Below are 56,631 nucleotides of genomic sequence, written 5' to 3' on the forward strand. Positions count from 1 at the left end.
CGAGGACCTTGTGGCCGCCGCCGTCGGGGATGTTCCCGAGTTTCTTGATGTCGACGTGTACGAGGTCGCCGGGGGCGGCGTGCTCGTAGCGCCGGATCACCTGGCCGGTGGCCCGGTCCAGGTGGGCCAGGCGGGCCAGGCCATAGCGGGTCAGAACGCGGTGCACGGTCGCCGGGTTCAGTCCGAGGAGGTAGGCGATGCGGGCCGGTCCCCAGCGGCGCAGGACACGGACCTTGATGATCCTGCGCTCGGTGCGTGTCGGGGTCCGGCGCGGGCTGTGGTGCGGGCGGGAGGAGCGGTCGGTCATCCCGGCCTCGCCAAGTTCGCGGTAGCGGCCCGCCCACCGCTGAGCCGTGGTCGGCGAGACCTGGAAGCGTTCGGCGGCCCGTCGCAGCGGCCAGCCGTCCTCGACGACGCAACGGGCCAGGCGCAGGCGGCCGGTCTCGGTCAGGGGTGCATTACGGTGGTGCATGAGGGCCTTCTGATCGTTCGTGTGTAGACGTCGCAATCCACACCGAACCCGGAAGGCCCTCACTCGTTCAAGATCACCCAGCCGTGATCACTGTCACCAACCTCCGTGGACAGAACACCTAGGCGAGGCGGCCCTAAACGAGGCGCCCCTGGGCGACGCGGCGGTGAACAAGGCGCGCCTGGACGAGGCGGCCGTAAACAAGGCGCGCCTGGGCGAGGCGGACCTGGACGAGGCGGACGTAAAGGTTTGCGCAAGCGTTTACGTCGAGCGCGTCACGCCTGCGCCAGCACCACACACGACTCGCCCGGCACGATCAACACCCCGTCCGCGCCCGGGGCTTCGACCGGCTCCCAGGCGGCCAGCACGCGCGCGTGCCGGATGCCGAGCGGGATCGCCGCGGACTCCTTGGCGAGGTTCACGGCCACCCGGACGTCGCCGCGCCGGAGGGCGAGCCAGCGGGCCTCCGGGTCGTGGGCGACCCTGACCGCCGCGAGATCGGGGTCCGAGAGGTCGGCCTGGCGGCGGCGCAGCGCGATCAGGTCGCGGTACCAGGCCAGCACGCGCGCGTGGAGGGTCTTTTCGGGTTCCGACCAGTCGAGGCAGGAGCGGTCCCGGGTCGCCGGGTCCTGCGGGTCGGGGATGTCCTCCTCGGCCCAGCCGTGCGCCGCGAACTCCCGGCGCCTGCCCCGCCGTACGGCCTCGGCGAGCTCGGGATCGGTGTGGTCCGTGAAGAACTGCCAGGGCGTGCCCGCGGCCCACTCCTCGCCCATGAACAGCATCGGTGTGAACGGCCCGGTGAGCGTCAGCGCGGCCGCGCAGGCCAGCAGTCCGGGGGAGAGGGAGGCCGCGAGCCGGTCGCCCTGGGCACGGTTGCCGATCTGGTCGTGGGTCTGGGCGTAGCCGAGCAGACGGTGCGCCGAGACGCGCGTACGGTCGAGCGGGCGGCCGTGAGAGCGCCCGCGGAAGCTCGAGTACGTGCCGTCGTGGAAGAAGCCGGACGTCAGCGTTTTCGCGAGCGCCGCGAACGGCGCCCGCGCGAAGTCCTCGTAGTAGCCCTGTGCCTCACCGGTCAGCGCGGCGTGCAGCGCGTGGTGGAAGTCGTCGTTCCACTGCGCGTGCAGCCCGAGGCCGCCCTCCTCGCGGGACGCGACGAGCCGGGGGTCGTTCAGATCCGATTCGGCGATCAGGAAGAGCGGGCGGCCGAGGTCCTCGGCGAGCGCGTCCGCGGCCGCCGACAGCTCTTCCAGGAAGTGCAACGCGCGCGTGTCCCGCAGCGCGTGCACCGCGTCCAGGCGCAGCCCGTCCAGCCGGTAGTCGCGCAGCCACGCCAGCGCACTGCCGACGAGATACGCGCGCACCTCGTCCGAACCGGGCGCGTCCAGGTTCACGGCGGCGCCCCAGGGAGTCTGGTGGGTGTCCGTGAAGTACGGTCCGAACGCGGGCAGGTGATTGCCGGACGGCCCGAGGTGGTTGTGCACCACGTCGAGGAGGACGCCCAGGCCGAGTTCGTGCGCCCGGTCGACGAAGCGTTTCAGCGCCTCGGGACCGCCGTACGGCTCATGCACGGCCCACAGGGAGACACCCTCGTACCCCCAGCCGTGCCGCCCCGGGAACGGGCACAGCGGCATCAACTCGACGTGGGTGACGCCCAGTTCCGCCAGATGTCCGAGCCGCTCGGCAGCCGCGTCCAGCGTGCCCTCGCGGGTGTACGTCCCCACGTGCAGCTCGTACAGGACCGCGCCCGGCAGCGGGCGGCCCGCCCACTCGGCACGCCAGGTGTACCGCTCCTGGTCGACCACCGCGCTCAGCCCGTCGGGGCCGTCCGGCTGCCGCCGCGAGCGGGGATCGGGCCGTACGGGGCCGTCGTCCACCGCGAAGCCGTACCGCGTCCCGTGCTGCGCGTCCGCGTCGCCCGTCCACCACCCGGCCCGCTCCGGATCGCGCTCCAACGCGCGCGTGGCGCCCGCGCAGTGGAGCGTCACCCGGTCGGCCTGCGGTGCCCACACCTCGAACCGCACAGACGGTTCCCCCTTGTCTGCTCACCGTGACATAGCTCGTCCATGGTGCTTCAAGCGAGATCAATTCGCTTTCGAATCCACCCTTTTGCCGCGCGTTTGCCGTACGGAACGATCCGGTCGGCGACAGCAGCCGTTTCCGGGTTTTCTGGACACCCCGCCCCGACTGCCCGACAATCACCAGCGTGACGTCGTCTTTCGAGTTCCACACGTACCCCGCGCGGTTGTCCGACGCGGAGCGCGACCGGGCGCTCAAGGCGCTCCGTGACGGCGTCGCCCTCGGCCGTCTCTCGCACGACACGTTCATCCGTCGCATGGAGCTGGCGCTCGCCGCCCGCAGGTCCGACGAACTCGCCGTGCTCACCGCCGACCTGCCCACCGAGAAGCGCTGGTCGAAACTGGTGTTCGGCACCGTCGAGGCGGTTTCCGGTTTCACCGTACGGGTGCGCAGGGCCTGGCAGGCCGAGCGGCTGCCGAAGCTGTTGCTGCCCCATCCGGGCAGCCCGTACCCGCTGCGCATCGGCCGTGACCCCGCCAGCGGACTGCGGCTCAGCCACGAGACGGTGTCCCGGGTGCACGCCGAACTGAGCCGGCAGGGCGGTCTGTGGGTGCTGCGCGACCTCGGCTCGACCAACGGCACGACCGTCAACGGACGGCGCGTCATCGGCGCCGCCGTCGTCAAGGACGGCGACCAGATCGGCTTCGGGCGGATGCTGTTCCGGCTCGCGGCGGAGTGATCTGTTCCGGATTCCGTTCGGGCTCGCGGCGGACTGACTCGCTTCGGATCCCATCCGTTCCGGAGTGAGCTCTGGCCTGGGTTTTACCTACCGATTGCATCAACATCCCTTACGTTCCGCGGTGTTGACGTACCCCCACAGCCGTGACTGACTGTGCGTACACCATGCACATCAGGTGAACCGACGGCACCACATAAGTGGAGGTGTGCCCTGCCGCCCCTCCTCCGCTACCCGACCGTCGATGAGCTGGGCGCCCGCGCGGCCGCGCTTGTCGCCCGCCGCCCGCGAGACGCCCGGCTGCGCCGCGTGGGCACGTCACGGGCGGGGACGCCCCTGTGGCTCCTGTCCGTCGGGCACGGCAGCCGGCAGGCCCTCGTCGTCGCCGGACCGCACGCCAACGAACCCGTGGGCGGCGCCACGGCCCTGCGGCTGGCCGAACGGGCGCTCGCCGACCCCCGGTTGTGCGAAGGGGCGGACGCCACCTGGAACCTGCTGCTCTGCCTCGACCCCGACGGCGCCCGCCGCAACGAGGCCTGGCTGTCGGGCCCGTACACCCTCGGCAATTACTTCCGGCACTTCTTCCGGCCGGGCTTCCTGGAACAGCCCGAATGGCTGCCCGAAGGCGCGGACGGTGCCACCCTGCCCGAGACCCGCGCTCTCCTCGACCTCCAGGACGAACTGCGGCCGTTCTTCCAGTGCTCCCTGCACGGCGTCGACGTCGGCGGCGCCTTCGTCGAACTGACCCGCGACCTGCCAGGCCTCGCCCAGCGCGTCGCGCACACCGCGGCGCGCCTCGGCATCCCGCGCGAACTCGGGCCGTACGACACCCTGTACTGGCCGACACTGGGCCCCGCCGTCTACCGTATCCCGCCGCCGCGCCGCGGAGGCCTGGCGGCCGCCATCACGGAGGCCGCGGTCGAGTCCACCTGGTTCCATCCGCACCCCTATGGCACGGTGACAGCGGTCGTCGAGGCCCCCATGTGGGGTGTGGCCGCCGTCGAGGACGCCACGCCGCCGGCCGACGCCGACGCGGTGCTGCGCACGGTCAGCCGTACGCTGCGCCACGACACGCGGCTCCTGGAGGGCATCCTCGCGCGCATCCGCCCCGGCCTCGACGCCTCTCCGGACGTGGCCTGTCTGCTCGCGCCCGTCGACGACTATTTACTGGTCGGCCCCGGGCTCGCCGACTCCTGGGACCCCGACACGTACGGGGCGCGCCCCCTGCCGATGCTCGACACCGCCCGTCTGACGGCCCTGCGCCTCGCGGGACGCCGGGTCGCCCTGCGCACCGCCGGGCTGCTGCGCCAGCTCGTGACCGGCTCCGGGCACGATCCGTGGGATGTGCTGCCGGAGCTCGACCGGCTCATCGACGAGTGGTGCGCCGACTACCGCGACGGCTGCGGCGCGCGCTGGATCCCGGTCGCACGCCAGGTCGAGTACCAGGCGCGTGTGGTGCTCGCCGCGTTCGAACTCGCGGGGCGGCACGCGCCCGTGCGCTCCCATTCGGGTGAGACCGGGTGGGGTTCGGAGGCTGCGGTGCCGATGCATCGGGAATGACGAAAACCACTGAAGCGGTACGCGGCGGTCTGCTGGCCGCGATCGCTCTCCTCACGGCAGGCGCGGCCCCGGCCCAGGCGGCGCCCCAGGAGTCCCTGTCCGGCAACTGGCTCTATGTCACCGTCACGCGTGGCGAGGCCCGCTCCAGCGACACCCGGGGCACCCTGCTGCTGTGCGACCCGCCCCAAGGGCACGCGCACGCGGTGGAGGCCTGCGAGGAACTCCGTACCGCCGAGGGCGACATCTCCCGGATCCCGCCCCGGGCCGACGTCCTGTGCCCGCTGGTCTACGCGCCCGTGACCGCGGCCGCATACGGCGAGTGGAACGGCCGGCCGGTCGCCTACACGCACACCTTCTCGAACTCCTGCGCGATGGGAGCCGAGACGGAGGCGGTGTTCGCGCTGTCGGACTGAGCCGCTGGGCCTCCGGGGGCGTGGCGCACGCGCGCGTGCTCCTCGAAAACCCTCACGCCGCGCGGTCGCGCGCATGGCGGGCCGCCGCCACCACCGTGCGCGACTGGTGCTCGACCTGGTGCTCCAGGGGAACCCAGCGGGCGCGGAAGCGTTCGGCGAAGGCGTCGCTCCAGGCGGCGACGAGACGCTCGAGGCGCGCTGCCTCGCGGTCGTCGGCCTCCTGGAGGACGCGCAGCAGCATCGCGGCGGCCCGCAACGGGAGCCGGCGGCCGAACGCGTCGACGCTGCCGACGTACGCCATCGTCGTGTCCGGAGGCGGCGTCTGGACCCAGTCGTCGGCGAGGCCCGGCACCAGCTCCAGCGCCCACTTGGCGGCACGCAGGAGCGGCCCGTCGGGGCCCTTGAGGCGCGGCAGAGCCTCCGCGAGCACGGCCTCCACCTGGAGCGTGTCGCGCAGCAGCCGGCGGGCCAGGCGCCGCATCGCCGCCGCCGGGGCGGGATGCGGCGCCGGATCGTCCACCAGGTCGCTGGCCCACATCGGCACCTCGACGACCGCGGTCAGACCGCCGTACCGGTGGGCGTGGTACCAGGTGCTGTGCCGCGCGTCGTCGGGCATGCTCGGGTAGGCCGCGTCCGAGCCGGGCGCCGGCATCACATGCACCCCGGGCCCGGAGGCGGGCCAGCCCGCGGCGTCCGACGCGGCCGTCTCCACCGGGATGTGCAGCTCCGCCGCGGACTTGGCGAACGGCTCGGCGAGGCCCGGCACGTCCTTGGTCAACTGCACCCAGCTGCCGCCCAGATCGGTTCCGTGCAGGGTGACCTGAAGGTAGGGCCGCACCTCGTCGATGATCCGCGTCAGAGCGCGGGTCTCCGGGGGCAGCCGGTCGGGCGGCAGCACGGAGGGCGACCACTCCGGCTGCTCGGGCCCGGCCGGACGGAAGAAGCCGAGGTGGTAGTCGAGCAGCGTGCGCGGCGCCGGCGTCACATGGAGGCTCGCCCCGTCCGGGTCCGCGCAGAGCATGAAATGCCAGGAGGTGTCCGCCCGCAACTCCCGTTCGTGCACTACACGTTCGGCCAGCGACAGCAGCGTCGAGCCGCCGGTCGGCTCGTTCGCGTGGGCGCCCGCCACGACGAGGACCGCGCGCGTGGCGTGGCCGACGGACAGCAGGTGAAGGGGTCTGCCCGCGCGCGAGACACCCACTTGTCTGAGGACGCACAGGCCGGGTCGGTGAGCCGCCAACGCCCGGGCGGACGATTCGATTTCGGTCACACTGGGGTAGCGCAACTCCGGCAGGAGACTCACCCCCGACTTGTCCGCCCTGCGTCGCTTTCCGCAGTACTCCATGGTTTGAGTGAACTGTCAAGGATATGACGGGGCGGCTCCAGGGGGCGCCAGGTGGCATTTACCGCTGGCAGGGGGGTGTACACCGCCAGAGGGAGGATGCACCGTCGGCTGCGAGGGGGGAATGCCGTGGCGGTTGCGCAGCGGGGTTCACTGCTGGTGCAGGCCCCGCCCCGCGAGCGTCAGGAACGTCTCGCCGACCGCCTCCGACAGCGTGGGGTGCGCGTGGATGTGCCGGGCCACGTCGGACGGCTGAGCGTCCCAGCCGACGATCAGCTGGCTCTCCGCGATCATCTCGGACACGTTCGGGCCCACCAGGTGGACACCGAGCACCTGTCCGCCGCCCGCCGCGGCGACGACCTTCACCATCCCGCCCTGTCCGTGCACCATGCCCTTCGCGACGGCGGTCAGCGGCATCGTGTTGACGTCCACCTCGTGCCCACGCGCGCGTGCCTCCGCCTCGCTCAGCCCCACGGCCGCCGTCTGCGGCGACGAGTAGGTGACCCGGGGCACGGTCGCGTAGTCGACCGGCGCGGAGGGCACTCCGGCCAGCGTCTCGGCCACCAACAGGCCCTCGGCGAACGAGGCGTGGGCGAGCCCGAGGGACGGGGGCGGCAGCAGATCGCCCACCACGTGGATGCCGGGCACCGCCGTCTCCAGCCGGTTCCAGTCGGCGGGCGCGACGAAGCCCCGCTCGTCCGTCACGAGGCCCGCCGCGGCCAGATCCAGCCCGTCGGTCACCGGAGCCCGCCCGACGGCCACCAGGAGCCGCTCGGCCTCGACGGTACGGGTCTCGCCCCGCGCGGTGCGCACGCGGGCCCGTACGCCGTCGTCGAGGACCTCCGCGTCGATCAGCCGGGCCCCCGCCCGCACGTCGATGCCGCGCTTCTTCAGAGCGCGCGTCAAGTGGCGGCTCACATCCGTGTCTTCGAGCGGTACGAGCCGGTCGGCTGCCTCGACGAGCGTCACCTCCGCGCCCATGGACCGGTGGAACGAGGCGTACTCGACACCGATCGCGCCACCGCCGAGCACCAGGACGGACTTCGGGAGCCGCGGCGCGAACAGTGCGTCGTCGCTCGTCACCACGCGCCGTCCGTCCGGTGCGAGCCCCGGGAGCGTGCGCGGGCGCGAGCCGGTCGCCAGGACAATGCCACGGCGCGCGGTGAAGTCGCCCGCGCCCTCGATGCGCACTCCGCGCACGCCTGTCAACCGCGCGCTGCCGTGCACGACCCGCACGCCCGCGTGCGCGAGGTGCGCCTCCACGCCCTTGTGGTTGCGGTGCACGATGTCGTCACGCGTCGCCACCAGCGCGGACCAGTCGACCTCCTCCAGCGTGGCCTTCACACCCCAGCGCTCGCGCGCCTCCGCGACGCCGTCGACCAGCTCGGCGGCGTGCAGCATCGCCTTGCTCGGGATGCAGCCGCGGTGCAGACAGGTTCCGCCGACCTTGTCGCGCTCGGCGAGCACGACGTCGAGACCGAGCGCGGCGGCGCGCAGGGCGGTGCTGTAACCGCCGGTGCCGCCGCCGATGACGATGACATCGGGTGTGAATTCGGGTGTGACATCGGGTGTGACTTCGAGTGTCCTCATGTCGTCCATGTGGTCAGCCTCCGTCGAACCCTTGCCATGAGTCCAAGGCAATGTTCTTGTCGATTCCATGCAGAATGCTTATGGGAGGGCCCGGAGATGAGCCTTCGGCAGATGGAGTACTTCCTGACGGTCGTCGAGGAGGCGTCGTTCACGCGCGCCGCCGAGGCCCTCCATGTCACCCAGCCCGCGCTCTCCCACCAGATCAAGGCCCTGGAGGCGTCGGTGGGCGGCGCACTCCTGGAGCGCATGCCGCGCGGCGTGCGCCTCACGCCGATGGGCCGCGCCTTCCGCCCACACGCCGAACTCGCCGTCCGCAGCGCCGTACAGGCCCGGCGCGCGGCCCGCGCCGCCGCCGGAGCCGAGGGCGGCGAACTGCACATCGCGGCCGTCCACTCCGTCGCCGTGGGCGTCCTGCCGGACGTCTTCGCCCGCTGGCGCGCCGCCCACCCCGGCGTCCTGCTGCACCTCCACGAGTACGCCACCTCCGAGGCCCTGGAGGAGCAGGTCGAGCGCGGCACCGCCGACCTCGCCGTGGGGCCCGCGCCCCGCGACTGGCCCGGCAGCGTCGTGCCGGTCGGCGAGGAGGAGATCGTCCTGGTGGTGCCCTTCGACGACCGTTTCGCGGGCCGTACGACGGTGGCGCTGGCCGAGCTCTCGGACCGCCCCTGGATCCGCTGCGCCATGGAGCCCGTGGTCCACGGGCAGCGCTTCCTCGACTGGGTGTGCGGACAGGCGGGCTTCCGGCCGCGTACAGCCGTGTTCACCGAGCACACGTCGACGGCCGTACGGATGGCGGCGGCCGGGGTCGGCGTCACCACCGCGCCCTCGCACATCGTGCGCGGCGCCGTCGGCGAGGACTGCGTGGTCCTCTCCGTCGACCCGCCCTGGAAGCGCGCCCTGACCGTCTTCGCGCGCGTGGCGCCCACCGGCGCAGCCGAGGCCTTCGTGGACCTCCTGCGCGCCTGGTGGCCCTACGGAGAGGCGCCCGCCTCACCCGTACGGGCGTACGGGGGCTGCGATCCGGAGGCCGCGGTGGTCAGCTGAGCACAACCGCGCGCGGGTCCCGCGTGCAGACCCCATGCGGGAGGCCGGCGGTGCTGTGTTCTCACGGCCTTCCCGGCGAAGGCGCGCCCGTGACCGTGCCCACGGGGCCGCCGACGGCTCCGAGTACCCGGGCCGCGTCCCGACCCCAGGGGGTGGAGCACTCGCCCGTGCGGCCGAGTGTGCGGGAGGAGAACTCGCTCGCGTCGTCGAGCGAGCGGGAGGAGAACTGCTCCGCACCCTCGAGGGTGCGGGTGGAGAACGGCTACGCACCGTCGAGCGCGCGGATGGAGAGCTCATCCGCGTCGTCGAGCGTGCCGTCGCCGATCCTGTTCGCGCCGCCGAGCCCGGCGGAGAGCGTGTCCGCGCCTTCGAGCGTTCGCCCGGAGAGCGGTTCGGCGCCGCCGAGTCTGCTCGCTCCTGGCACCGAGCTCGACCCCTACCCGCTGTACCGCACCCTGCGTGGGCGGTTCCCGCTCGTGTACGACGAGCCGTTCGGTGCCTGGCTGATCAGCAGGTACGCCGATGTGCGCGCCGCCCTCGCGGACCCGCGGCTCGTCGCGTCGCCGCCCGGGCGCACGCTGGCCCACCTTGAGGGGGGTACGCACAGCGCGCACCGGGCCCTCGTCTCACCGGCGTTCCGTGGGCGCGCGCTGGCCGCCCTGACCGCGGGTGTCGAACGCACGGCGTACGTCCTCGCCCGCCGCCTCGCCGCGCGTCAGGAGGCCGATCTCGTCGCCGAGTTCTGCCACTGGCTGCCGACCGCGGCGGTGGTCGCCGCACTCGGGCTGCCGTACGAGCACACCGCGCGCGTGCACGCGTGGTGCCGTACGGGCCTCGACCACCTGGGCGGCCACCACCCCGAACTCGACGCCTTTCTGCGCCCGTACATCGCCCGCCGCCGCGCGCACCCCGGCGCCGATCTGCTGTCCGCGCTGTGCACCGCGCGGGCCGACGGGCGTCCGCTGTCCGACGAGGCGGTGGCCGGGCTCGCCGGGACCCTCCTCGGCGCGGGCGGCGAGGCGACGGCCCACGCGCTGGCCTCGTTCCTCGCCAACCTCCTCGACCACCCGGGCCAGTTGGGGGCCGTCCGCGCCCGTCCGGCGCTGACGGCCGGTGCCTGGGCCGAGTCGCTGCGCCGCGATCCGCCGCTGCACGTCGTGCTGCGCCGGGCGGTCGAACCGGTCGGCGCGGTACCCGAGGGCGCCACCGTGGCGTGTCTGCTGGGTGCCGCGGGCCGCGACCCGGCGCGGTTCGCCGACCCGGACCGCTACGACGCGTTCCGCGCGGACCCGGGGCAGCTCGCGTACGGCTCCGGACGGCACTTCTGCCCGGGCGCGCTGCTCGCCCGGCTCACGGCGGAACACGGCTTGCGCGCCCTGCTGACGGCTCTGCCGGACCTCCGCTGGGCCGAGGGCTTCCGGCCCACCGCGGAGGGTCTGATCAGCCGCTCTCCGGGGACTCTTCTGGTCCGCCTTCGCTGACCCGCTCCAGCAGCACCACGGGCAACCGCTCGAAAAGCTCCTCCACGCGCGCGTGCCCCGTGAACTTCCGCCCAGGAGTCAGCACATCCGTCCATCGCCCCTCAGGGAGCGCGAGCCGCGTGTCGCCCCAGCCCCCCGCCTCCGCCAGCCGCAGCGACAGCCTCGTGACGGCCGTGACCACCGCTCCGGAGCGCACGAACGCCACACAGTGCGCGGCGCCCGGCCCCTCCGCCGTCAACGGCGCGTACGTCGCCGAGTCGCCGAAGACGGCGGGCCGCCGCCCGCGCAGCCGCAGCGCGGCCATGGTGAGCGCCGCCTTCGGCGAGGGCTGCTCCTGCGGTGAGAACGGCCGCCGGTTGTCCGGGTCCACCAGCGCCAGGTACTCGCCCTCGGTGCCCTGATAGACGTCCGGCACCCCGGGCATCGTCAGATGGACCAGAGCGGCCCCCAGGACATTCGCCCGGACATGCGGCGCCACAGCGGCCCGGAAGTCGGCGACGCGCCGCCCCGGCGCCCCGCACGGCCCCGCCGAGACGAACGCCGCCACCGCGTCCTCGTACGAGGCGTCCTGCTCGGTCCACGCGGTGTGCAGTCCGGCCTCCCGGATGTGCTTCAACAGGGCTCCCTGGACCCGCTCTTCGGCGGCCGGGCCGAGTCCGAACACCGTCTGCCACGCGGCCCACGCCACCTGGAGGTCGGGCACGCCCGAGCCGTCGCGGGTCACCTCGGCCAGGACGTCGGCCCACCGCTCGGGGCACTGGGTGAGCACCGAGAGGGCCGCGCGCATGTCCGCGCTGCGTTTCGTGTCGTGCGTCGACAGGGCGGTACCGGTGACGGGCCAGTCGCGCTGCACGCGCGCGCAGTAGGCGTGGAAGTCCTCCGGGGACACGGCCGGGCTCCCGGGGTTCCCGCCCACCTCGTTCGCCGACAGCAGGGGCACATAGCGGTAGAACCCCGTGTCCTCCACGGACTTGGCCCGCAGCGCGGAGGAGGTCTGCGCGAACCGGGCCCGGAACTCCGCATGCCCGGGCCCGTCACCGGCCCGTCCGAGCACCAGGTCCCGTACGACGTCCACGGCATGCGCCTCCTCGGGCACCGTGAACACCGCACGGGCTTCGTCGGCGGCCTGCTCGGTCACCACCAGGGAGGCGTCCCCGGAGGGGTACGGCCGGTACACCTCGAGGCGCACGAGAAGTTCCCGCAGCGCCGTGCCCAGCGCCCAGGGGGCGTGGTCGCGCAGCGCCGGGTCCGGCGAAGCGGCGCACAAACGGCTCACCGCGCGCGTGAGGCGGTCGACCTCCGTGGCCAGCTCGTGCGTGACCACCTTGTACGCCGCCCTGCGCACCGTCGCCTCCCAGTGGCCGCCCCGGTCGGCCTGTGGGGCCGCGAACCGCCGGTAGTGGCCCAGGAGTTCGCTCGCGCCCGCCGGGTCCGTGAAGACGCCGTCCACGTGCCGCAGCGCGTCGTAGCCGGTGGTGCCCGCGACGGGCCAGGCGGCGGGCAGCGGCTCGCCGTCCGCGAGGATCTTCTCGACCACCGTCCAGCGCCCTCCGGTTGCCTCGTGGAGGCGGCGGAGGTACGTGTCCGGGTCCGCGAGGCCGTCCGGGTGGTCGATGCGCAGCCCCTCGACCACGCCGTCGTCGAGCAGCTCCAGGATCTTCGCGTGGGTCGCCGCGAACACCTCCGGGTCTTCGACACGCACTCCGATGAGCTCCGAAATGCTGAAGAAACGGCGGTAGTTGAGCTCGGTACGGGCCAGCCGCCACCACGCGGGGCGGTACCACTGGGCGTCGAGGAGCCGCGGCATCGGCAGCTTCTCGGTGCCCTCGCGCAGCGGGAACACCTGGTCGTAGTAGCGCAGTACGTCGCCGTCGACCTTCAGGCGATCGATTTCGGTGCCGAGCCGACCCGCGAGGACCGGGAGCAGCAACTGGCCGCCCTGGGCCTCCCAGTCGATGTCGAACCAGCGCGCGTACGGCGACGCGGGGCCCTCGCGCAGCACCTCCCACAGGGGGCGGTTGTGGCGCGGGGCCATGGCCATGTGGTTCGGCACGATGTCCACGACCAGTCCGAGGCCGTGCTCCCGCGCGGTGCGCGCCAGGGAGCGCAGCCCTTCCTCGCCGCCCAGTTCACCCCGCACGCGCGCGTGGTCCACCACGTCGTAGCCGTGTGTCGAGCCCGGGACGGCCTCCAGGACGGGGGACAGGTGCAGATGCGAGACGCCGAGCGAGGCCAGATACGGCACGGCCGCCTCGGCGGCCCCGAAGGGGAACTCCGGCTGCAGCTGCAGCCGGTACGTGGCGGAGGGCGCGGCGGGAACCACCGAGCCCGGGGTCACCGGGTCGGAACGCTCAGGTGTCATGGGAAGCTACGTACCCGCCCGGCCGTCTTTCGTGTCATCGACGCATACATACGAGCACGCGCGCGTGGCTAGCGTCGAACGATGGGGAACGGGAACACGGGGCGGCTCGGCACGCCGGGCAGGCACGGCGCGAACGGTGCGCCGGACACGTACGGCACTTTGGAGACGTACCGCCGGGTGGTCGCCCTGACCGGCGCCGCGCTCCCGGCCGTGTCCTTCCTGGGGCGGCTGCCCACCGCCACGATCCAGTTCGGCAGCGTCCTCCTCGTCGCCCGGACGAGCGGCTCCCTGGCCACCGCGGGCCTGGTCGGCGGTGCGCTCGCCGTCGGACAGGTCGCCTGCGGCCCGCTCGTGGGCCGACTCGCCGACCGGCACGGTCAGCGCACCGTCGTCCTCACCTTCTCGCTGGTCAACGCGCTGGCGATCACCGCCCTGGTGACCGGCGCGGTCGCCCGGCTCGCCCCGCTGCCCCTCGCCCTGCTGGGCACCCTCGCCGGTGCGAGCGTGCCGCTCATCGGGCCGCTGGCCCGCGCCCGCGTGGTCGCCCTGGCCCGCGGCACGGGAGCGGACGAGCGCACCGTGAACGCCGCGCTCTCCTTCGAGAGCACGCTGGACGAGATCTCCTTCGTGCTGGGCCCGGCGCTGGTGGGCCTCGCGGCCGTGCTCGCCCATCCGGCGTACGCCCTCGGCGCGGCCGGCCTCCTGGTGGCGGTGTGCGGAGCAGCCTTCGCCCTGCACCCGACGGCCCGCGCGACGCGGCCCGCGGCCACCGCCGGACGGCGAGCCGCGCAGACAGCAGCGACCGACGTCACCCGAGCACCGGGCGCCGCCCGCGACACCGGCCCACGCCGAGAGGACACCGACCTCGGCCGTGGACAGCCCACCGCGACCGTTCCAGCGGCCAACGTCCCGAGCCGCCGACAGGCCCCGCACGCCCAGGCCCCCCGCCCCCGCACCCCCCGCTCCGTCCACGCCCTGCGCGTCGCCCTCGCCCTCCAAGGCGCCATGTTCGGTGCCTGTCAGGCCGGGATCACCGCCTTGACCCAGCGGCTCGGAGAGGAGGAGCAGGCCGGGCTCGTGTACGCCGCCATGGGGGTGATGAGCGCTGTGGCGGGGCTGTCGATGGCTGCTGTGCCTGCCCGGTTCGGGCTCAGGGTGCGCTGGAGGGCAGCCACCGCGGCGGCCCTTCTGCTGTCCTTGCCGCTGCTGTGGACGGACAGCCTGTGGGGGCTGTATGCCGTCGTCACCGTGCTCGGGATCGCGTACGCGCCGCATCTCATCACCGTGTTCGGGCTCACCGAGCGTGCCGTGCCGCCGACACGGCTGGCCGAGGCGATGGCCTTCGCGACGAGCGCGATCGTCGGCGGTCAGGCCCTCGCGGTGGCCGTCACCGGACGCCTCGCGGAGGCCTACGGCCCCACCGCCGCGTTCGCGGTGGGGAGTTCGGCCGCGGCGCTCGCCTGCGCCGTCGCACTGACGGCGCGCCCGACGACGTACACCGAAGGGACCCCCTACGAGGGGGTGCGCCAAGAAGAGCGACCCCACGCGCGCGTGCACCCAGAAAACGAGCCCCACGCGCGCGTGTCCAAAGAGCACGACAACGGGCCGGCCTAGGCGGGCCGCTGCAGCACCGTCATGCTCCGGTCGACCAGGGTCAGCCGGTCCCCGGCCTGCACCTTGGAGCCCGTCCCCGGCGTCACTCCTTCCGGGCGTGCCGTGTCGACGACGACCTGCCACTGTCGCCCGTGGTTCACGGGTACGACGAACTCCAGGGGCTTCGGGGAGGCGTTGAACATCAGCAGGAAGGAGTCGTCGGCGATGTGCTCCCCGCGCGGGCCCGGCTCGGAGATCGCGTTGCCGTTGAGGAAGACGGACAGTGCCCGCGCCTGCGCGGAGCCCCAGTCGCGAGCGGTCATCTCCGTGCCCTCCGGGGTGAACCACGCGATGTCGGACAGCTCGTCGTGCGTGCCCTGGACGGGACGGCCGTGGAAGAAGCGGCGTCGCCGGAAGACCGGGTGGTCGCGCCGCAGCCACACCATCGCGCGCGTGAAGTCCAGCAGCTCGCCGCCGTCCTCCGGCCAGGGCACCCAGGCCAGCTCGCTGTCCTGGCAGTACGCGTTGTTGTTGCCGCCCTGGGTGCGCGCGAACTCGTCGCCGTGGCTGAGCATCGGCACGCCCTGGGAGAGCATCAGCGTCGCGATGAAATTGCGCTGCTGGCGGGCCCGCAGGGCGAGCACGGCCGTGTCGTCGGTGTCGCCCTCGGCGCCGCAGTTCCAGGACCGGTTGTGGCTCTCGCCGTCACGGTTGTCCTCGCCGTTGCCCTGGTTGTGCTTGTTGTTGTACGCGACGAGGTCGTGCAGCGTGAAGCCGTCGTGGCAGGTCACGAAGTTGATGGAGGCGAGCGGGCGGCGGCCGTCGTCCTGGTAGAGGTCCGACGAGCCCGTCAGGCGGGACGCGAACTCCGCCAGCGTGCGGGGCTCGCCGCGCCACATGTCCCGTACGGTGTCGCGGTACTTCCCGTTCCACTCCGTCCACAGCGGCGGGAAGTTGCCCACCTGGTAGCCGCCCTCGCCGACGTCCCACGGCTCGGCGATCAGCTTCACCTGGGAGACCACCGGGTCCTGCTGCACCAGGTCGAAGAAGGACGACAGCCGGTCCACCTCGTGGAACTGCCGGGCAAGGGTGGCCGCGAGGTCGAAGCGGAACCCGTCGACGTGCATGTCGGTGACCCAGTAGCGCAAAGAGTCCATGATCAGCTGGAGCACGTGCGGGGAGCGCATCAGGAGGGAATTGCCGGTGCCCGTGGTGTCCATGTAGTAGCGCGGATCGTCCGCCAGGCGGTAGTACGACGCGTTGTCGAGGCCCCTGAAGGACAGGGTCGGGCCCAGGTGGTTGCCCTCGGCCGTGTGGTTGTAGACCACGTCCAGGATGACCTCGATCCCGGCCTCGTGCAGCGCCCGGACCGCGGACTTGAACTCCAGGACCTGCTGGCCGCGGTCGCCCCAGGAGGCGTACGCGTTGTGCGGGGCGAAGAAACCGATCGTGTTGTAGCCCCAGTAGTTGCTGAGGCCCATGTCCGCCAGACGGTGGTCGTTCACGAACTGGTGCACCGGCATCAGTTCCAGCGCGGTGACGCCCAGTTCCGTCAGGTGTTCGATGATCGCCGGGTGCGCGAGCGCCGCGTAGGTGCCGCGCAGCTCGTCGGGCAGCGCCGGATGCTGCATCGTGAGGCCCTTCACGTGGGCCTCGTAGATCACCGTGTGGTGATACTCGGTGCGCGGGCGCCGGTCGTCGCCCCAGTCGAAGTAGGGGTTGACCACGACGGACGACATGGTGTGCGGCGCCGAGTCCAGGTCGTTGCGTTTGTCGGGCGCCCCGAAGGGATAGCCGTACACCTCCTCGCCCCACTTGATGGAGCCGCTGATGGCGCGCGCGTACGGATCGAGCAGCAGCTTCGCGGAATTGGCGCGCTGCCCACGCCCCGGCGCGTACGCCCCGTGCACACGGAAGCCGTACCGCTGTCCGGGCATGATTCCCGGCAGATAGGCGTGGCGCACGAACGCGTCGCTCTCGCGCAGCTCCACCGCAGTCTCCGAGCCGTCGTCGTGCAGCAGACACAGCTCGATACGGTCGGCGGCCTCCGAGAAGACCGCGAAATTGGTACCCGCACCGTCGTACGTGGCACCGAGTGGATATGCCTCTCCAGGCCAGACCTGCATGGATACGACTCTTCCAGTAGTGCCGTGCCTCTGGGGGCGACTACGAGCCGAGTCTCCCCGAAAGTGATGGAACCTCCTATGACTTACGTCCCTCTTACCCAATGACCAGGCATACGCCGTATGCCGAACCAGTGGGGCTCAAGACACTCCTAGAGAAGCAGGGGGAGTAGGGGGAAATGTGCGCAAGATAGTGCACCGCCATCTGGGAAAGGTGGTGGCGGGTGCGGCCATCGCGGTGGCCGGGACGGCTGTGATGGTCGGCATCACCCTTCCGGGCTCGGCGGGGGCCGAAGAGGGCTCGGGCGGCCTCCAGAGCGGCAGTCGGAGCTCGCAGCAGGCAGGGCAGGGGCAGGCGGCCGCCGGGCCCGGTGTCGTCGAGCAGGCCCCGGCCGAGGGCGACAAGGGCACCGGCCGCGACCCGCTGACCGACGACGAGACCAAACGGGTCGAACAGATCGCGCTGAACCGGCAGCTGTTCGGCTCCAGCGAGAACGTCGAGGGGGACCGCGGCCCGCAGCGGATCGGCGTCGAGCTCGCCGAGCCCGCGGCGGACGAACTGGACGACCCGAACGCGCCGCGCCGCGCCGAGGTCACGTTCTACGACTACAAGGACGACGCCCTCGTCACCAAGACCGTCAACCTCGACTCCGGGAAGGTCGAGCAGACGGACACCCAGCACGGTGTGCAGCCTCCCATCAGCCGGGACGAGATGACCGAGGCCGCCAAGCTGCTGATCGCCGATCCGCTCGGCGCGGGCCTCAGGGCCGACTTCAAGGACGCCACCGGCAAGGAACTCACCTCGCCCGACCAGCTGATCCTCAACAGCATGGTCTACCGGGCGACCTCCGGCGCCCAGCCCGCCGTACTCGCGGACTGCGGCAAGCACCGCTGCGTGCGTCTCTTCCCGAAGGTCAAGAACGGGCCCTGGATCGACAGCCGTGACCTGGTGATCGACCTGAGCGCCCGCAAGGTCGGCAAGCTCGGCTGAGCGCGGCCTTCTCTCACCTCCCACCTTCACTGCTTTCCGCAAGGAGTCACTTCTTCATGCGCGTCAACAGAATCAGCCGTGCCCGCAGCCGGGCGGCGGTGGGCCTTTCGGTGCTCGCGCTGGCCGCCGGCGCGACGACGGCCGCGGGACCGGCCGTCGCCCAGCCCAAGGCCGCCGCGGCGACCGCCGACTGCAGCGCGGCGTACAAGATCGAGCAGAAGCTCGCCACCGGCACCACCTGGCGGATGTGCTGGCACTACGAGAGTGAGGCCGGGCTCGTCCTGGAGAACATCTCGTACCAGCCCAAGGGCGAGGCTCAGCCGATCAAGGTCCTCACCAGCGCGAAGCTCGCCCAGATCCACGTCCCCTACGACGACGGCGGGGCCGAGTACGACGACCTCACCGGCGCCGGCTTCGGCCAGGGCCTGGTGAACCTGGCCCCGGGCGAGTGCCCCGGCGGCACGATCAAGAAGGTCAAGATCCCCAACGCCTGGGACCCGCAGCACCCCACGGCCAACGGCCTGTGCACCACGACCCGTACGCGCGGCCACGCCTATCGCATGCAGGGCGACACCGCGAACAAGGTCTGGCAGACCCAGGGCAAGGACCTGCTGGTCTACACCGTCAACCAGGTCGGCTGGTACGAGTACATCACCGAGTGGCGCTTCCAGGACGACGGCACCATCAACATGAACGTCGGCGCCACAGGCAGCCTCTCGCCCGGTGACTACGACGCGGGTGACGGCCGCGGCTGGCCCATAGGCAAGGGCGCCAGGGCCTACGCCACCAGCCATAGCCACAACGTCTTCTGGCGGCTCAACTTCGGCCTGGACGGCTCCTCCAAGAACAAGGTCGAGCAGTACGACTCCGTGGTCAGCCCGCCCGCCCACGGCGACGAGGGACCGACCAACAAGACCACCCGCACCAAGGTCACCAAGGAACTCGCGGGCGACGCCAAGAACATGCGCTGGTGGCGCGTGGTCAGCGACACCGGCAAGAACAAGGACAACCACGCGCGCTCGTACGAGATCGTCCCGGGCGCCACCACCAAGTACCTCGGCCGCAGCTTCACCAAGCACGACATCTACTTCACCGAGTACAAGAAGTGCGAACAGTTCGCGAGCAACAACCCGCGCAACTGCGGTACCGGAGCCGGTAATTCCGTCGACAAGTGGGTCAACGGGCAGACGCTCACCCACCCCGTCGTCTGGGTCAACGTGGGCTTCCACCACATCGCGCGCGACGAGGACCAGCAGCCCATGCCGGTCCACTGGCAGGGCTTCTCCATCGCCCCGCGCGACGTCACCGCTATGAATCCGCTCACTCCGCCGGAGCTCGCCAACCAGAACGGGCATGTGGAAAACGGTAGTTGAGAAACGACCTGTCCATCGGGCTGCACCGCCCGCCGCTCCCGGAGTACCCTTCCTTGATCGTTGATTGGGGCCTGGCCCCTGGGGAGAGCTCGGGGGAGCGGAAGGCGGTGCGCGGGTGGGCTCGGGAGGGCTGGAGTTGCCTCCTGGTGACGAGGGTCACGAGGGGAACTCCACAGATGTCCCACCCGGCGCGGTGTCCCTGGCACGGCCGATGGAAATGGGATCCATTGGACCGGAGTTGGACTGGGGCGCCGACGCCTGGCGCGAGGTGCGTACGCGCGCCCAGCGAGCCGGGCGGGCCTACATCTGGCTGAACCTGGTCGAACAGCGGCTGCGCGCGGTCGTGGCCGCTGTTCTCCGTCCCATCTACGAACCCGTCCACGGCGACGAGTGGGTGGTCGCCGCCGCCGGCCCCGCCGGACAGGAATGGGTGCAGCGCGCGGTCGCCGTACGCGAAGTCAGCCGCCGCAAGGGGTACTTGCTCGACCCCGCCGACGACAACGTGCTCAGTTTCCTCACGTTGCCGCAGCTGCGCGAGCTGATGGTGCAGCACTGGCCGTGCTTCGAGCCCTACTTCGACGAGCGCCGGGACGTCGAACTCGCCCTGGACGAGCTGGAAGTCACCCGGAACGTGGTCTCGCGCAACCGGGCCCTGTCCGAGGCCGTCCTCAACCAGGCCGAGCGCGCCGCGGCGAAACTCCTGGAGATACTCGGCGCGGGCAGCGACGTGCCCTCCGCGCGCCGGCTGCCCGTCGACGCAGTCGAGGACCTGGTCGGCGACCGGTACGCGGACGTGGTCGGCGTGCACTCGGACCGGGTGCGGCTGCTGCGCCAGTTCCCCGCCGAGGACCTCTTCGGCGGTGCCCGCCGCCTCGACGCCATCGGTATCGGCCTGAACCTGCTGGTGCAGAACTTCTCCGGGCGGCGGCTCGTACGCCTCGCCGAGTCGGGCTGCCGGGTGCGGTTGCTCTTCCTCAATCCCGCGTCCAGCTCGGTGAAGCGGCGGGAGCGCGAACTGGGCATCAAGCGCGGTGAGTTGAGCCGTGCCGTCGAGATGAACATCCTGCACATGCGCCGGGTGCGCTCCCGGCTGCGCGATCCGGGCGCCTTCGAGATCCAGGTCTTCGACGAGACGCCCCGCTTCACCGCGTACCTCGTGGACGGGGACGGCTCGGACGGTGTCGCGGTCGTGCAGTCGTATCTGCGTCGCACGCGCGGCATGGAGGCGCCGGTGCTCGTGCTGCGGGGCGGGGGCCGGGTCGTCAAACCGGACGATATCGGCGAAGAAGGGCTCTTCCCTACATATCGCGAGGAGTTCGAGGTGGCCTGGGCGGACTCGCGACCGGTGTCCTGAAGCCCGGGAATCCCTGGGCCCGGCGGGCCGGGAGCGGGCCGGGAGCCACGGAAGCGGAATGCGGTCCTCGGATTGTCAGTGGCGCATGGGATCGTGGAGACCACTGGGGGAAAGCACCACGAAGAAGGGGGGCCGCCCATGGGCTGGCACCGGGAGCTGCTGATCGGCTTCGACCTGGAGACGACCGGGACGGATCCGCGCGAGGCGCGCATCGTCACGGGGGCCGTGATCGAGGTCAAGGGCGGAGAGCCGACAGGGCACCGCGAGTGGCTGGCCGATCCGGGCGTGGAGATTCCGGCGGACGCGGTGGCGGTGCACGGGATCAGCAACGAACGGGCGGCCGCCGAGGGCCGGCCCGCCGACGAGGTCGCCGACGCGATCGCGGGCGTCCTCGTCGGGTACTGGAAGACGGGCGTCCCGGTCGTCGCGTACAACGCGGCCTTCGACCTGACGCTGCTCTCCGCCGAACTGCGGCGGTACGGACTGCCGTCGCTGCGCGACCGGCTCGGCGGCGTCGACCCCGCCCCGGTCATCGACCCGTACACCATCGACCGCTCCGTGGACCGCTACCGCCGCGGCAAGCGCAACCTCGAAGCGGTCTGCACGGAGTACGGGGTGGCGCTGGACTCCGCCCACGACGCCTCGGCCGACGCGCTCGCCGCGGCCCGGCTCGCCTGCGCGATAGCCGGCCGCCACCCGAAGGTCGCGGCCCTCGGCCCGGCGGAGCTGCACCGCCGCCAGATCGAGTGGTACGCCGCATGGGCGGCCGACTTCCAGAGCTTCCTGCGCCGCAAGGGCGACGCGGAAGCGGTGATCGACGGGATGTGGCCGCTGCGGGACCTGGCGGACGACCGGGTCTGAGCGCCCTCGGGCGACTGGTGGGAGAACCTTCAGGTCAGAAGGGGTACCAGCGCACGGTCTCGTCCCCGTCCCGCAGTGACGCCACCCGGCGCTCGAACTCGGCGAGGGCCTTGGGGTTGGTCGGCGCGTGCTGGGCGACCCAGGCGCAGCTGGCGGTCTCGCGCGCTCCGCGGAGCACGGAGCAGCCCTCCCATGCCCGGACGTCCCAGCCGTAGGTCCGCGTGAACGAGTCGTACGCCTCGGCGGGGAGCCCGTAGCGGTCGCGGGAGAGGGCCATGACCACCAGGTCGTGCTCGCGCAGGTCGGCGGAGAAGGTCTCCAGATCGACCAGAACCGGGCCGTCGGGACCGACATGGACGTTGCGGGGCAGGGCGTCGCCGTGGATCGGGCCGGGCGGCAGATGCGGGGTGAGCGCGGCCGCGGCAGCCGCGAAGCCGTCGCGCCGCGCCCGCAGAAACGCCGCGTCCGCGGGGTCGATGGCGTCGCCCGCCAGGCGCAGCCAGCGCTCCACACCGCCCAGCAGCTCGCGGGGCGGCAATGCGAAGGCGGGGGCGGGCAGTGCGTGCACCACCCGTAGCAGTTCGGCCAAATCCCGCGGCTCGGCGGGGCGTAGGGGATCGGGCAGCCGGTGCCAGACCGTCACCGGGTGACCGTCGACCAGCAGCGCCTCGGGCTCGGCGGCCCGCACCGCGGGGACACCCGCGTCGGCCAGCCAGGCCGCGATGTCCAGCTCCCGCCGCGCTCGGCCGAGGAGTTCGGCGTCGCGTCCCACCTTGACCACCAGGTCACCGGCGGCGAACACCGCGTTCTCGCCCAGAGCGAGGAGCGTCGCGTCCCGCGCCGGCCCCGGCAGCACACCCGCCGCGGCCAGTACGTCCCGCGCCCGTGCCTCGTCCATCCGTCGCCTCCGTGTTCTCGCGCGGTGATCGCGCAGTCCTCGCGAACGGCGTCGCGTTCGCGCCATCCGTCGGCCAGTGTCGCATTCGCACAGGTCGGACGGCGTGCGCGATGTCTTGACGACATGCGACGCCTTCACGACCATGACGGGGGCCGCCTGGGCGGCCGGAGCCGTACGAGCCGCCCAAAGGAGCCGATTACATGACATTGGCGACCGCGACGAGGCGGTCGGTGAAGCGCGCGCCCGGTGGGGGTGGGGACGGGCGTCCCGTCGACCACAGGGCCTGGTTCCTGGTGCTGCCCGCGCTGATCCCGATCCTGGTGCTCAGTGTGGGACCGCTCCTGTACGGGATCGCGCTGGCGTTCACCGACTCGCAGTCGGGCCGGACCGCGCCCACCCAGTGGATCGGGGTCCTCAACTTCCAGGATCTGCTGCACGACACGCTGTTCTGGGACTCGTTCCGGATCGGGCTGCTGTGGGCGGTCGGGGTGACCATGCCGCAGTTCCTCCTCGCGCTCGGCCTCGCCCTCCTGCTCAACCAGGAGCTCCGCTTCCGCTGGCTGGCGCGGGCCCTTGCGATCATTCCCTGGGCCATGCCCGAAGTCGTCGTCGGCATCATGTGGCGGCTCGTCTACAACCCGGACGCGGGCATCCTCAACGAGACCCTGCGCGACCTCGGCCTCGGCGACGGCCGCGACTGGCTGAGCGGCCTCGGCACCGCCCTGCCCGCGGTGATCGTGGTCGGCGTCTGGGCGGGCATGCCGCAGACGACGGTCGCGCTGCTCGCCGGGCTGCAGAACACCCCGCGCGAACTCCACGAGGCGGCCGCGATGGACGGCGCGGGCGCCTGGCGCCGCTTCCTGACCGTCACCTGGCCCGCCCTGAGACCGGTCGCGCTCGCCGTCACGGCGCTGAATTTCATCTGGAACTTCAACTCCTTCGCCTTGGTCTATGTGCTGACCAACGGAGGACCGGGAGGCCGTACCCGGCTCCCCATGCTCTTCGCGTACGAAGAGGCCTTCCGCTACGGGCAGTTCGGCTACGCGGCGGCGATGGGCTGTGTGATGGTCGCGGTGATCTCGGTGATCCTCGCCGTGTATCTCGTGGGCCGTCTGAGGGGAGGTGAGGACGCGTGAAGAAGACCGGCAAAGGGGCCCGGGCGGGCCAGTACCTCGCGCTGCTCGGCTATCTCGTCTTCCTCGCCTTTCCCTTCCTCTGGCTGATCTCCACCGCCTTCAAACCGCCGCGCGAGCTGGCCAGCCTGCACCCCACCTGGATCCCCAGGAACCCCACCCTCGCCAACTTCCGCCAGGCCTTCGACGAGCAGCCGCTGCTGCACGCCGCGCTCAACTCCCTGATCGCGGCGCTCGGCGCGGCGGTGATCGCCGTACTGATCGCGACCCCGATGGCATACGTCATGGCGCGGCACCGGACGCTGCTGGCGAAGGCCGCCACCGGGTGGGTCGTGGTCAGCCAGGCGTTCCCGTTCGTGCTCGTGATCATCCCGCTGTTCCTGGTCCTCAAGAACCTCCGGCTGATCAACTCACTGCCCGGACTGATCATGGTGTACGTGGTGTGGGCGCTGCCCTTCGCGTTGTGGATGCTCGTCGGGTACGTACGGGCCGTGCCCACCGAGCTGGAGGAGGCCGCGGCGGTCGACGGGGCGGGCCGGGTGCGCACGCTGATCTCGATCACCGCGCCGCTGCTCGCGCCGGGCATCGTGGCGACGGCACTGTTCGCGTTCATCAGCGCGTGGAACGAGTTCTTCTTCGCGCTCGTCCTGCTCAAGACCCCGGAGAAACAGACGCTGCCCGTCGTCCTGACGCACTTCATCGGAGCGGAGGGGGTCGCGGACCTCGGCCCGCTGGCCGCGGCGGCGTTCTTGGCGACTCTGCCGTCGCTGGTCATCTTCGCGATCATCCAGAAGCGGATCACGGGCGGCATGCTCGCCGGGGCGGTGAAGAGCTGATGCGGACGAGATGGATCGTCGCGCTGGTCATGGGGATGCTGCTCAGCGTCTGCTCGGGCTGCTCAGGCGGTGACAACGGGTCGAAGAACGGCCGGATCACCCTTCACTTCCAGTCCCTCGCCTGGCAGCAGGAGTCCGTCGCCGCCAACAAGGAGCTGGTGAAGGAGTGGAACGCGGCGCATCCGGACGTCAAGGTCGAGTACGTACAAGGGAGTTGGGACAGCGTCCACGACCAGTTGCTCACCTCCTTCGAGGGTGGTGAGGCGCCCGACATCATCCATGACGCCTCGGACGACCTCGCGGACTTCGCGTACGGCGGCTATCTCGCCGATCTGCGCGAGCTGCTGCCCGCGCGGCTGAAGTCGGACATCCCGCAGCACAGTTGGGAGACGACGACTTTCGGGGACGGGATCTACGGCGTGCCGTTCCTGCAGGAGCCGCGCGTTCTGATCGCCAACGCCAAGTGGCTCAGGGAGTCGGGTGTCCGCATCCCGACCCCCGAGAAGCCGTGGACCTGGGACGAGTTCCGTACGATCGCGAAGCAACTGAGCGGCAAGGGCAAGTACGGCGTCGCGTGGCCGCTGAAGGAGCCGGTCTCGGCGACGCTCAACCTCTCCCTCTCCACGGGCGGGCAGATGTTCCACCGGGGTGCGGACGGCAAGGTGACGGTTCGCTTCGACGCGGCCGACGCGGTGGTGCCGCAGACGGTGCGCGACGAGGTGAACACGGACGACAGCGCGTCGAGCGCGACGCTCGGCATGGGCGGCTCCGACACGCTGCCCGGCCTCTTCGGCGGCAAGTACGCCATGGTTCCGCTCGGCTTCTCCTACCGTCAGCAGATCGCGCAGCAGGCCCCGAAGGGATTCGACTGGCAGGTCCTGCCCGCCCCGGCCGGCGCGGACGGCCTCACCCAGGGCGTCAGCCCGCAGACCCTGTCCATCGCCGAGGACAGCCCGCACAAGAAGGAGGCCGCCGAGTTCATCGACTTCCTGCTCCAGCCGAAGAACATGGTCCGGCTCGCCCTCGGCGACTGGATGCTGCCCACGGGCACCGAGGCCCTGAAGGACCCCGCCCTGCACAGCACCAAGGACGACTGGGCGACCGGCACCGCACTGGCCGCCCACCTCCGCTCGGCACCCGCCCAGTCCGTCCGCGGCTACCCCGAGTGGAAGGACAAGGTCGCGACCCCCGCGTTCCAGGAGTACTACAGCGGGGCGATTGGGCTTGCCGAGCTGAGAAGGCGCCTGGTGAAGGACGGGAATCTGGTGCTGGCGCGCTATCAGCGCTGAGTGTCCCGGGGCGGTCGCAGGGCCCGCAGCTCTCGCATCTCGCAGCTCTCCCGGAGCTTCCGTGCCTCCTGGAAGTCCGTGTAGGCGTCGGCGTACCGATGGCCCGCGGTGAGGGCGCTCGCCCGGTCGAAGAGGGCACGCGCCAGCCATGCCCCGTCGCGCAGCCGGCGGGCCAGCGCCACGCCCTCGTCGAAGAGCGGCAGCACGGGTTCCAGGAAGGTGCTCCCGCAGCGGAGTTCGGAGTGGAGGGCGGAGCGGAATGTCAGCTTGCGGTGGGGTCCGACCCGGTCGGCGAGGTCGGCGCTCTCCGCGGCCTCCCGCAGTGCGGGCAGTTCCGCGAAGTAGCGTTCCTGGACGTCGGGCGTCCACTGATGGGCGTACGCACCGAGGGGTGGTGCCGGACGGCCGGGGGCGGGCAGCTCGTCCGCCCGGCCGGACAGCCCGAACAGGACTGCCCAGTAGGAGAATTGGTAGCCGCTCCAGGACTTGGGCTCACCGTTCGCGGCCAGTTCGGCGAGCAAGGTCCCGGCCTCGTCGAGCGCGGCGGAGGCCGCATCGCGCTGCCCGTACCCGTCGTGCAGCTCCGCCAGCCGTACGAGGGCCAGCAGGAGCGAGGTCAACGAGCTGTGGCCCAGGGCGAGTTCGCCGCGCTCCAGCTGAACGAGTTCCCCGGCCGCGGTCAGCGCCATGTCCTGGAGCCCGGCCGCCTCCGCCTCGGCGCACCACTCGATCAACGACCAGGCGAATGCGCCGCTCCGTGCACCGCCCGGCCGGGAGTGCCGTACGGATTCCTCGAACAGCTCGACGGCTTCACCGTGCCGGCCCTCCTCCGCCAGGGCGTGCGCCCACAGGATCAGGCCCGTCCACAGCGGAGCGTCCGGGTCGGCCTCGACGGCCCGCCGGCTGATGTTCGCCATCTCCTCGCCCACGGCCAGCGCCTCCGGGCGCCTCCCCAGCTCGAACAGCCTGCGCTGGTGCCACTTGAGCGCGTCCAGCATGACTTCTGTGCGCCGCGGGTCCGACATGTCGAGCGTGCGTGCCGCCTCGGCCGCCTCCTGACAGAGGGCGAGGCGCGCTTCCGGCAGCTCCCGCAGCGAGGCGTCGAAGCTGAGCTGTACCAACGCCTTCGCCAGCTTCGGCAGATATGACGCCGGGCTCACCGTAGCCAGCACCCGGTACGCCTTGACCTCCTGCCGATGCGTGAGCCGGCCGGAGCTCAGCAGCATGTTCCGGGCCCACAGCACCGCGTCCTGATCCACGTCCCCGCCCATGGCTCCCGCCCCCTGTTATGCCCGCCCGAACGACGTGGCTCGAACGTTTATACGTCATTCCAGCCCGGGATTTGGCTCCTCCGGCACCGCATGCCCTTACTGAGAACTTATTCAAGTTGCACGAGACGTATCGTCTCGCCTAGCCTCGCGCCATGACCACCCGACCCGCCCACATCGCCATGTTCTCCATCGCCGCCCACGGGCATGTGAATCCGAGCATCGAAGTGATCCGGGAGCTCGTCGCGCGCGGGCACCGCGTCACCTACGCGATTCCGCCCGCCTTCGCCGAGAAGATCGCCGAGACCGGAGCCGAGCCGAAGCTGTGGGACTCGACGCTGCCCACCGACGACGACCCGGAGGCGTGGGGGACCGAACTGATCGACCACATCGAGCCGTTCCTGACGGACGCGCTGCGGGCCGAGCCGCAGCTGGCGGCTGCGTACGCGGGCGACGAGCCGGATCTGGTGCTGTACGACATCACGGCGTATCCGGCCCGGGTCCTCGCTCACCGCTGGGGCGTGCCGATCGTGCAGCTCTCCCCGAACCTCGTGGCCTGGGAGGGATACGAGGAGGAGGTCGGCAAGCCGATGTTCGAGCCGCTCAAGCGGACCCCGCGCGGCAAGGCGTTCTACGAGACCTTCGCGCGCTGGATCGCAGAGAACGGCATGGACCTGAGCGTCGAGGACTTCATGGGCCGCCCCGACCGCTGCCTCGTCCTCATCCCCAGGGCCCTCCAGCCGAACGCAGACCGCGTCGACGAGAAGCGCTACACCTTCGTCGGTGCCTGCCAGGGCGACCGCGCCGCGCAAGGGGACTGGCAACGGCCCGCCGACGCCGAGCGGGTGCTGCTCGTGTCGATGGGCTCCAGCTTCACCAAGCAGCCCGCCTTCTACCGCGAGTGCGTCAAGGCCTTCGGTGATCTGCCGGGCTGGCATGTCGTCCTGCAGATCGGGAAGTTCGTCGATCCCGCAGAGCTGGGTGAGGTGCCCGGCAACGTGGAGGTGCACCCGTGGGTGCCCCAGCTCGCGGTCCTTCGTCAGGCCGACGCGTTCATCACCCATGCGGGCGCGGGCGGCAGCCAGGAGGGGCTGGCCACCGGCACACCGATGGTCGCCGTACCGCAGGCCGTCGACCAGTTCGGCAACGCCGACATGCTCCAGGCGCTCGGGGTCGCCCGCCACGTACCGATGGAGGACGCGACGGCCGACACCCTGCACGAGGCCGTCCTAGCGGTGGCGGACGATCCCGAGGTGGCGCGCCGACTGCGCGAGATCCAAGAACGGATGGCGGGGGAGGGCGGAACGCGGCGAGCGGCGGATCTCATCGAGGCCGAGCTGTCGGCAGGTCAATAGGGATGCCGGCAGGCCAACGGGGAGGCCGGCAGGTCAACAGGGATGCCGGCAGGTCAATAGGGATGCCGGCAGGCGAACAGGGATACAGGTAGGTCCATAGGGATACGGAAAGGGCCTGTTGGTTCCGAGTGGAATCAACAGGCCCTGGCGCACCGGGAGTTACACTCCCACCTTCTCACCCTCCAGCGCGGGCGGCGGAGGCGGCGACACGGCCTCCGGCGCCTCGTCGTGCGTGAAGTCCGGCAGGCGGTGCAGCCACTTCGGCAGATACCAGTTGCGCTCGCCGAGCAGCGCCATCACGGCCGGGAGCAGCACGCCCCGGATGATCGTCGCGTCGATGAGCACCGCGGCCGCCAGGCCCACGCCCATCTGCTTCATGGACTGCATGGACAGCGTCCCGAAGATCGCGAAGACGGCGACCATGATGACCGCGGCGCTGGTGACGACACCGGCGGTGGTGACCACCCCGTGCCGGATCGCCTCCTTGGTGCTGCGGCCCCGCAGCCGCGCCTCACGGATCCGCGAGACCACGAACACGTGGTAGTCCATGCTCAGCCCGAAGAGGATCACGAAGAGGAACAGCGGCAGCCAGGTGACGATGGCACCCACGCCCTCCGCGCCCACCAGCGACGCGCCCCAGCCGTGCTGGAAGACGGCGACGAGGATGCCGTAGGCGGCGCCCACCGACAGCAGGTTGAGGGCGATCGAGGTGATCGCGACCGTCAGCGAGCGGAACGACAGGAGCATCAGCAGGAAGGCGAAGACCACGACGAACGCGAAGACCGGCACGACGGACCCGACGAGCTGGTCGTTGAAGTCGTGCGAACCCGCGACCTGTCCGGTGATCGGCGCCTGGACCCCGTCGACCTTGCCGAGCGTGGCGGGCCGCACCTCGTCGCGCAGCTTCTCCAGGCTCTGTCCGGCCTTTTCCTGGTCGGACCCGCCGACCAGCGGCACGTACACGAAGGCGACGTTCTGCGCGTCGTGCAGCTTGATCTCCACCGGGCCGCGCGAGGCACCCGAACTGACGGCCTGGGCCTTGAAGTCCGCCAGCGCGTCCCGAACCTCCGGCGCGTTGATGTCCTTCGCCCTGACGACCACCTCGGCCGGATCGGAACCGCCGGGGAAGGCGTCGTTGACCCGGTTGTACGTGCCCACGATCGGCAGCGAGTTGCCGAACTCCTGGTCCAGCGTGAGGTTCTGCGTCTTCATGCCGACCGCGGGCGCCGCGACGGCGAGCAGCGCGCCCGCCGCGAGGACGACGGACAGCGCGGGCTTGGCCAGCACGCCCCGCAGCACGGCCGTCCAGAGCCGGCTCTCCCCGTTGCCCTTGCGCCGACGCCGCCGCAGGAACGGAATGCGCCCCTTCTCGACCCGCTCGCCCAGCAGGGACAGCAGCGCCGGCAGCACGGTGACCGACCCGACCATGGCGACCGCCACGACCATCAGCGAGGCCAGGCCCATCGCCTCGAACCCGGCGAGCCCGGTGAAGAGCATGCCTGCCATCGCCACGCACACGGTGACACCGGAGACGATGATCGCGCGCCCACTGGTCGCGGCGGCGATCCGCAGCGCGGCATCGGCGTCCCGCCCGGCCTCGCGCTCCTCGCGCTCACGGCGCAGATAGAACAGGCAGTAGTCGACACCGACGGCCAGACCGACCAGCAGCATCACGGAGTTGGCGGTGTCGCTCATCGGCTGCAGATGGCTGACGATGCCCATCAGACCCATCGTCGCCATGATCGCGGTGATCGCGAGGGCCACCGGGAGCAGCGCCGCCACCAGCGCGCCGAAGGCGATCAGCAGAATGCCGAAGGCCACCGGAACCGCGGAGTACTCGGCCTTCTTGAAGTCGTTGCCGAACGCGTCGGAGAAGGTCTTCTGCATGCTGGCGCCGCCGATCTCCTCGATCCGCAGCTCGGAGTGGTCCTTCTGGACGCCCTTGACGGCGTTCAGCACCGGCTCGACGCGGTCGCCCGCGGTCTCCGCGTCGCCGCGCAGGTCGAACTGCACGAGCGCGCTGCGGCCGTCCTTCGAGATCGTCTTCGTGTCGTACGGCGATGTCACGTCCGTGACCTTGCCGGTGCCCTCGACCCCCTTGACCACGGCGGCGACGGCGTCCCGGAACTCGGCGTCCGTGGCCTTGGTGTTGGCGTCCTTCGCCTGGATCAGGACGGTCTCACTGGCCGGCTCCGTGATGTCGGCGTCCTTGATGATCTGGGCGGCGGTGTGCGTCTCGCCCTTGAGCTGGTCGTCCTCCTTGAGGTCGACGCGGCCCGCCGCCGAGCCGAGCCCCATCGCCAGGACGACGAACAGCACCCAGATTCCGACGGCCGCCCATCGATGCCGGGCGCTCCAGCCGCCCGCCCGCGCGGCGATGCCCCGCACCCGTGTATCTCCGTTACCCATGACGGGCAAGCCCCCTCGTGTGCGGTGACAGCCCCCTGCCGCCACCTTTCGTTATGAAGGTATGGGCCGGATAAGAACGTCTCGTCGTGCTGGCCGGTGAACCCGGCGACCCGCGACTCCTCCCCTCGGACCCCAAGGCCTCCGCACTGGGGAGGATGAAAGCCCCTTACATGTAACGGGACTTCTCGGGGATGTGGATCAGGGCGAGCCGCCCCGCGCCGCCGGTGGCGCCCGCCCCGCGCCGGTGGCACCCGTCGGCCGCTGTGTCCGATCTGTCGGACGAGGCCCTTTTTATTATTTCGAAGGCTTGTTGATTAAGTCACAGCTGTATGTAGGTGTTGATCTGTGCGGGTCAATCGGCCAGGGTTTCGTGCCAACCCCCGAGTAACTTCCGTTGCCCGCAGGGTTGTAACCCCCCACAAACCCCCCACAAACACCACGAGGAGACACCTCTTCATGGCAACTCACCAGCGTGCCCGCAAGATGAAGCTGATCGCGGCCATAGCCACCACCGCCACCGCGGTGGGCGTGACCGTCGTCGCCGTCTCCACGGCTGGCGCCGCCACTCCGGCCGAGGGCAAGGTGTACGGCCTCGACGCCAAGGGCGCCGTGTCCGGCAGCTACATCGTCCTGCTGGACAAGAAGGCGGGCAGGACCGCCAAGCAGGATCTCGCGAAGGAGTACGGCGGCAGCCTCGAGCGAAACTACGCTTCCGCCGTCAACGGCTTCTCCGCCTCCGGTCTTTCGGAGACCGAGGCCAAGCGCCTGGCCGCCGACCCGTCCGTCGGCAAGGTCGTCCAGAACAAGAAGTTCCACATCGACGCGACCCAGGACAACCCGCCGTCGTGGGGCCTGGACCGCATCGACCAGTCCGACACCGCGGGTGACGGCAAGTACACCTACCCCGACTCCGCCGGTGACGGCGTCACCGCGTACGTCATCGACACCGGCGTCCGCATCAGCCACCAGGACTTCGGCGGCCGTGCCTCCTACGGCTTCGACGCCATCGACAACGACGACACCGCGCAGGACGGCAACGGGCACGGCACGCACGTCGCCGGCACCATCGCCGGCGCGGCGCACGGCGTCGCCAAGAAGGCGAAGATCGTCGCCGTCCGCGTCCTCGACAACTCCGGCTCCGGCACCACCGAGCAGGTCGTCGCGGGCATCGACTGGGTCACCCAGCACCACTCCGGCCCGTCCGTCGCCAACATGTCCCTCGGCGGCGGTGTGGACGAAGCGCTCGACGCGGCCGTGCAGAAGGCCATCGCCTCCGGCGTCACCTTCGCCGTCGCGGCCGGCAACGAGTCCGCGGACGCGAGCACCAGCTCCCCGGCCCGCGTCCCGGAGGCCATCACCGTCGCCTCCTCGACCAAGGACGACGCGCAGTCGAGCTTCTCCAACTTCGGTTCAGGCGTGGACATTTACGCACCCGGCTCGGACATCACCTCCGACTGGAACACGAGCGACTCCGCGACGAACACCATCTCGGGTACGTCGATGGCGACGCCGCACGTCACGGGCGCCGCCGCCGTCTATCTCGCGGGTCACCCCGACGCCACCCCGGCCCAGGTCGCCCAGGCGCTCACCGGCGGTGCCACGGCCGACAAGATCTCCAACCCCAGCGCCGGTACGGCCAACAAGCTCCTGAAGATCGTCGAGTAGCCCCCTGTGCCGCGGCCGTCGTGCCCACCCCCACGGGGCACGACGGTCGCTTTATGGTGTGCGGATGACGACGACGTACGCGGCGCTGCTGCGCGGGATCAATGTGGGCGGCGCCAAGAAGGTGCCGATGGCCGAGCTGCGCACCCTGATGGAGGGGCTCGGGTACGGCGACGTACGCACGTATCTCCAAAGCGGCAACGCCGTGTTCAGCAGCGGCCACGGCGACGAGGAGTCCCTCGCCGCGGAGCTCGCCGAGGCCATCGAGAAGCACTTCGGCTTCAGCGTCGGCGTGTTGGTGCGTGACCACGCCTACCTGAAGGCCGTTCGGGAGGCCTGTCCGTTCCCGGCCGCCGAACTGGAGGCCAAGCAGCTGCACGCCACGTACTTCTCCGGCCCGGTCGACGCCGAGCGGTTCGCCTCGGTCGACCAAGCGGCCTTCCTGCCGGAGGAGTTCCGCCTCGGCGACCGCGTTCTGTACCTGTACGCCCCCGACGGCCTCGGACGTTCCAAGCTGGCGGAGACCCTGTCGAAGCCGCGCCTGCTGAAGGGCATCACCGCCACCAGCCGCAACTGGAACACCGTCGTCAAACTGGAGGAGCTGACCGGTGCCTGAGCGCGACCCCGCCGTCGAGGCCGCCATCGAGGGCGAACTGCGCCTGCTCGACCCGGAGATCCGCCGCTCGCCCGAACTCGTCCGCGCGCTGCTGCACCCCGACTTCTACGAGTTCGGCGCGTCGGGGCGGCGCTGGGACCGCGCCTCGATCATCGACTCGCCGGCCTCGACGACCGAACCGGGCGCCCGGCCTAGCGTCACCTCCGGCATGCACGGCGTCCAGCTCGCGCCCGGCCTCGTCCACCTCACCTTCGACACGGAGAAAGACACTGGCGAAGCCGAACGTCGAGGGATCCGCCTGCCCCGCTCGGCACATCCGCCAGCAGTCGGTTGCCACGAGGAACTGGTCACGCGGTACGTCCAGCGGGTCGAAGGGGACGTCGTACGACGCGTGGAGGACCTGGGGGTCGACAAGCCGCCAACTCCCGTCCCCCAGACGGTATTCGGTAACCCAGTGGTCCTCGTGGAAGTCCTTGACGAAGTACGTGGCGAAGCCGCCCCGGATGCGCGCCGGTGTACCCGTGGCCCGCAGCAGCGAGCACAGCAGCAGCGAGAAGTCCCGGCAGGTCCCGACGAACCGCTCCTCGGGCGCGCGGACTTGTGTGAGCGGAGCGTCGGACCGTTCGCGCACGATCCGCAGCAGCTCCGTCATGTACCGCGATTCGGCGTCCTCGCGCAGCCGTTCCTCGGGGATGGCGTACCCGAACCGCTCGCCCTCCAGTCGATGGATGATCAGGCCCCGTACGAGGATGGCGAGTTGGGTGGGTTCGCGCGGCAGCGCGCTGATGTCCAAGGCACCGAGATCGCTGTACACGCTCTGCCTCAGGTAGAAGTCCATGCGCGAGACCCTCGGGCCTGCCCCAGGGGAAAGGTCAACCCAGCGCGTCCAGCCGAGCTCATGTGGTGGAGGCGGTCGATCGGGCTTCGCGCCCGCTGGTGACCAGGTACCCGATGGCGAACAGCACCCCGGCGGTGCCGAACACCGTCACCAGAACATAGACGGGGAACGCGTCGTCGCCCTGCGGATAGTGGTCGCCGCACAGCCGGACCACCTCGGGATGCGTTCGGGCCGCCTCCAGGCACACCCGGTGTCCCGTCTTCGGGTGGCTGAGGTCGGTGTCGAGTTTCCGCACCGTGGTGTGGCGGCGCCCGTCGACCGTGTACGTGATCTCTTCCTTCCGGTATTTCGTGTCGGGGTCGACGATCCGGGAGACCACACCCGTGACCCGTACCGGGTCGTCGTCGATCAGTTCGGCCCGATGCCACTGGAGCGTCGCCGAGCATGCCCCGAATCCCGTGAGGAGCAGGAACAACGCTCCGAACAGGAAGGTCAATTTACGCACGGCGGACAGCCTGGCACGTGCCGGATCGGACGGCCAGGGCCATGGGGTCACACAGAGTTTGCAGGATTGTCGATGGCCACTGCAGCCATCTGTGCGAGGCTCGTGGGTATGCGCTACATCATCATCGGAGCAGGGGCGATCGGCGGGGCCATCGGTGGTCGGCTGGCCGGGGCGGGGCACGAGGTGGTCCTGGTCGCGCGGGGCGCGCACTACGAGGCGCTGCGCGCGGGCGGGCTGCGGTTGAGGGTGCCGGAGGGCGAGATCACCTACCGGCTGCCCACGGTGGACGGGCCGGGCGCGCTCGGGGAACTGCGCGCCGACGACGTGCTGGTGCTCGCCGTCAAGACGCAGGACGGCGAGGCGGCCCTGGAGGCCTGGGGTCCGAGCCCGGTGGCGGGCGGCGGTACGGCGGCCGAGCGGCTGCCGCTGGTCTGCGCGCAGAACGGCGTGGAGAGCCAGCGCCTCGCGCTGCGCCGCTTCCGCCGGGTGTACGGGGTCTGCGTCTGGCTGCCCGCCACCTTCGTCGAACCCGGTGTCGTGTCCGCGGCCGGCACCCCACTCACCGGCATCCTGCACATCGGCCGCCATCCGCACGGCACGGACGAGACGGCCCGCCGTATCGCCGCCGATCTGGAGAAGGCGCGCTTCGAGGCGCCGGTCGTGCCGGACGTGGCCCGCTGGCAGTACGCCAAGCTCCTCGGCAATCTCGCGAACGCCATCGAGGCGGTCAGCGGCGTCCTCACCAGCGAAGAGGGCCTGGCGCTCTTCGGACGCGTGCGCGCGGAGGGCGAGGCGGTGCTCGCCGCCGCGGGAATCGCGTATACCAGCGAGGAGGAGCAGAAGGAGGCCCGGAGCGACAAAATCCGCTTCGAGCCCTTCGACGGCTCCGAGCGCGGCGCCGGATCGTCCTGGCAGTCCCTCGACCGCGGCACCGGCACCATCGAGGCCGACTATCTGAACGGCGAAATCGCCCTCCTGGGGCGGCTGTACGGCGTACCGACTCCGCTGAACGACCTCCTCCAGCGGCTGGCGAACACGTTCGCGCGTGAGCGCAGGCAGGCGGGTTCACTGCCGGTGCCGGAGCTGGTGCGGCTCGCCGACGAGGCTGTCGCGTTTCTTCAAGAGGACTGAGCGCGGCGTTCCTAGCGTGGGACGCATGAGTAATCCGTACAAGAACGTGCACCCGTACATGGTGGAATGCGCCGTCGAGGCCGCGCGGGTGGCCCGCGGTGTCACGGCGGCGCAGCTGTCCGAGCCCACGCACTGCCCGGACTGGGACGTCCGCACCCTGGTGAACCACTGGGTCCTCTACACCTCGCACGGCATGGAGCACCGGGCGCTGCGCGAGCAGCTCTCCGAGGAGCTGACCGGCCGCGACTTCACGGCCGACCCCGGCTGGGCCCAGGCGTACGCCGACCAGCTCGACCGTGCCGTCGCCGCCTGGGACGACCCGGCCGTGTGGGAGGGCGAGGTCGACCTCGGGATGGCGAAGATGCCCGCCGCCGAACTGGCCTCGATGATCGTCAAGGAGACGGCGGTCCACGGCTGGGACGTTGCCACGGCCACCGGCCAGGAGTTCCGGATCTCGGACGGCGCGGCCCGGCTCGTCCTGGACGTCGTCGAGAAGCACGGCGATCTCTACCGTCAGTACGACGGCTTCGCCGACCCGGTGGACGTCCCCGGCGACGCGCCCGTCTTCGAGCGGGCGCTGGCCCGAAGCGGCCGGGATCCTCGCCTGTCCCGGACATGAGCGGACCAGCGAATCATCGAATCATCGAATCAGACTTGACTGAACAGCGGACCAGCGAGTCAGGCCTGACTGAACAGTGATCCCAGCCAATGAGGCCTGCCTGAACAGCGGTCCAGAATCTGAACGCTCCTCGGATGAATCGACGTCTCACGGAGGGGAGTTGCGCCATTCTTTGCAGCATTCATTGACGGTTGCACGTCATTGCTCCTACCTTTCCCGGCGTTGGGTGCAGGCTGATCCTGCGGGCCACGCCCCTCGAACTGCTCGCTCCCGACTTCGAGCGGACCTTCGCCGTCACGCCCGGCGGGCTGCCGCCGGTGATCGCGCGGGGACTGGACGACCCCGCGGCCCTGCTGGAGCGGATCGTCGCGGCCCTGGACGGCTACTGGCGCGAGTGCCTGGCCCCGGACTGGTGGCCCAGGGCGCAGTCGGTCCTGGAGGCGGACCTCACCCACCACGCGAAGGTGCTCGCCGAGCAGGGCGCGGCCCAGCTCTTCCCGAGCCTCGACCGTCGCCTGACCTGGACCGGGGATGCCGTCCGGCTGATCCATCCCACCGACTCCGACTGGCCCAAGGGGGACATCCGGGTCGCGGGGCGCGGCATGGTGCTGACCCCGACGATGTTCGCCCGGGGCGCGGCCACCTGGCTCGATCACGGGAGGCCGCCCCTGCTGTCGTATCCCGCCCGGGGCCGCGCCACCATCTCCGAGGAGCCGCCTCCCGTCACCGACCGCGTCCTCGTCCGGCTGCTCGGCCGGGCCCGCGCCCGCCTGCTTCTGCTGCTCGCGGAACCCGCCTCCACCACCGAACTGGCCCACCGTCTCGACGTGACCCCCGGCGCGGTCAGCCAGCATCTCGCCGTGCTCTACGACGCGGGGTTGCTGAGCCGCACCCGCAGCGGACGGATCGTGCGGTACGCGCGGACGGCGCTCGGGGATCAGCTGTGCCGGTGACGCTTCAGGCGCCGACGGCGGCCAGCGCCGGTACCCGCGCCTCGTCGTACCGCTCGATGAGCACCCGGGCCACCTCCGGCGAGGGACCCAGCACATCGGCGAGGAGGTCCGCCTCGGCCGCACCCCGCGCGATGCGGTCCGGCAGGAAGCCGGGTGCGAGGACATAGGGGGCGACGGCGACGCGGGCACAGCCGAGGGCGCGCAGTTCCCGCACGGCGTCCTCCGTGCGGGGAAGGGATGCGGAGGCGAACGCAGGCCGCACGGCGCACCAACCGGTGCTCCGCCACTCCCGCGCGATTTCTGCGATCACTGCGATCGCCTCCGGGTCCGTGGACCCCGCCGAGGCCAGCACGACCCCGGTCGAGGACTTGTCGGCGGGGGTCAGCCCCGCCTCGTACAACCGCCGTTCGAGCGCGGCCGTCAGCAGCGGTGACGGGCCGAGCACCTCCGCCTGGCGGATGCGCAGCCGCGACGGGGCCTCCCGCAGCACTGCCGGGATGTCCGACTTGGCGTGGAACGCGCGGGTGAGGAGGAGCGGCAGAGCGACCACATCTCGTACGCCCTCCTCCGCCAGGGACTCCAACACTCCGTTCACCGACGGGATGTTGAAGTCCAGGAAGCCGGTCTCCACGCGCAGCCCGGGGCGCATGGCGCGTACCCGTCGCACCAGGGCGTGCACGGTCGCGGCGTGCCGCGGGTCGCGGCTGCCGTGAGCGATGACGACAAGGACGGGGCGGACCGGCTTGTGCATGACGGACTCAGCTCTTCACGAGGAGACCGCGGCTGCGCAGCACCCACCGCTCCACCGGGCTGAAGATGAGCAGGTCGATGGCGATACCGACGAACAGGATGAGGAAGATGGCGAGGAAGACCATCGACATGGAACTGGCGTTGCGGCCGTTCTCCAGCAACTGGCCCAGGCCCACGCCCAGGTCGGGGGAGGACGCGATGATCTCCGCCGCCATCAGCGAGCGCCAGGAGAACGCCCAGCCCTGCTTCAGGCCTGCCAGGTAACCGGGCAGCGCGGCCGGCATGAGAATGTGCCAGGTGCCCTTCAGGCCCGTCGCGCCCATCGTGCGGCCGGCGCGCAGGAACAGCGGCGGCACCTGGTCGACGCCCGACACCAGGCCGTTGGCGATCGACGGAACGGCGCCGAGCAGGATCACCGCGTACATCATCGAGTTGTTCAGGCCGAGCCAGATGACGGCCGGCGGTACCCACGCCACCGAGGGCAGGGACTGCAGGCCCGACAGGACCGGGCCGATCGCGGCGCGGATGAACCTCACGCGCGCCACCACCAGACCCAGCGGGGTGCCGATCGCCAGGGCGAACAGGAAGCCGAGCAGACCGCGCGACACGCTGGTCCAGATGTAGTCGAGCAGCGTGCCCTGCAGCCAGGCGTTCTTGACCTCGCCCCACACGTCCGAGGGCGTGGGCAGCTTGGTCGGGTCCGTGACGATGTCGAACGAGATCAGCGACTGCCAGACCACGAGCACCACCGCGAACGCGATGAGCGGGGGCAGCACCTTCTGCTTGAAGGTCAGCCCGAAGGACCGGCTGGTGGAGAGACCGGTGACGCCGACGTCGAGGGCGTCGAGCCCGGCCTCCAGACCGGCCATCTGGTAGTTGTCCTTGCCGGGGCTGTCGTTGACGGGAGTGTCCGTCCGCTTCGTCTCAGTGCTGGCCATGGCGGCGGATCTCCCCACGCAGTTCTTCGGTGATCTGGATGGACAGTTCCGCCACGGGCGCGTCCTCGATGCGGCGCGGCTGCGGAATGTCCACCGTCCATTCGCGGGCGATCCGCCCGGGACGGGAGGACAGCAGGATCACGCGCTCCGCGAGCCGTACCGCCTCGCGCACGTTGTGCGTGACGAAGAGGACGGACAGCCCCGTCTCGCTCCAGATCCGGGTCAGCTCGTCGTGCAGCATGTCCCGCGTGATCGCGTCCAGCGCCGCGAACGGCTCGTCCATCAGCAGGATCTGGCTGTCCTGCGCGAGCGCGCGGGCCATCGCCACGCGCTGGCGCATACCGCCGGACAGCTCGTGCACCCGCTTGCCGTACGCGCCTCCCAGCCGTACGAGTTCGAGCAGCTCCTCGGTCCTGTCGCGCCGCTCGTTCTTCGGAACTCCCCTGAGCCTCAGGGCGAGTTCGATGTTCTTGCCCGCGGTCAGCCACGGGAAGAGGGCGTGCTCCTGGAACATCAGGGCCGGGCGCCCGTTGGTCGTGATGCTGCCCGCGGTCGGGGCGTCGAGGCCCGCGACCAGGTTGAGCAGCGTCGACTTGCCGCACCCCGAGGCCCCCAGGAGGGTGACGAACTCGCCCGGCGCGACATCGAGGGTGATGTCGTCGAGGACCAGCTGCTGCCCGCCCGGCCCGGCGAAGGACTTCGAGACATGCTCGATCCGGGCGGCGTACTCGACCGCTTCGGCGCCGTCGGCGTCCTTGGCGAGGGTCGTGGTCGTGGCCATGGTCGTCACCTCCTGGGAACTCATCGGGATCCGGGCTTACTTGACGCCGAGACCGGCGTCGTCGACCGTGCTCTCGCCCGCGGCCTTGAGGACCTTGTTCAGGAGCGTGAGGTCGTAGATGCCCGTCAGGTTCGGCTTCTCCAGCAGACCGGCCTTCACCGCGTGCTCCGCCTCGGTGTTGAGGGTGGCGGCCAGCGGGTCATTGGTGATCTGGATGGAACTCCAGGCCGGGTCCAGGACGTCGGTGGGCAGCGCCTTGCCGGAGTCCGTCGCCAGCTGCTTGTTCGCCGCGGCCTTCGCCTTGTCGGGGTTGGCGTTGATCCACTCGTTGGTCTCGACCGAGCCCTTCAGCACGGCCTCGACGACCTTCGGGTGCTCCTTGAGGAAGCTCTGCGACACGATGATGTTCGTGATCACGAACTTCTTGTCGGGCCACAGGTCGGCCTCGTCGAGCAGCACCTTGCCGCCCTCGGCGACCAGCTTGGACGCGGTCGGCTCCGGCACCCAGGCGCCGTCGATGGAGCCGGACTTGTACGCGTCCGGGGTGATCTTGTTGTCCGTGCGGACGACCGAGACATCGCCCTTGCCGCTGTTCGCGTCGACCTTCCAGCCCTGGTCCGCGATCCAGTTGAGGAACGCCACGTCCTGCGTGTTGCCCAGCTGCGGGGTCGCGATCTTCTTGCCCTTGACGTCCTTCAGGGACTTGATCTTCTTCGGGTTGACGACCAGCTTCACGCCGCCGGACGCCGAACCGCCGATGATGCGCAGGTTCTTGCCGAGCGACTTGGTGTAGCCGTTGATCGACGGCGAGGGGCCGATCCAGCCGATGTCGATGGACTTCGAGTTGAGCGCTTCGATCTCGGACGGGCCGGCGTTGAAGGTCTGGTACTGGGCCTTCGTGGCGCCCAGCTCCTTTTGGAAGAGGCCCTCCTGGCGGCCCACGAGCGCGGTGGCGTGGGTGAGGTTGCCGAAGTAGCCGATCTTCACGGAGTCGAGACCGTCGATCTTGCTGGACCCGGCGGCGACCTTCTCCTTCGAGGAGGTGTCGCTCTTCGACTCGGAGCCGTAGCTGCAGGCGGCGAGCGCGAGCAGCGGGAGTGCGGTGATCACGGCGAGGCCGCGACGTACAGCGGTGGAGCTGATGGCAGGCACGGGAGGGGTTCCTCTCGTTGGCCCGGCGGTCACGTTTCAGTCGTGGCCGGGAAGGTCGGCAGGTCTTCGTCGCGTCCGGGACGTCGGGTGGGGGGACGGGGCGCGCAAGCGGTGCGCGTACGTCATCGCGCACATCGCGCGACTCCGCCCTGCCCGCTGCCGAGGGCGCCGCTGCCGACGCGGCCGCCCTCCTTCGCGAACGTGGAGTAGAAGTCGGTGGACGTCATGTCAGAAGTCCCACCCGTCGTCGTCGGCCTCGTCCTTGACCGGCTGCGGCGCGGCGAAGGACTCGCCGACCATGCCCGCGGTCAGGGTCGTGCCGTCCGCCGGGTCGATCAGGATGAACGCGCCGGTGCGGCGGGAGTCGGCGTACGAGTCGAGCGGCAGCGGCTCGGCGGTACGGATCACGACGCGACCGATGTCGTTGGCGACCAGCTGCCCGGGGTGCGGGTGCAGCGACAGGTCGTCCAGCGTCAGCCGGGACGGGATGTCCTTGACGATCGCCTTGACCGTGCGGGTGCCGTGCTTGAGCAGCACGCGGTGGCCGACGGTGAGCGGCTGGTCGGCGACGTGGCAGACGGTCGCCTCGACGTCCTGGGTGGTCGGGGGCGCGTCCGTGGTCGGCACGATCAGGTCGCCGCGCGAGATGTCGATGTCGTCCTCAAGGAGGAGGGTCACCGACTGCGGGGTCCACGCGACGTCGACCGGCTTGCCCAGCAGGTCGATCCCGGCGACCTTCGACGTACGGCCGGAGGGCAGCACGGTGACCTCGGAGCCGACGCGGAACGTACCGGCCGCGATCTGACCGGCGTACCCCCGGTAGTCGGGGTGCTCGGCGGTCTGCGGGCGGATCACGTACTGCACGGGAAGGCGCGCGTGGCAGTGCGCCAGGTCGTGGCTGACCGGCACGGTCTCCAGGTGCTCCAGGACCGTCGGGCCGCCGTACCAGTCCATGTTCGCGGAGGCGTCCACCACGTTGTCACCGGCGAGTGCCGAGATCGGGATCGCGGTGATCTCGGGGACGCCCAGCTCGGAGGCGTACGCCGTGAACTCCTCGGCGATGGCGGCGAAGACGGACTCCTTGTACTCGACGAGGTCCATCTTGTTCACGGCGAGGACGACGTGCGGGACGCGCAGGAGTGCGGCGACGGCGGCGTGCCGGCGGGTCTGCTCGATGACGCCGTTGCGGGCGTCGACGAGGACGACGGCCAGGTCGGCGGTCGAGGCACCGGTGACCATGTTCCGCGTGTACTGCACGTGACCCGGTGTGTCGGCCAGGATGAAGCGGCGGCGCGCGGTCGCGAAGTAGCGGTACGCCACGTCGATGGTGATGCCCTGCTCGCGCTCGGCGCGCAGGCCGTCCGTGAGCAGCGCGAGGTCGGGGGCCTCCTGGCCGCGGCTGGCCGAGACGCGCTCCACGGCCTCCAGCTGGTCCGTCAGGACCGACTTGGAGTCGTGCAGCAGGCGTCCGACGAGGGTGGACTTGCCGTCGTCGACGGAGCCCGCGGTGGCGAAGCGCAGCAGGGTGGTCGCCGACAACTGCTCGACCGACAGCGGCTCGGTGGGTTCGGTGGTGCTGGTCATGACTAGAAGTACCCCTCGCGCTTGCGGTCTTCCATCGCGGCCTCGGACATCTTGTCGTCGGCGCGGGTGGCGCCCCGCTCGGTGAGGCGGGAGGCGGCGATCTCGGCGATCACGGCGTCCAGCGTGGTCGCGTCGGAGTCGACGGCGCCGGTGCAGGACATGTCACCGACGGTGCGGTAGCGGACGAGCCGCTTCTCGACGGTTTCGCCGTCCTTCGGGCCGCCCCACTCACCGGCGGTCAGCCACATGTTGGATCGCATGAAGACCTCACGCTCGTGCGCGAAGTAGATCTCGGGCAGCTCGATGTCTTCGCGGGCGATGTACTGCCAGACGTCCAGCTCGGTCCAGTTGGAGAGCGGGAAGACGCGGACGTGTTCGCCGGGTGCGTGGCGGCCGTTGTAGAGCTGCCACAGTTCGGGGCGCTGGCGGCGCGGGTCCCACTGGGAGAACTCGTCGCGCAGCGAGAAGACGCGCTCCTTCGCCCGCGCCTTTTCCTCGTCGCGGCGTCCGCCGCCGAAGACGGCGTCGAAGCGCTCGGACTGGATCTTCTCGGTGAGCGGCACGGTCTGCAGCGGGTTGCGGGTGCCGTCCGGGCGCTCCTTGAGGACACCGCGGTCGATGTAGTCCTGTACGGAGGCCACATGGAGGCGCAGCCCATGTTCGGCGACCACACGGTCGCGGTACTCCAGGACCTCGGGGAAGTTGTGTCCGGTGTCGACGTGCAGCAGCGTGAAGGGGATCGCCGCGGGGGCGAACGCCTTCAGCGCGAGGTGCAGCATGACGATGGAGTCCTTGCCGCCGGAGAAGAGGATCACCGGCCGCTCGAACTCGCCCGCGACCTCACGGAAGATGTGGACGGCCTCGGACTCCAGCGCGTCCAGGTGCGACAGCGCGTACGGGCTGCTGGCGCCCTCGGAATCGTCAGCAGTCTCGGAGACAGTGGCTGCGGTCGTCATGCGAGACCCCTTTCGGCGAGCAGCGCATGCAGCGCGGCCGCGGACTCCTGCACGGACTGGGTGTGCGACTCGATGCGCAGATCGGGCGACGCGGGCTCCTCGTAGGGGTCGTCCACGCCGGTGAGCCCCGAGATCTCGCCCGCGGCCTGCTTGGCGTACAGCCCCTTCACATCGCGCACGGAGCACACCTCGACCGGAGTCGCCACATGCACCTCCAGGTACGCGGTGCCGCCCGTCTGGTGGCGCCCCCGCACCGCCTCACGGCTGTCCGCGTACGGCGCGATCACCGGCACGAGCGCCTTGACGCCGTTGCGCGCCAGCAGCTCGGCGAGGAAGCCGATCCGCTGCACGTTCGTGTCACGGTCCTCGCGGGAGAAGCCGAGGCCCGACGAGAGGAACTCGCGGATCTCGTCGCCGTCGAGCACCTCGACGCGGTGGCCCTCCTCGCGCAGCCGTCCTGCCAGCTCGTACGCGATGGTGGTCTTGCCGGCACTCGGCAGACCCGTGAGCCAGATGGTGGCTCCGGTTGTCACTTGCTGCTCCTGGGAAATCTGAGTGGTCGTAGTCATCCGTGCAGCCCGCACTCGGTCTTCGCGCGTCCGGCCCAGCGGCCCGCGCGCGCGTCCTCGCCCTCGAGGACCTGGCGGGTGCAGGGCGCGCAGCCGACGGAGGCGTAACCGTCCATCAGCAGCGGGTTGGTGAGGACCCCGTGCTCGGCGACGTACGCGTCGACGTCGTCCTGCGTCCAACGGGCGATCGGCGAGATCTTGACCTTGCGGCGCTTCTCGTCCCAGCCGACGACCGGGGTGTTCGCCCGGGTCGGGGACTCGTCGCGACGCAGGCCCGTGGCCCAGGCGCTGTACTTCGTGAGCCCCTCCTCGAGGGGCTTGACCTTGCGCAGCGCGCAGCACAGGTCCGGGTCGCGGTCGTGCAGCTTGGGGCCGTACTCGGCGTCCTGCTCGGCCACCGTCTGACGCGGGGTGAGCGTGATGACGTTGACGTCCATCACGGCCTCGACCGCGTCCCGGGTGCCGATGGTCTCCGGGAAGTGGTAACCCGTGTCGAGGAAGACCACGTCGACGCCGGGGAACGCGCGGGACGCGAGGTGGGCGACCACCGCGTCCTCCATGGAGGAGGTCACGCAGAAGTTCTTGCCGAACGTGCCGGCGGCCCACTGAAGGATTTCCAGAGCGGAGGCGTCCTCAAGGTCGCGCCCCGCCTGCTCGGCGAGGCTCTTCAGCTCTTCGGCCGTACGCTCTTCCTGAATCGCCGTCATATCTCGTCCCCTCCACCGTCATTGCGCTGAACCCCACGGGCGAGCAGCCCGAGGAACTTCAACTGGAAGGCTCGATTGCACGCCGCGCATTCCCATGCGCCGTGACCCTGCTCGCTGGGTCGCAGGTCCTCGTCTCCGCAGTAGGGGCAGTAGAAGGGGGCGGCACGCTCACTCATGAGAGCGACTCCTCGCTGGCGCGCGTGGCCCAGGTGGCGAAGCGCTCGCCGTCCTCGCGCTCCTCCTGGAAGCGCTTGAGGACACGCTCGACGTAGTCGGGCAGCTCCTCCGAAGTGACCTTCAGGCCACGGACCTTGCGGCCGAAACCGGCCTCCAGGCCGAGCGCGCCGCCCAGGTGCACCTGGAAGCCCTCGACCTGCTCGCCCTGGTCGTTGAGGACCAGCTGGCCCTTGAGACCGATGTCCGCCACCTGGATACGGGCGCAGGCGTTCGGGCAGCCGTTGATGTTGATGGTGATCGGCTCTTCGAACTCCGGGAGGCGGCGCTCGAGTTCGTCGATCAGGGAAGCACCGCGCGCCTTGGTCTCGACGATCGCGAGCTTGCAGTACTCGATGCCGGTGCAGGCCATCGTGCCGCGCCGGAAGGTGGAGGGCCGCACGGTCAGGTCGAGCGCCTCCAGGCCCTCGACGAGCGAGTCGATCTGCGCCTCGTCCACGTCGAGGACGATCATCTTCTGCTCGGCGGTGGTGCGCAGGCGGCCCGAGCCGTGCGCCTCGGCCAGCTCGGCGATCTTCGTGAGCGTCGCGCCGTCCACACGGCCCACGCGCGGCGCGAAGCCGACGTAGTAGCGGCCGTCCTGCTGCCGGTGCACACCGACGTGGTCGCGCCAGCGGGCCACCGGCTGGTCGGGGGCCGGGCCGTCGACGAGTTTCCGCTGCAGGTACTCGTCCTCCAGGACCTGGCGGAACTTCTCGACACCCCAGTCGGCGAGCAGGAACTTCAGGCGAGCGCGGGTACGAAGGCGCCGGTAGCCGTAGTCGCGGAAGATCGAGATGACGCCCTCGTAGACGTCCGCGACCTCGTCCAGCGGGACCCAGGCGTTCAGGCGCTGGCCGATCTTCGGGTTGGTGGAGAGACCGCCGCCGACCCAGAGGTCGAAGCCGGGGCCGTGCTCGGGGTGGTTCACGCCGACGAAGGCGATGTCGTTGATCTCGTGCGCCACGTCCAGCAGCGGCGAGCCGGAGATCGCGGACTTGAACTTGCGGGGCAGGTTCGAGAAGTCCTTGTTGCCGATGATCCGGCGGTGGATCTCTTCGAGCGCCGGGGTGCCGTCGATGATCTCGTCCTCGGCGATGCCGGCGACGGGCGAGCCGAGGATCACACGGGGCGTGTCACCGCAGGCCTCGGTCGTGGACAGGCCGACGGCCTCCAGGCGGTCCCAGATCTCGGGGACGTCCTCGATGCGGATCCAGTGGTACTGCACGTTCTGCCGGTCGGTGAGGTCGGCGGTGCCGCGCGCGAACTCCTGCGAGATCTCGCCGATGACGCGCAGCTGCTCGGTGGTCAGCCGGCCGCCGTCGATCCGGACGCGGAGCATGAAGTACTTGTCGTCCAGCTCCTCCGGCTCCAGGATCGCGGTCTTGCCGCCGTCGATGCCGGGCTTGCGCTGGGTGTACAGGCCCCACCAGCGCATACGGCCGCGAAGGTCGTTGGGGTCGATCGAGTCGAAGCCCCGCTTGGAGTAGATCGTCTCAATGCGTGTCCGCACATTGAGACCGTCGTCGTCCTTCTTGAACTGTTCGTTGCCGTTGAGCGGGGTGAAGTGACCCACGGCCCACTGACCCTCGCCGCGGTGACGGCTCACCTTGCGGCGGGGCGCGGCGGCGGGATTCTGCGGGGTGGCGGCCATGGTTGTTACGTCCTTCGAGACTGCGGGACAAGTCTGACAGCGGCTCTGACCTGCACATACGGGCGCATACAGAAGTATGGGCGCGTCATTGCGCAAGGGTCGCAAAAGAAAGGGGGTCGGCGGTGCTGCCCGGGCCGGAGGCCCTGTGGCGCAGCGTCAGCTCGCCGGACAGATGGCGCTGGACATGCGGCCGAGGTCGACGTGCCGCCGACTCACCAAGGCAATTCCAGTTCCAGACATGACGGAAGCGTGTCACGCGGATCTCGGGCCAGTCCACCGTCATCCATCATGTGGACACCCTTGTCCCGAATGGTGAGACAAGGGTGTCGTCGGTCACACGTCCGGGTCCCCGGCCGCGTCCCGGCAGGTCAGACGGTGTGCGCTCCAGGCCAGGGGCCCGGTGCGGCTACGTCCGGTTCGTCCTCGACCTTGGTGTCGAAGAGTTTGAAGCCGCGCCGCAGATAGTTGTCCATCGCGTGCTCCCCGTCCAGGCTGCAGGTATGCAGCCAGACCCGCTTGGTCTCGGCCCGCTCCGGCCAGCGCTCGGCCAGGTCCCAGGCCCGCGCGACCCCGTGGGAGAGGAGGTGGCCGCCGATCCGGCGCCCCCGGAAGGCGGGGATGAGCCCGAAGTACATGACCTCCACGGCACCGTCGTCCTGCGGGTCGAGCTCGACATAGCCCGCGGGCGTCCCCCAGTCGTACGCGACCCAGGTCTCCACGGCCGGCCGCTCCAGGACTTCCTGCCACTGCGCGTACGTCCAGCCGAGCCGGTCGGTCCAGCTGATGTCCCCGCCGACCGACGCGTACAGGAAGCGGCTGAACTCGGGCGAGGGGACCTCGGAGCGCACGATCCGGAAATCCCCGTCGGGCGCGCTCGCGGGGAGCAGGTCGGTCGGGGCCGTCTGCTCCAGGGACCAGGTGGTCACAGTGACGTTGCTCATGCCGGCCAGGGAACCATGGGGGTGCGTCCGCCTCCAAAAATGACCGCGGACCGCTTTCGCGGGCAGGCCTGCCACCGGACCCGCTCTCAAGAACGGGGCCTGCCCCGAGGCGGGCGTCTACTCCAGCGAGCCGTCGACCGACGACAGCGGAACCGCGTAGAGCACCCGATCCGCCGCCGCGCCCGTCAGCGTCCACAGCTCGCCCGTCTCCTGCCAGTAGGAGAGGGACGTGGCGCCCAGGCCCCAGCAGGCGTGCGACTGGTCCGCGGTGCAGGTGGCCGCCGTGGCGCCGCTGTCGGTCTGGCGCCACAGGGCGGCGTGCTGGGTACGGCTGTGCGGGGCGCGGCCGACGTACCAGTCGGCCTTGTCCGCGCCCCGACGCGTGTGTGAGAGGACGCCGGACAGTCCGACGGCCTTGCTCCGGTACGCCTCCGTCGCGTCGACGCGGCCGTGGATGTCACCCGCGAGCAGACCCGTGCGGTAGGCGGAGGTGCTGTACGTGTAGCGCCAGACACGGGTGCGGTCCGCGCCGCCGGACGTGGACGGCTCGGTCGCCACCAGGCTGTCCGGCGCCGTCGTACGGTCGAGGGAGAGGGAGCCGAAACAGGGGACGGCCTTGTCGCTGCCGGCCGTACACGCGCCGCCGGTCACGTCGTACGAGCCGATCGCCGGGAGCACGTACTGGTAGCCGTCGGCCGAGTAGCCGCCGCTCGCCTCGCCGACGGCGCCGCTGTCCACGTCGGTCTTCAGGATGCGGTGCAGGTCGAAGACGAGCAGGCCCGCGCCGTTCGCGGCGGTGACGATCAGCTTGTCCTGGTACCAGACCATGCCGCCGAGGCCCGAGCGGACCGCCGCGAAGTCCTTGCCGCCGTCGCGCGGGGCGACGAGCAGGACCCAGCGGTAGGTGAGGGCGTTCGGGTCGGTCGCGTCGACGAAGGCGATCCGGGCCAGGCCGTTGTCCTGGGTCGGCGCGGCGGCCTGCCGTTCGTTGTGCGACCAGCCCGCGAGGATGACCCGGCGTGCGCCCCACTGCCCGTCGTCGTCGGCGTCGCCCGAGGTGGTGACGGACCGCGGCTGCCACTGCCGGGTCGTCGCGTCACCGCTGTCCCAGCAGTACGCGCGCGTGGCCTTCGGCTCGACCGGCAGCGCGGCCCGCTCAGAGGCCGAGCAGTCGGACCTGCTCCGCATCGCGTGGTCGGCACTGTCGAGGACGCCCTCGACGCCGACGTTTCCGCCCATGCGCCGGGTGAGCGTGTCGAGCGTGTCCTGGGAGGCCAGGTTCTCGTGGAGGCGCAGCTCGCCGATCGCGGACGCCGAGGTGAGCCGGGTCAGCGCGCCCGGACTGCCGCTGCTCGTGGCCTGGGAGGTGCTGATCAGGGTGGCGGCCGCGGTGAGCGCGAGGGCGGTTCCGGCCAGGGTGGCGCGCAGCGCCTGTCCCCGCCTGCGACGACGGTGCCTGCCGCGGTGCTTCATGCGTCCTCCCGGGAAGGCCAACTGCCTCTCACGCTCAGGACGTTGACGGAGAGACGGGTGGGGTGGCCTGTGAGGGGATGCTACGGCAGAGAGTCACGTGCCTGGTCGAAGACCCCGGAAGACGCTCACGAAATACGCATACGACGGTCCGTCACCTGCGCGCGGCCCTCGACACGCTCACCCAGGGAATGAAGTCCCTCATGCGCACGCGGGAGTCCCCCGTCCTTGTCATACGCACGCGGGAGTCCCCTACCCCTGTCATGCGCACCCGGGAGTCCCTACCCCTCTCCCGTCGCCCCGCCCGCCCGCACCCCCAGCACCGCGGGCGCCGCCGAGTGCGGCAGCAGATCGCGCGGATCGTCCGGCAGCAGGACCTCGACCTCCACCTCCTCACGGAAGCGGTACGGCCGGTGATCGAGAAGCCCCGTGAGACGTCGCCGTACCCGGGACAGTTCGGCGCGGACCGTCACCGTGCGGGTCGGGTCGTCGAAGAGGTCGACCGCGAGCTGGGCCGCGCTGCGCCCCTGCCGGTGCACGGCCAGCACGTACAGCAGCTCGGCGTGGCGGGGGCTCAGGTCCTGCGTCCAACTGCCCGCCGCGCCCGAGACGGTCGCGCACAGCCGCCGCGGCTCGCTGAGGTCCAGCACCACACGGCTCGCACTCGCCGGGGTGTCGGCCTCGATGACCCGCAGCAGCCAGCCGCCGGGCATCGGCTCGGCGACGCAGGCTCCCAGGGAGGGCAGCCAGACGCGGCCCGCCCCGAGGGAGTCGGGCAGCGGGACCCGGTCGACGGGCGGCATCCCGGTGACCGCGGCGAGCCAGCCGTGCGTGTCCACCACCAGTGCCTTGCCGCCCAGACGGCACAGGAGGGGCGCGGCCACCGCGCGCAGCCGCTCGATGGCCGCCAGATGCCGGTACCGCAGTTCGCTTTCGGCCAGCCGGGACACCGAGTCGACCAGGGCGAGCGTGGAGGGATGGAAGCTGCTCTGGGGTCCGCTCACGTCGATGATGCCCAGCAGCCGCCCGTCACGCGGGTCGTGCACCGGGGCGGCGGCGCAGGTCCAGTCGTGCAGGGTGCGCACGAAGTGCTCGGCCGAGTGCACCTGGACGGCGCTGCCGGTGCTCAGCGCGGTGCCGATCGCGTTGGTGCCCGTGGTGTCCTCGCTCCAGGCGGCGCCCTCCTCCAGACAGATGGTGTCGGCCCGGCGCAGCACGCCCGCGTTGCCCTCGCGCCACAGCACCCGGCCCTCCGGGTCGGTGACCACCATGATCTGCAGGGACGCGTCGGCGACCGAACCGAGACCGCCGCTGAGGGTCGGCATCACGTCGGCGAGTGCGGTCGAGGTGCGGCGGTGCTCGAGCTCCTCCGTCTGCAACCGCACGCTGTCCGTGCCCTGTTCGGGTTGAATACCGAAACGTTTCATTCTTTGCCACGATTGTCCGATGACCGGGCGCGGTGCGCTCGGGGAGTGCCCGTCCCCGAGTGTCGCGGCCCAGGTCTCCCGGAGATGCCGGACCGTTTCGGACGCGTCCAGCGGAGCGAAACGGGCGGGGTTGAACGATGTGGTCTTCACAGGGCACTCCCGAAACCGGTACCGCGCACGAGCTGTGACGCCGCCGTCACCACACATCGTGCCTGTTCTCGGCTCATGACGCCGGGAGTTCGTACAAGGAGCGCAAACGAATGCAACGGTCTGCAACTCTCGCCAACGGTCACAAGGTTCCTTGAAACTGACAACGACGTCGCCCGTGCGGCGTCCGCGCTCCTTGAACGGGGCCGGAGAGCGGGGGTGGTGCCGTGTCGGCGCAGCACCACCCCCGTATCCCGGCGGGTATGAGCGGTTCAGGACACCGGCCGCGCCCGCTCCACCACCGTGGCCAGATCCAGACTGTGCGGCAGGGTGCCGAAGGCCGAGCCCCAGTCGCCGCCCAGGCGTGACGCGCAGAACGCGTCGGCGACCTCCGGGGGCGCGTACTGGACGAGCAGTGACCCCTGGAGCACCAGCGCGATGCGCTCGACGAGACGGCGGGCGCGGCCCTCGATGCCGTCCAGGTCGGCGAGTTCGGCCAGCAGGTTCTTGATCGCCCCGTCGAGGCGGTGGTCGGCGCCCCGGGCTCGTCCCACCTCGCGCAGATACGCGTCGAGGGCACCCGGCTCCCGCTGCAGCGCGCGCAGGACATCCAGCGCCTGTACGTTGCCCGCGCCCTCCCAGACGGAGTTGAGCGGCGACTCGCGCAGCAGCCGGGGCATGCCGGACTCCTCTACGTACCCGTTGCCGCCCAGGCACTCCAGGGCCTCGACCGCCACCGGCGTACACCGCTTGGTGACCCAGTACTTGGCGGCCGGCACCGCGAGCCGCAGGAACGCCCGCTCCTGCTCGCTGCCGTCGTCGTACGCGGCGGCGAGCCGCAGCGCCAGCGTCGTCGCGGCCTCGGACTCCAGCGCCAGATCCGCCAGTACGTTCCGCATCAGCGGCTTGTCGATGAGCCTGCCGCCGAACGCCTCGCGGTAGGTGCAGTGGTGGATGGCCTGCGCGACGGCCTGCCGCATCAGCGAGGCCGAGCCGAGCACACAGTCGAGGCGGGTCGCCGCGACCATCTCGATGATGGTGCGCACCCCGCGCCCCTCGTCCCCGACCCGGCGCGCCCAGGTCCCGTCGAACTCGACCTCGCTGGAGGCGTTCGACTTGTTGCCGAGCTTGTCCTTGAGCCGCTGGATGCGGAAGACATTGCGCGTGCCGTCCTCCAATACGCGCGGGACGAGGAAGCAGGTCAGCCCGCCGGGAGCCTGCGCGAGCACGAGGAAGCCGTCCGACATCGGCGCCGAGCAGAACCACTTGTGGCCCGCCAGCTCGTACGTCCCGTCCTCGGCGAGCGGTCGTGCCTCGGTCGTATTGGCCCGTACGTCGCTGCCGCCCTGCTTCTCCGTCATGCCCATCCCGAAGAGCACACCGGCCTTCTGGGAGGCGGGCCGCAGCCCCTCGTCGTAGATGGTGGACGTCAGCCGCGGCTCCCACTCGGCGGCGAGCGCCGGGTCGGTGCGCAGCGCGGGCACCGCCGCGTGGGTCATCGACAGCGGGCAGCCGTTGCCCGCCTCGGCCTGCGTCCAGACCACGAAGGCGGCCGCGCGCCTGAGGTGTCCGCCGGGGCGCGACCAGGCAGCGGTCAGCCCCGCCGACACGCCCTTGCCGAGCAGCCGGTGCCAGGCGGGATGGAACTCGACCTCGTCGATCCGGTTGCCGTAGCGGTCGTGGGTGCGCAGCTTGGGCGGGTTCTCGTTGGCCAGCCTCCCCCACTCCTGTACCTGCGCGGACCCGGACGTGCGCCCGAGTGCCGACAGCTCCTCGCGCGCCTCGTCGAGGAGCCCTGGATCGAGATGCCGTTCGACCGCCTCCACGAGGGCCCGGTCGGCGGCAAAGACGTCATATCCGACCAGGGGCGGAGCCTGGTTGGTCACGGTGTGGGTGCTGGCTGCCATACGGATACGGTAAGGAGGTGCACCAGGCAAAAGAAACACCTGAACGGCCTCCCTCGGGCCGCTTTCACCGCGCCCGCGCGCTGTACCGGAACGTGTCGAAGCGCAGGACCGCCTGGCTGCTGCTCAAGGACACCGTCAACTCGTGCATGGAGTACCGGATCCTGGGGCTGGCGGCCGAGGCCGCCTTCTTCACGCTCCTGTCCGTGCCGCCGCTGCTGCTGAGCATGATCGGACTGCTCGGCTACGTGGACGCCTGGACCGGCGCCGACTCGATCGCCAGCCTGGAGAACAACATCCTGGAGGCGTCCCGCACGGTCCTGTCCGACAAGGGCGTGCACCAGATCGCCGAGCCGATCCTCCACGACGTGCTGAAGGGCGGCCGTCCCGACGTCATCTCCCTCGGCTTTCTGTTCGCCCTGTGGTCGGGCTCGCGCGCGGTGAACGTCTTCATCGACACCATCACCGTGATGTACGGCCTCGACGGCACCCGCGGGATCGTGAAGACCCGTGTCATGTCGTTCCTGCTCTTCATCGTGGCGCTGATGATCGGTTCGATCGCGCTGCCGCTGATGGTGGCGGGCCCGGACGCGGTGGTGAACATCGTGCCGTGGTCGGCGACGCTCGTGCAGGTCCTGTACTGGCCCGTCGTCATCGTCCTCTCGGTCGTCTTCCTCACGACGCTCTACCACGTGTCCGTGCCGGTGCGGTCCCCGTGGGTCGAGGACGTGCCGGGCGCCCTCGTCGCCCTCGCCATGTGGGTGCTCGGCAGCTTCCTGCTCCGCATCTACCTGACCAACACCGTCGAGGGCCCCACGATCTACGGTTCGCTCGCCGCGCCCGTCGCCGTCCTGCTGTGGATCGGTGTGTCCGCCTTCGCGGTGCTGGTCGGCGCCGCCGTCAACGCCGCCATCGACCGTGTCTGGCCGGCCGCCGCCACGGCCGCGGCCCGCGCCGCCAATGAACGCCTGCGCGAGGCCCAGGCCGCCGAGTACGTCGCCCGCGCCGCCGCGCACCGCTCGTACGACGCCGATCCCGAAGACCCGGACATGCCCTCCGAGTTCCCGGAGCGCTGGTCGCGCTTCCTGCCGCCGGAGGACGTGACGTCCCGGCTGCGGACCCATGCGAAGAGCACGCATCACCACCCGCACAAGAACGGGGACGTCCCGCCTCCGGGGGAGTGAGCCCTCCGGCTTTCCGGCTCCGGGGGAGTGGCCCTCAGGCCCTCAGGCCCTCAGGCCCTTCGGCTCCGGGCGACTGGCCCTCAGGCTTTCCAGGCTCCGGCCGCCGCGGCCTCCCTGGCGAAGTCCGTGAAGTCGCGCGGCTCGCGGCCCAGGATCTGCTGGACGCCGTCCGAGAGGTAGGAATTGCGGCCGTCGAGCAGGCTCTCGAAGAGTTCGACGAGGAAGTCGACCTCCTCGGGCGGCACCCCGAACCCGGCCAGGCTGTTGCCGTACTCGCCCGCTGTGAGAGGGGTGTACGTCAGCTCGCCGCCCGTCGCCTTCGAGATCTCCGCGACCGCCTCGCGGAAGGTCAGCAGCCGGGGCCCCGAGATGGCGAGCTCCTGCCCGACGTACCGGTTGCCCGTCGTCAGCGCGGCCACCACGACGTCGGCGATGTCCCGCACGTCGATGAACGGCTCGCCCACCTCACCGCCAGGAAACACCAGCTCTCCGTGTCGCAGCCCCTCCACCAGCGGCCCCTCACTGAAATTCTGGGCGAACCACGAGGCCCGTACGATCGTCCAGTCCGCGCCCGACGCCTTGAGCGCCTCCTCGGTCGGCCGGGCCCGCTCCTCGCCCCGCGAGGACAGCAGCACGAGCCGCCGTACGCCGAGATCGACCGCCCGCCGCCCGACACCGCCGACCGCGACGGCGGCCTTGGGGGAGCCGACGTCCGAGGGGCAGACGAGATACGCCGCGTCGGCGCCCCGCAGGGTGTCCGCCCATGTCGTGGGGTTGTCCCAGTCGAAGCCCTGGGCGCGGGACGCGGCCCGCACCGTGAGACCGGCCGCCCGCGCGGCCTCCGCGACCCGGCGCCCGGTACGCCCCGAGGCCCCTGTGACCACTACCGTCATGTCCTGCTCACGTGCTGTGTTGTCCGTCATGCAGCCAGTGAACTGCCGTGCGCGACACAGGGACCATCGCTGAACGGCTCATTCCCATAAGCGGACGTCTACGGCCTTCCGCCGCCTGCGTTTACGCTGACGCCATGGACGCACTCGCAGGCCTTCTGGAAGGCCCACGCGCGCGTGGCGCCTTCATGATCCGTGCGTGCTTCGACCCGCCCTGGTGCGTGCGCATCGAGGACCGCGCCCCCCTGACGATCATGCTCGTGGTCCGCGGTGACGCGTGGGTCGTGCCGGACGGGGGAGAGCGGGTACGGCTGCGGGCCGGCGACCTGGCCATCGCGCGCGGCCCGGACCCGTACACCTGCGCCGACGACCCCGGGACCGCGCCCCAGGCGGTGATCCTGCCGGGCGGCGAGTGCACCTACCCGGACGGGCGCTCCCTGAAGGGCCACTGGGACCTCGGCGTGCGCAGCTGGGGCGACCGGCTCGACGGCTCCACGGTGCTGCTGATCGGGACGTACATGATGCAGGGCGAGGTCCACGGCAGGCTGCTGGACGCACTGCCGCCGTTGCTCTCCCTCACCTCCGACGAGTGGGAGTGCCCGCTGACGCCGATCCTCGCCGAGGAGATGGTGCGCGACGAGCCCGGGCAGGAGGTCGTCCTGGACCGGCTGCTCGACCTGCTGATGATCGCGGCCCTGCGGGCCTGGTTCTCGCGCCCGGAGGCGGCCGCGCCCGCCTGGTACCAGGCTCTCGCCGACCCGGTCGTGGGCCGGGTGCTGCGCCTCGTGCAGGACGACCCGGCCCACCCCTGGACGGTGGCGACGCTCGCCGCCAAGGCCGGGGTCTCGCGGGCCGCGCTGGCCCGCCGCTTCAGCGAGCTCGTGGGCGAGCCCCCGATGACGTATCTGACCGGCTGGCGCCTCGCCCTCGCCGCCGATCGCCTGCGCGAAACGGACGACACCCTCGAGTCGATCGCCCGCCACGTCGGCTACGGCAGGGCGTTCGCGCTGTCCAGCGCCTTCAAGCGGGTGTACGGGGTCAGCCCGCAGGAGCATCGGACGCGGGCCGCGTAGCCTGGCGTACGTGTACGTGGAACGCGCGTCCCGGCTGGCGGGCGCCGTGGTGTGGTCCCGTGAGGTGTCCGTTCCCTCGGCGGGAGCAGGTTCCTCGGTGGCAGCCGTCCTGCCCGACGGCTGCATGGACCTGCTGTGGAACGAGGGACGGCTCCTGGTCGCCGGGCCCGACACCCATGCGTACCTCCCGGAAGGCGCGCCCAGCCGCTGGGCGGGCGTGCGTTTCTTCCCCGGTACGGCGCCGGCGCTCCTGGGTGTGCCCGCGCACGAACTCCGCGACCAGCGCGTCGACTTGGCGGAGCTGTGGCCCAGCTCGGAGGTACGGCGCCTCGCCGGGCACATCGCCGCAGCCGTCGACCCCGTGAACGCGCTCGAAGAGGTCGCACTGGAACGGGCGGCCGACGCGGAGCCCCCTGATCCCCAGCTCCTGCACCTGGTGGCGGCCTTGGACGCGGGCCGCCCGGTCGCCACCGCGGCGGACGAAATCGGTCTGGGCGTACGGCAGTTGCACCGGCGATCGCTGGCCGCTTTCGGGTACGGCCCGAAGACACTGGCCCGCGTGCTGCGGCTGCAACGGGTGCTCGCCCTCGCGCGGGACGGGGTGCCCTTCGCGGAGACGGCGGTGCGGGCCGGGTTCGCGGACCAGGCCCATCTGGCCAGGGACGTACGGGAATTGGCGGGGACGACGCTCGGCGAACTAGTCGGTCACCGGTAGCCGCGCGAACAGATCCACCCCGTTGCCGTCCGGGTCGTGCACGACCGCGTACCGCATGCCCCAGAAGGCGTCCCACGGCTTGAGCTCGCCGTGTTGACCGGCGCCGACCAGGTCCTCGTACATGGTGTCCACCTCGGCCGGGGTGTCGCACAGGAAGGCCAGGGAGACCCGGCCGCCCCCGGTCGGCGGCCGCCACCCGGCGTGGAACGACCGGACGGTGTCCTCCGTGTCCAGCGCCAGCCGCAGCCCACCGGGCAGCTCGGCCTCGACGTGCGGCTCATTCTCGGCGCCCTCGGGGAAGACGAGCCCGAGACGGCGGTAGAAGGCGAGAGAGGCGGCCATGTCGGAGACGACCAGGCCGATCACATCGAATCGTGGAGTCATGCGGTCACCGTAGGCAGGCCGCGGGCCGTGGGTCTTGAACGAATCGGACACGCTCCCGGTTCGGCACTTTGCACGGCCTTCCGCCCGGCTGCCGAGTGAACCCTGAGTCCTTGAGGGGGCTTTGAGGCGCACCTCCTCGGCGGCGTCACCTGGGCGGCCGCCTCCTAGGCGGTCGGCACCGGGCCCGTGCTCGATCGCTCCACCAGACGCGTCGACAGCTCCGTACGCGTGCCCTCCGGCTGGTCGCCCGCCATCATCCGTACCAGCAGGCGCAGCGCGGTCGCGGCCATCTCGGAGAGCGGCTGGCGCACGGTGGTGAGGGCCGGGGTGGCCCAGCGGGACTCGGGGAGGTCGTCGAAGCCGACCACGCTG

Annotated in this window: 50 protein-coding genes and 2 pseudogenes (1 of these 52 only partly in view); 23 read left to right on the forward strand and 29 right to left on the reverse strand. The window is 71.0% G+C overall.

Annotated elements, in window-relative coordinates; all coding sequences use genetic code 11:
• Both ACZ4WS_RS18790 and treZ read right to left on the reverse strand, forming a co-directional pair.
• Positions 1-472, reverse strand: a 472-nt coding sequence (locus tag ACZ4WS_RS18790) for a helix-turn-helix domain-containing protein (RefSeq protein WP_467981713.1), incomplete at its 3' end; no start/stop codon positions are given.
• Positions 473-744: 272 nt separating this feature from the next.
• The gene (gene treZ, locus ACZ4WS_RS18795) at positions 745-2,490 is read right to left on the reverse strand and encodes a malto-oligosyltrehalose trehalohydrolase (RefSeq protein WP_467981715.1); all 1,746 of its coding nucleotides are present in this window, start codon (positions 2,488-2,490) and stop codon (positions 745-747) included.
• 182 nt (positions 2,491-2,672) lie between these two features.
• On the opposite strand from treZ, the gene ACZ4WS_RS18800 reads away from it, so the two are divergent.
• The 3 genes from ACZ4WS_RS18800 (at position 2,673) to ACZ4WS_RS18810 (ending at position 5,194) form a co-directional block, all read left to right on the forward strand.
• Positions 2,673-3,224: an FHA domain-containing protein gene (locus tag ACZ4WS_RS18800; protein ID WP_467981717.1), complete on the forward strand. Its 552-nt coding sequence runs from the start codon at positions 2,673-2,675 to the stop codon at positions 3,222-3,224.
• Between the two features lie 210 nt (positions 3,225-3,434).
• Positions 3,435-4,781 carry a M14 family zinc carboxypeptidase gene (locus ACZ4WS_RS18805; protein ID WP_467982233.1) on the forward strand — a complete coding sequence of 449 codons (1,347 nt, stop codon included), beginning with the start codon at positions 3,435-3,437 and terminating at the stop codon, positions 4,779-4,781.
• Entirely contained in the window at positions 4,778-5,194 is a 417-nt protein-coding gene (locus tag ACZ4WS_RS18810; protein WP_467981718.1) for an SSI family serine proteinase inhibitor, read from the forward strand. Before ACZ4WS_RS18805 ends, ACZ4WS_RS18810 begins: the two co-directional genes overlap by 4 nt.
• 52 nt (positions 5,195-5,246) lie before the next feature.
• Here the strand turns inward: ACZ4WS_RS18810 and ACZ4WS_RS18815 are convergent, their stop codons facing one another.
• The gene (locus ACZ4WS_RS18815; RefSeq protein ID WP_467982234.1) at positions 5,247-6,497 is read right to left on the reverse strand and encodes a M14 family zinc carboxypeptidase; all 1,251 of its coding nucleotides are present in this window, start codon (positions 6,495-6,497) and stop codon (positions 5,247-5,249) included.
• Between the two features lie 189 nt (positions 6,498-6,686).
• The gene (lpdA, locus tag ACZ4WS_RS18820) at positions 6,687-8,135 is read right to left on the reverse strand and encodes a dihydrolipoyl dehydrogenase (RefSeq protein WP_467981720.1); all 1,449 of its coding nucleotides are present in this window, start codon (positions 8,133-8,135) and stop codon (positions 6,687-6,689) included.
• Positions 8,136-8,222: 87 nt separating this feature from the next.
• Here lpdA and ACZ4WS_RS18825 point away from each other — a divergent pair, with 87 nt between their 5' ends.
• Both ACZ4WS_RS18825 and ACZ4WS_RS18830 read left to right on the forward strand, forming a co-directional pair.
• Positions 8,223-9,170 carry a LysR family transcriptional regulator gene (locus tag ACZ4WS_RS18825; protein WP_467981722.1) on the forward strand — a complete coding sequence of 316 codons (948 nt, stop codon included), beginning with the start codon at positions 8,223-8,225 and terminating at the stop codon, positions 9,168-9,170.
• Between the two features lie 167 nt (positions 9,171-9,337).
• On the forward strand, positions 9,338-10,651 hold the full coding sequence (locus ACZ4WS_RS18830) for a cytochrome P450 (protein ID WP_467981724.1): 1,314 nt from the start codon (positions 9,338-9,340) through the stop codon (positions 10,649-10,651).
• Here ACZ4WS_RS18830 and treY read toward each other — a convergent pair.
• Entirely contained in the window at positions 10,611-13,013 is a 2,403-nt protein-coding gene (treY, locus tag ACZ4WS_RS18835; RefSeq protein WP_467981727.1) for a malto-oligosyltrehalose synthase, read from the reverse strand. The two genes, ACZ4WS_RS18830 and treY, sit on opposite strands and share 41 nt — an antisense overlap.
• Before the next feature lie 81 nt (positions 13,014-13,094).
• On the opposite strand from treY, the gene ACZ4WS_RS18840 reads away from it, so the two are divergent.
• Entirely contained in the window at positions 13,095-14,627 is a 1,533-nt protein-coding gene (locus ACZ4WS_RS18840; protein WP_467981729.1) for an MFS transporter, read from the forward strand.
• Here the strand turns inward: ACZ4WS_RS18840 and glgX are convergent.
• Positions 14,624-16,732 (reverse strand): glycogen debranching protein GlgX, encoded by a 2,109-nt coding sequence (gene glgX, locus ACZ4WS_RS18845; RefSeq protein ID WP_467981731.1) that lies wholly within the window; start codon positions 16,730-16,732, stop codon positions 14,624-14,626. The two genes, ACZ4WS_RS18840 and glgX, sit on opposite strands and share 4 nt — an antisense overlap.
• Before the next feature lie 178 nt (positions 16,733-16,910).
• On the opposite strand from glgX, the gene ACZ4WS_RS18850 reads away from it, so the two are divergent.
• From ACZ4WS_RS18850 to ACZ4WS_RS18865, 4 genes are all read left to right on the forward strand, one after another.
• The gene (locus ACZ4WS_RS18850; RefSeq protein ID WP_467981733.1) at positions 16,911-17,720 is read left to right on the forward strand and encodes a Tat pathway signal sequence domain protein; all 810 of its coding nucleotides are present in this window, start codon (positions 16,911-16,913) and stop codon (positions 17,718-17,720) included.
• 56 nt (positions 17,721-17,776) lie between these two features.
• Complete coding sequence (locus tag ACZ4WS_RS18855) at positions 17,777-19,093, forward strand: copper amine oxidase (RefSeq protein WP_467981735.1); 1,317 nt, start codon at positions 17,777-17,779, stop codon at positions 19,091-19,093.
• A 115-nt stretch (positions 19,094-19,208) separates the two neighbouring features.
• Entirely contained in the window at positions 19,209-20,447 is a 1,239-nt protein-coding gene (locus tag ACZ4WS_RS18860; RefSeq protein WP_467981737.1) for an SAV2148 family HEPN domain-containing protein, read from the forward strand.
• Positions 20,448-20,585: 138 nt separating this feature from the next.
• Positions 20,586-21,308 carry an exonuclease domain-containing protein gene (locus ACZ4WS_RS18865; RefSeq protein ID WP_467981739.1) on the forward strand — a complete coding sequence of 241 codons (723 nt, stop codon included), beginning with the start codon at positions 20,586-20,588 and terminating at the stop codon, positions 21,306-21,308.
• Between the two features lie 34 nt (positions 21,309-21,342).
• On the opposite strand, the gene ACZ4WS_RS18870 is transcribed toward ACZ4WS_RS18865, so the two are convergent.
• The gene (locus ACZ4WS_RS18870; protein WP_467981741.1) at positions 21,343-22,206 is read right to left on the reverse strand and encodes a phosphotransferase enzyme family protein; all 864 of its coding nucleotides are present in this window, start codon (positions 22,204-22,206) and stop codon (positions 21,343-21,345) included.
• Between the two features lie 200 nt (positions 22,207-22,406).
• On the opposite strand from ACZ4WS_RS18870, the gene ACZ4WS_RS18875 reads away from it, so the two are divergent.
• The 3 genes from ACZ4WS_RS18875 to ACZ4WS_RS18885 are packed head-to-tail and all read left to right on the forward strand — an operon-like array spanning position 22,407 to position 25,464.
• Complete coding sequence (locus ACZ4WS_RS18875) at positions 22,407-23,342, forward strand: carbohydrate ABC transporter permease (protein ID WP_467981743.1); 936 nt, start codon at positions 22,407-22,409, stop codon at positions 23,340-23,342.
• Positions 23,339-24,175, forward strand: a complete 837-nt coding sequence (locus tag ACZ4WS_RS18880) for a carbohydrate ABC transporter permease (RefSeq protein ID WP_467981744.1) — start codon at positions 23,339-23,341, stop codon at positions 24,173-24,175. The genes ACZ4WS_RS18875 and ACZ4WS_RS18880 overlap by 4 nt, the downstream gene beginning before the upstream one ends.
• The gene (locus ACZ4WS_RS18885; protein ID WP_467981746.1) at positions 24,175-25,464 is read left to right on the forward strand and encodes an ABC transporter substrate-binding protein; all 1,290 of its coding nucleotides are present in this window, start codon (positions 24,175-24,177) and stop codon (positions 25,462-25,464) included. The genes ACZ4WS_RS18880 and ACZ4WS_RS18885 overlap by 1 nt, the downstream gene beginning before the upstream one ends.
• Here ACZ4WS_RS18885 and ACZ4WS_RS18890 read toward each other — a convergent pair.
• Positions 25,455-26,735, reverse strand: a complete 1,281-nt coding sequence (locus ACZ4WS_RS18890; protein WP_467981748.1) for a tetratricopeptide repeat protein — start codon at positions 26,733-26,735, stop codon at positions 25,455-25,457. The genes ACZ4WS_RS18885 and ACZ4WS_RS18890 overlap by 10 nt on opposite strands.
• Before the next feature lie 152 nt (positions 26,736-26,887).
• Here ACZ4WS_RS18890 and mgt point away from each other — a divergent pair, with 152 nt between their 5' ends.
• Entirely contained in the window at positions 26,888-28,087 is a 1,200-nt protein-coding gene (gene mgt, locus ACZ4WS_RS18895; protein WP_467981750.1) for a macrolide-inactivating glycosyltransferase, read from the forward strand.
• 159 nt (positions 28,088-28,246) lie between these two features.
• Here mgt and ACZ4WS_RS18900 read toward each other — a convergent pair whose 3' ends face one another.
• Positions 28,247-30,496: an MMPL family transporter gene (locus ACZ4WS_RS18900; RefSeq protein WP_467981751.1), complete on the reverse strand. Its 2,250-nt coding sequence runs from the start codon at positions 30,494-30,496 to the stop codon at positions 28,247-28,249.
• 456 nt (positions 30,497-30,952) lie between these two features.
• On the opposite strand from ACZ4WS_RS18900, the gene ACZ4WS_RS18905 reads away from it, so the two are divergent.
• The 3 genes and pseudogenes from ACZ4WS_RS18905 to ACZ4WS_RS18915 form a co-directional block, all read left to right on the forward strand.
• The gene (locus tag ACZ4WS_RS18905) at positions 30,953-32,161 is read left to right on the forward strand and encodes a S8 family peptidase (protein ID WP_467981753.1); all 1,209 of its coding nucleotides are present in this window, start codon (positions 30,953-30,955) and stop codon (positions 32,159-32,161) included.
• A gap of 64 nt (positions 32,162-32,225) precedes the next feature.
• Positions 32,226-32,774 carry a DUF1697 domain-containing protein gene (locus tag ACZ4WS_RS18910; RefSeq protein WP_467981754.1) on the forward strand — a complete coding sequence of 183 codons (549 nt, stop codon included), beginning with the start codon at positions 32,226-32,228 and terminating at the stop codon, positions 32,772-32,774.
• Positions 32,767-32,916: pseudogene (locus ACZ4WS_RS18915) on the forward strand (DUF4440 domain-containing protein); the annotation flags it as partial. The gene ACZ4WS_RS18910 and the pseudogene ACZ4WS_RS18915, both read left to right, overlap by 8 nt.
• A gap of 273 nt (positions 32,917-33,189) precedes the next feature.
• Here ACZ4WS_RS18915 and ACZ4WS_RS18920 read toward each other — a convergent pair.
• Positions 33,190-33,612, reverse strand: a pseudogene (locus tag ACZ4WS_RS18920) (transglutaminase-like domain-containing protein); the annotation flags it as partial.
• A 58-nt stretch (positions 33,613-33,670) separates the two neighbouring features.
• Positions 33,671-34,117, reverse strand: a complete 447-nt coding sequence (locus tag ACZ4WS_RS18925) for a hypothetical protein (RefSeq protein WP_467981756.1) — start codon at positions 34,115-34,117, stop codon at positions 33,671-33,673.
• 108 nt (positions 34,118-34,225) lie between these two features.
• Here ACZ4WS_RS18925 and ACZ4WS_RS18930 point away from each other — a divergent pair, with 108 nt between their 5' ends.
• From ACZ4WS_RS18930 to ACZ4WS_RS18940, 3 genes are all read left to right on the forward strand, one after another.
• Entirely contained in the window at positions 34,226-35,248 is a 1,023-nt protein-coding gene (locus ACZ4WS_RS18930; protein ID WP_467982236.1) for a ketopantoate reductase family protein, read from the forward strand.
• A 25-nt stretch (positions 35,249-35,273) separates the two neighbouring features.
• On the forward strand, positions 35,274-35,867 hold the full coding sequence (locus tag ACZ4WS_RS18935) for a TIGR03086 family metal-binding protein (RefSeq protein WP_467981758.1): 594 nt from the start codon (positions 35,274-35,276) through the stop codon (positions 35,865-35,867).
• Positions 35,868-36,058: 191 nt separating this feature from the next.
• Positions 36,059-36,820, forward strand: a complete 762-nt coding sequence (locus ACZ4WS_RS18940; protein WP_467981760.1) for an ArsR/SmtB family transcription factor — start codon at positions 36,059-36,061, stop codon at positions 36,818-36,820.
• Positions 36,821-36,824: 4 nt separating this feature from the next.
• On the opposite strand, the gene ACZ4WS_RS18945 is transcribed toward ACZ4WS_RS18940, so the two are convergent.
• The 15 genes from ACZ4WS_RS18945 to ACZ4WS_RS19015 all read right to left on the reverse strand — a co-directional run bounded on the left by ACZ4WS_RS18945 (position 36,825) and on the right by ACZ4WS_RS19015 (position 52,016).
• Positions 36,825-37,571, reverse strand: a complete 747-nt coding sequence (locus ACZ4WS_RS18945; protein ID WP_467981762.1) for a sirohydrochlorin chelatase — start codon at positions 37,569-37,571, stop codon at positions 36,825-36,827.
• A gap of 7 nt (positions 37,572-37,578) precedes the next feature.
• Complete coding sequence (locus ACZ4WS_RS18950) at positions 37,579-38,508, reverse strand: ABC transporter permease (RefSeq protein WP_467981764.1); 930 nt, start codon at positions 38,506-38,508, stop codon at positions 37,579-37,581.
• The gene (locus tag ACZ4WS_RS18955; RefSeq protein WP_467981765.1) at positions 38,495-39,313 is read right to left on the reverse strand and encodes an ABC transporter ATP-binding protein; all 819 of its coding nucleotides are present in this window, start codon (positions 39,311-39,313) and stop codon (positions 38,495-38,497) included. Before ACZ4WS_RS18955 ends, ACZ4WS_RS18950 begins: the two co-directional genes overlap by 14 nt.
• Before the next feature lie 12 nt (positions 39,314-39,325).
• Positions 39,326-40,441, reverse strand: coding sequence for an aliphatic sulfonate ABC transporter substrate-binding protein (locus ACZ4WS_RS18960; protein ID WP_467981767.1), 1,116 nt, complete (start codon positions 40,439-40,441; stop codon positions 39,326-39,328).
• 228 nt (positions 40,442-40,669) lie between these two features.
• Positions 40,670-42,025, reverse strand: a complete 1,356-nt coding sequence (locus tag ACZ4WS_RS18965) for a sulfate adenylyltransferase subunit 1 (protein WP_467981768.1) — start codon at positions 42,023-42,025, stop codon at positions 40,670-40,672.
• Between the two features lie 2 nt (positions 42,026-42,027).
• A complete protein-coding gene (cysD, locus tag ACZ4WS_RS18970; protein WP_467981771.1) occupies positions 42,028-42,981 on the reverse strand; it encodes a sulfate adenylyltransferase subunit CysD in 954 nt (317 codons plus the stop codon).
• A complete protein-coding gene (gene cysC, locus ACZ4WS_RS18975) occupies positions 42,978-43,550 on the reverse strand; it encodes an adenylyl-sulfate kinase (RefSeq protein ID WP_467981773.1) in 573 nt (190 codons plus the stop codon). Before cysC ends, cysD begins: the two co-directional genes overlap by 4 nt.
• On the reverse strand, positions 43,547-44,257 hold the full coding sequence (locus ACZ4WS_RS18980) for a phosphoadenylyl-sulfate reductase (protein ID WP_467981775.1): 711 nt from the start codon (positions 44,255-44,257) through the stop codon (positions 43,547-43,549). Before ACZ4WS_RS18980 ends, cysC begins: the two co-directional genes overlap by 4 nt.
• The gene (locus ACZ4WS_RS18985; protein WP_467981777.1) at positions 44,254-44,433 is read right to left on the reverse strand and encodes a hypothetical protein; all 180 of its coding nucleotides are present in this window, start codon (positions 44,431-44,433) and stop codon (positions 44,254-44,256) included. The genes ACZ4WS_RS18980 and ACZ4WS_RS18985 overlap by 4 nt, the downstream gene beginning before the upstream one ends.
• A complete protein-coding gene (locus ACZ4WS_RS18990) occupies positions 44,430-46,124 on the reverse strand; it encodes a nitrite/sulfite reductase (protein ID WP_467981779.1) in 1,695 nt (564 codons plus the stop codon). Before ACZ4WS_RS18990 ends, ACZ4WS_RS18985 begins: the two co-directional genes overlap by 4 nt.
• Positions 46,125-46,280: 156 nt before the next feature.
• Positions 46,281-46,364, reverse strand: a complete 84-nt coding sequence (locus ACZ4WS_RS18995) for a putative leader peptide (protein ID WP_309486338.1) — start codon at positions 46,362-46,364, stop codon at positions 46,281-46,283.
• A gap of 128 nt (positions 46,365-46,492) precedes the next feature.
• On the reverse strand, positions 46,493-47,065 hold the full coding sequence (locus ACZ4WS_RS19000; protein ID WP_467981781.1) for a GNAT family N-acetyltransferase: 573 nt from the start codon (positions 47,063-47,065) through the stop codon (positions 46,493-46,495).
• Between the two features lie 117 nt (positions 47,066-47,182).
• Positions 47,183-48,538: a hypothetical protein gene (locus tag ACZ4WS_RS19005; protein WP_467981783.1), complete on the reverse strand. Its 1,356-nt coding sequence runs from the start codon at positions 48,536-48,538 to the stop codon at positions 47,183-47,185.
• A 278-nt stretch (positions 48,539-48,816) separates the two neighbouring features.
• The gene (locus ACZ4WS_RS19010; protein ID WP_467981785.1) at positions 48,817-49,962 is read right to left on the reverse strand and encodes a GAF domain-containing protein; all 1,146 of its coding nucleotides are present in this window, start codon (positions 49,960-49,962) and stop codon (positions 48,817-48,819) included.
• A 419-nt stretch (positions 49,963-50,381) separates the two neighbouring features.
• Positions 50,382-52,016 (reverse strand): acyl-CoA dehydrogenase family protein, encoded by a 1,635-nt coding sequence (locus ACZ4WS_RS19015; RefSeq protein ID WP_467981787.1) that lies wholly within the window; start codon positions 52,014-52,016, stop codon positions 50,382-50,384.
• Between the two features lie 17 nt (positions 52,017-52,033).
• Here ACZ4WS_RS19015 and ACZ4WS_RS19020 point away from each other — a divergent pair, with 17 nt between their 5' ends.
• Positions 52,034-53,197 (forward strand): YihY/virulence factor BrkB family protein, encoded by a 1,164-nt coding sequence (locus tag ACZ4WS_RS19020; RefSeq protein ID WP_467981789.1) that lies wholly within the window; start codon positions 52,034-52,036, stop codon positions 53,195-53,197.
• Positions 53,198-53,277: 80 nt separating this feature from the next.
• On the opposite strand, the gene ACZ4WS_RS19025 is transcribed toward ACZ4WS_RS19020, so the two are convergent.
• Positions 53,278-54,120 carry an NAD(P)H-binding protein gene (locus ACZ4WS_RS19025; protein WP_467981790.1) on the reverse strand — a complete coding sequence of 281 codons (843 nt, stop codon included), beginning with the start codon at positions 54,118-54,120 and terminating at the stop codon, positions 53,278-53,280.
• Between the two features lie 104 nt (positions 54,121-54,224).
• Here ACZ4WS_RS19025 and ACZ4WS_RS19030 point away from each other — a divergent pair, with 104 nt between their 5' ends.
• Together ACZ4WS_RS19030 and ACZ4WS_RS19035 are read left to right on the forward strand one after the other, a co-directional pair.
• Entirely contained in the window at positions 54,225-55,160 is a 936-nt protein-coding gene (locus ACZ4WS_RS19030) for an AraC family transcriptional regulator (RefSeq protein WP_467981792.1), read from the forward strand.
• Between the two features lie 10 nt (positions 55,161-55,170).
• Positions 55,171-55,875 (forward strand): helix-turn-helix domain-containing protein, encoded by a 705-nt coding sequence (locus ACZ4WS_RS19035; RefSeq protein ID WP_467981793.1) that lies wholly within the window; start codon positions 55,171-55,173, stop codon positions 55,873-55,875.
• On the opposite strand, the gene ACZ4WS_RS19040 is transcribed toward ACZ4WS_RS19035, so the two are convergent.
• Positions 55,858-56,259 (reverse strand): VOC family protein, encoded by a 402-nt coding sequence (locus ACZ4WS_RS19040; RefSeq protein ID WP_467981795.1) that lies wholly within the window; start codon positions 56,257-56,259, stop codon positions 55,858-55,860. The genes ACZ4WS_RS19035 and ACZ4WS_RS19040 overlap by 18 nt on opposite strands.
• A gap of 164 nt (positions 56,260-56,423) precedes the next feature.
• A protein-coding gene (locus ACZ4WS_RS19045) for a LacI family DNA-binding transcriptional regulator (protein ID WP_467981797.1) crosses the window boundary here: on the reverse strand, positions 56,424-56,631 show its 3' portion. 833 nt of this gene lie beyond the right edge of the window; only the last 208 of its 1,041 coding nucleotides appear in the window; its start codon lies beyond the right edge, outside the window; the stop codon is at positions 56,424-56,426.

The organism is Streptomyces sp. NPDC029292 (assembly GCF_055569295.1).

Coding starts and splice junctions, on each gene's coding strand:
- ACZ4WS_RS19015 (WP_467981787.1), bottom strand. CDS start 52,016: ATGGCAGCCAGCACCCACACCGTGACCAACCAGGCTCCGCCCCTGGTC.
- ACZ4WS_RS18955 (WP_467981765.1), bottom strand. CDS start 39,313: ATGAGTTCCCAGGAGGTGACGACCATGGCCACGACCACGACCCTCGCC.
- mgt (WP_467981750.1), top strand. CDS start 26,888: ATGACCACCCGACCCGCCCACATCGCCATGTTCTCCATCGCCGCCCAC.
- ACZ4WS_RS19030 (WP_467981792.1), top strand. CDS start 54,225: ATGGACGCACTCGCAGGCCTTCTGGAAGGCCCACGCGCGCGTGGCGCC.
- ACZ4WS_RS18965 (WP_467981768.1), bottom strand. CDS start 42,025: ATGACCAGCACCACCGAACCCACCGAGCCGCTGTCGGTCGAGCAGTTG.
- ACZ4WS_RS18985 (WP_467981777.1), bottom strand. CDS start 44,433: ATGAGTGAGCGTGCCGCCCCCTTCTACTGCCCCTACTGCGGAGACGAG.
- ACZ4WS_RS18900 (WP_467981751.1), bottom strand. CDS start 30,496: ATGGGTAACGGAGATACACGGGTGCGGGGCATCGCCGCGCGGGCGGGC.
- ACZ4WS_RS18865 (WP_467981739.1), top strand. CDS start 20,586: ATGGGCTGGCACCGGGAGCTGCTGATCGGCTTCGACCTGGAGACGACC.
- ACZ4WS_RS18950 (WP_467981764.1), bottom strand. CDS start 38,508: ATGGCCAGCACTGAGACGAAGCGGACGGACACTCCCGTCAACGACAGC.
- cysD (WP_467981771.1), bottom strand. CDS start 42,981: ATGACGACCGCAGCCACTGTCTCCGAGACTGCTGACGATTCCGAGGGC.
- ACZ4WS_RS19025 (WP_467981790.1), bottom strand. CDS start 54,120: ATGACGGACAACACAGCACGTGAGCAGGACATGACGGTAGTGGTCACA.
- ACZ4WS_RS18990 (WP_467981779.1), bottom strand. CDS start 46,124: ATGGCCGCCACCCCGCAGAATCCCGCCGCCGCGCCCCGCCGCAAGGTG.
- ACZ4WS_RS18890 (WP_467981748.1), bottom strand. CDS start 26,735: ATGGGCGGGGACGTGGATCAGGACGCGGTGCTGTGGGCCCGGAACATG.
- treY (WP_467981727.1), bottom strand. CDS start 13,013: ATGACACCTGAGCGTTCCGACCCGGTGACCCCGGGCTCGGTGGTTCCC.
- ACZ4WS_RS19005 (WP_467981783.1), bottom strand. CDS start 48,538: ATGAAGCACCGCGGCAGGCACCGTCGTCGCAGGCGGGGACAGGCGCTG.
- ACZ4WS_RS18995 (WP_309486338.1), bottom strand. CDS start 46,364: ATGTCTGGAACTGGAATTGCCTTGGTGAGTCGGCGGCACGTCGACCTC.
- ACZ4WS_RS18825 (WP_467981722.1), top strand. CDS start 8,223: ATGAGCCTTCGGCAGATGGAGTACTTCCTGACGGTCGTCGAGGAGGCG.
- ACZ4WS_RS18870 (WP_467981741.1), bottom strand. CDS start 22,206: ATGGACGAGGCACGGGCGCGGGACGTACTGGCCGCGGCGGGTGTGCTG.
- ACZ4WS_RS18945 (WP_467981762.1), bottom strand. CDS start 37,571: ATGCACAAGCCGGTCCGCCCCGTCCTTGTCGTCATCGCTCACGGCAGC.
- ACZ4WS_RS18855 (WP_467981735.1), top strand. CDS start 17,777: ATGCGCGTCAACAGAATCAGCCGTGCCCGCAGCCGGGCGGCGGTGGGC.
- ACZ4WS_RS18810 (WP_467981718.1), top strand. CDS start 4,778: ATGACGAAAACCACTGAAGCGGTACGCGGCGGTCTGCTGGCCGCGATC.
- ACZ4WS_RS19040 (WP_467981795.1), bottom strand. CDS start 56,259: ATGACTCCACGATTCGATGTGATCGGCCTGGTCGTCTCCGACATGGCC.
- ACZ4WS_RS18840 (WP_467981729.1), top strand. CDS start 13,095: ATGGGGAACGGGAACACGGGGCGGCTCGGCACGCCGGGCAGGCACGGC.
- lpdA (WP_467981720.1), bottom strand. CDS start 8,135: ATGGACGACATGAGGACACTCGAAGTCACACCCGATGTCACACCCGAA.
- ACZ4WS_RS18885 (WP_467981746.1), top strand. CDS start 24,175: ATGCGGACGAGATGGATCGTCGCGCTGGTCATGGGGATGCTGCTCAGC.
- ACZ4WS_RS18930 (WP_467982236.1), top strand. CDS start 34,226: ATGCGCTACATCATCATCGGAGCAGGGGCGATCGGCGGGGCCATCGGT.
- ACZ4WS_RS19010 (WP_467981785.1), bottom strand. CDS start 49,962: ATGAAACGTTTCGGTATTCAACCCGAACAGGGCACGGACAGCGTGCGG.
- ACZ4WS_RS19000 (WP_467981781.1), bottom strand. CDS start 47,065: ATGAGCAACGTCACTGTGACCACCTGGTCCCTGGAGCAGACGGCCCCG.
- ACZ4WS_RS18875 (WP_467981743.1), top strand. CDS start 22,407: ATGACATTGGCGACCGCGACGAGGCGGTCGGTGAAGCGCGCGCCCGGT.
- ACZ4WS_RS18935 (WP_467981758.1), top strand. CDS start 35,274: ATGAGTAATCCGTACAAGAACGTGCACCCGTACATGGTGGAATGCGCC.
- ACZ4WS_RS18980 (WP_467981775.1), bottom strand. CDS start 44,257: ATGACGGCGATTCAGGAAGAGCGTACGGCCGAAGAGCTGAAGAGCCTC.
- cysC (WP_467981773.1), bottom strand. CDS start 43,550: ATGACTACGACCACTCAGATTTCCCAGGAGCAGCAAGTGACAACCGGA.
- ACZ4WS_RS18905 (WP_467981753.1), top strand. CDS start 30,953: ATGGCAACTCACCAGCGTGCCCGCAAGATGAAGCTGATCGCGGCCATA.
- ACZ4WS_RS18910 (WP_467981754.1), top strand. CDS start 32,226: ATGACGACGACGTACGCGGCGCTGCTGCGCGGGATCAATGTGGGCGGC.
- glgX (WP_467981731.1), bottom strand. CDS start 16,732: ATGCAGGTCTGGCCTGGAGAGGCATATCCACTCGGTGCCACGTACGAC.